Origin of the sequence: Teichococcus aestuarii (assembly GCF_042651065.1) — a bacterium.
Classification (GTDB): domain Bacteria; phylum Pseudomonadota; class Alphaproteobacteria; order Acetobacterales; family Acetobacteraceae; genus Pseudoroseomonas; species Pseudoroseomonas aestuarii.
Genome location: NZ_JBHSCH010000037.1, coordinates 1 through 43,830, shown reverse-complemented (window position 1 = coordinate 43,830; position 43,830 = coordinate 1). Strand labels below are relative to the sequence as shown.

The window sequence follows — 43,830 nt, the reverse complement described above, 5'->3', positions numbered from 1 at the left end:
CGCGCGGCCTCGCCCGCCGGCACAGCGGCGCCGGGCGGCGCGGCGGCGGGCGGCTCGGCGGCGGGCGGGGCGGCGTTCTGCGCCAGGGCCGGGGCGGCCCAGGCGCACAGCAACAGCAGCAGGACGTGCAGGGTGCGCATGGCGCGCACCGGAAGCCGAAGCCCCGGCCCGGGTCAAGCCTTGCTTTGGGCTTTCCTGCCCCCATGGACGGCGCCGGCCGCGCCGTCCAGGATGGCGGCGGAATGTTTGCAGCCCCCACCGTCTGGACCGTCATGGTCGCCCTGCTCGGCGTGCACCTCGCCGGGATGGGGGCCTTCCTCACCCTGCCCGTGCTGGCGCCGCTGATCGCGCGCGAGCTGGACCTGCCGCCGAGCCTGGTCGGGCTGCACACCGGGCTGGTCTATGCCGGGGCGCTGGTCTCCGGCCCCTTCACCGGGCTGCTGCTGCGCCGGCATGGCGGCATCCGCGTCTGCCAGGGGGCGCTGGTGCTGATCGGCTGCGGCATCGCCCTCGCCGTGCTCGGCCATCCGCTGGCGCTGGCCGCCTCGGCGCTGCTGGCCGGGCTGGGGCACGGGCCGGTCACGCCCTCGGGCAGCCACCTGCTGGCGGGGCGGGTGCCGCCGCGGCAGCGCAGCCTGATCTTCAGCCTCAAGCAGTGCGGCGTGCCGGCGGGCTCGATGCTGACGGCGGCGCTGGCGCCGGCGGTGGGGGTGGCGTTCGGCTGGCGGGCGGGGGCGCTGACCATGGCGGCGCTGGCGCTGCTGTCCGGGCCGGTGGGGCAGCCGCCGCGCGCCGCGCTGGACGCCGACCGCGACCCCACCGCCGCCGGCGGCCCCCGCGCCGCCTGGCGCGACGCGGTGGGCAGCCTCGGCCTGGTGCGGCGGGACAGCCGGCTGCGGTCGCTGACCTGCGCCGCCGCCTGCTTCGGCGTCTCGCAGTTCTGCTTCGCCGCCTTCTTCGTCGCCTGGCAGGTGGAGGTTCTGGGCACCCCGCTCACCGAGGCCGGGCTGCGCATGGCGCTGGCGCAGGGGGCGGGGGTGGCCGGGCGCGTCTTCTGGGGCCTGCTGGCCGACCGGGTGGGGCCGGTGCCGGTGCTGGTGGCGATCGGCGCCGGCGCGGTGCTGGGCTGCGTGGCGCTGGCCTTCGCCGGCCCCGCCTGGCCGGGGCTGGCGGTGACGCTGGCCGGCATGGTGCTGGGCGCCACCGGCATCGGCTGGAACGGCGTGCTGCTGGGCGAGGTGGCGCGAATCGCGCCCCAGGGCCGGGTGGGCGGCGCCACGGCGGCGCTCGGCGTGGTGTTCGGGGTGGTGCAGGTGGTGATGCCGGTGGCCTTCACCGCGCTGGTGGCGGGCACGGGGTCCTATCTGGGCGGCTTCCTGCTCTGCGCCGCCTGCGCGCTGGCGGGCGCCTTCTGGGTGCGCGGCGGGCGCTGAGGCGCCGGAACGATCCCCGCCGCCGCCGCCGGTCTGCCCTGCGGCCGGCGCCGCCATGCACGCCCCCGGGCCGGCTTGCACGCCTGCGAAACGGCGCTATGTGCGATCCATGCAAATCGTCCTCTCCATCCTGCTCGGCGTCGCCATGTTCGCCACGCTGGGCGTCATGTTCGCCGGCATGCTCGGCCTTGCCCAGGGCGAAGGGAACGGCGCCCGCTCCAACCGGTTGATGCGCTGGCGGGTCACCCTCCAGGGCGTCTCCCTGGCATTGTTCGTGCTGCTGATGCTCACCATGCGTGGCTGACGCCGGCCGGCGGAGCCGGGCGGGGCGGGCCGGGGGTCACCTTGCCTCGGCCGGCGCTGGCGCCTAGGCTCCGTGCCGCAACTGCACAAAGCCTCCCGGAAGGGGGGCGGGTGGCATGCGCGCCCCGCCTGGCACGGCCGGAGGGGGGTGCGGCGCCGCCCGGCACTCAGGTTGAAACCCAGAAAGCAGGACACGGCCCGGCGATGAAGCTCCTCGTCCCCGTCAAGCGGGTGGTCGATTACAATGTGAAGGTCCGCGTGAAGGCGGACGGCACGGGCGTCGAGACGGCGAACGTGAAGATGTCGATGAACCCCTTCGACGAGATCGCCGTCGAGGAAGCGGTGCGTCTGAAGGAGAAGGGGACCGTCACCGAGATCGTCGCCGTCACCATCGGCCCGGCCCAGGCGCAGGAGCAGCTCCGCACCGCGCTGGCCATGGGCGCCGACCGCGCCATCCTGGTCGAGGCCGAGGGCGCCGAGCCGCTGGGCGTGGCCAAGGTGCTGAAGGCGCTGGTCGAGCGCGAGCAACCGCAGCTCGTCATCCTCGGCAAGCAGGCGATCGACGACGACATGAACGCCACCGGCCAGATGCTGGCGGCGCTGCTCGGCTGGAGCCAGGGCACCTATGCCAGCAAGGTCGAGCTCTCGGCCGATGGCGCGAAAGTGACGCGCGAGGTCGATGGCGGGCTGGAGACGGTGCAGCTGAAGCTGCCCGCCATCGTCACCACCGACCTGCGGCTGAACGAGCCGCGCTACGCCAGCCTGCCCAACATCATGAAGGCCCGGAAGAAGCCGCTGGAGACGCTGAAGGCGGCGGATCTCGGCGTCGACCTCACCCCGCGCCTGACGGTGGTGAAGGTGGAGGAGCCGCCGAAGCGCCAGGCCGGCGTCAAGGTCGGCTCGGTGTCCGAGCTGGTGTCCAAGCTGAAGACCGAAGCGAAGGTGATCTGACCATGGCCGTTCTCGTCCTTGCCGACCGCAGCGGCGCGACCGTCAGCCAGCCCACCCGCAGCGCGGTGGCCGCGGCCTCCCAGATCGATGGCGACGTGCATGTGCTCGTCCTCGGCGGCGCCGAGGCGGCGCAGGCCGCGGCCAAGCTCGCCGGCGTCACCAAGGTGATCCAGGCGGACGGCCCGGCCTACGAGCATGGCCTGGCCGAGCCCGCCGCCGCCCTGCTGGTGGCGCTGGCCCCGAACTACAGCCATCTGCTGGCCCCCGGCAGCGCCATGGGCAAGAACATCATGCCGCGCGTCGCCGCGCTGCTCGATGTGCAGATCATCACCGACATCGCCGCCGTGGAGGGCGCGGACACCTTCCGCCGCTTCATCTACGCCGGCAACGCGCTGGCCACGGTGAAGACGGCCGACGCGAAGAAGGTGCTGACCGTCCGCGCCGCCTCCTTCGACCCGGCCCCGGCCGAGGGCGGCTCCGCCGCCGTCGAGGCGGCCCCCTCCGCCGAGGACCCGGCCGTCTCCAGCTTCGTCGGCGCCGAGATCGCGCAGAGCGAGCGGCCGGAGCTGACCGCCGCGCGCGTCGTCGTCTCCGGCGGCCGCGCCATGGGCTCGGCCGAGAATTTCCATCTGCTGGAGGGCATCGCGGACAAGCTTGGGGCCGCCATCGGCGCCTCCCGCGCGGCGGTCGATGCCGGCTACGCGCCGAACGACCATCAGGTGGGGCAGACCGGCAAGATCGTGGCGCCGGAGCTCTACATCGCGGTGGGCATCTCGGGCGCCATCCAGCACCTGGCCGGCATGAAGGACAGCAAGGTGATCGTCGCCATCAACAAGGACGAGGAGGCGCCGATCTTCCAGGTGGCCGATTACGGCCTGGTGGGCGACCTGTTCAAGATCCTGCCCGAGCTCGAGCAGGAGCTGGGCTGAGGCCATGGGCGTGACGGAGATCGCCTCGGTCGGCGTCATCGGCGCCGGGCAGATGGGCAATGGCATCGCCCATGTGGCGGCGCTGGCGGGGCTCTCCGTCGCGCTGGTGGATGTGAAGGCGGAGGCGCTGGAGAAGGCGCTGGCCACCATCGGCCGCAACATGGAGCGGCAGGTGCAAAAGGGCGCGCTGGAGGCCGGGGCGCGCGACGCCGCCCTGGCGCGCATCGCCACCGGCACCGAGATGGCGGCGCTCGCCCAGAGCGACATCGTCATCGAGGCGGCGACGGAGCGGGAGGACCTCAAGCTCTCCATCTTCCGCGCCGTCTGCCCGCTGCTGAAGCCGGAGGCCATCCTCGCCTCCAACACCTCCTCCATCCCCATCACCCGGCTGGCGGCGGCGACCGACCGGCCGGACCGCTTCATCGGCATGCACTTCTTCAACCCGGTGCCGGTGATGAAGCTGGTGGAGGTGATCCGCGGCTTCGCCACCTCCGACGCGACCTTCGGGGCCATCTCGGCGCTGGCGAAGACGCTCGGCAAGACCACGGCGGTGTCGGAGGACTTCCCCGGCTTCCTGGTCAACCGCATCCTGATCCCGATGCTGAACGAGGCGGCCACCGCCCTGCACGAGGGGGTGGGCGATGTCCGCTCCATCGACGCGGCGATGAAGCTCGGCGCCAACCACCCGATGGGGCCGCTGGAACTGGCCGACTTCATCGGGCTGGACACCTGCCTCGCCATCATGCGCGTGCTGCATGACGGGATGGGGGACGGCAAGTACCGCCCCTCGCCGCTGCTGGTGAAGTATGTCGAGGCCGGCTGGCTCGGCCGCAAGTCGGGCAAGGGCTTCTACGACTACAGCCAGGACCCGCCGAAGCCCTCCCGTTGACGCTGGCCGGGCGCCTTGCCACCGGCTTCGCGGCCTTCGCCGCCGGCTGGAGCGTGATGGCGCTGGAGATGCTCGACGGCCGGCTGATGGCGCCGGTCTTCGGGCAGACCATCCACCAATGGGGCGCCATCATCGGCACGGCGCTGGCCTTCATGGCGCTGGGCTATGCGCTGGGCGGGCGGCTCGGCGCCCGGCCGGATGGAGCGCGCGCGCTGCCCTGGCTGCTCGGCGCGGCGGCGCTGTTCGCGGCGCTGGTGCCCTGGCTCGGCCGCGGCATCGCCGCCGGCGCCGAGGCGCTGCTTGGGCCGCTGCCGGGCGCGGTCGGCGCCTCGATGCTGCTGATCGGGCCGCCGGCTTTCGTCCTCGCCGCCGCCTCGCCGCTCTGCGTGGCGCGGCTGGCGCCCGATATCGGCGCGGCGCGGGCCTCGGGGCTGGTCTCGGCCTGCCAAGCGCTGGGCAGCATCGGCGGCACCTTCTTCGCGGCCTTCCTGGCCATCCCCTATCTCGGCCTCACCGGCGGCTATGCGCTGGCCGCGCTGGTCGCCGCCCTGGCGGCGCTGGCCACCGGGCTGCGCCCGCTGCCGGCCGCCCTGGCCCTGCTGCCCCTGCTGCCGGGATATCTGGCCGAGCAGGCCCGGCAGCGCCTCTTCGCCGCCTATGTGGAGACGCCCTACAACACGGCGATGGTCTGGCGCGACGCGCAGGCCACCTCGCTGCTGCTGAACACCACCCGCGTGGCGCAATCCGTCCGCTGGCATGACGGGCGGGAGACCGGCTCCTACTGGGAGTTGCTGTCCGCCGTGCCGGCGCTGGCCCGGCCCGGGCAGGCGGAGGGCGGAAGCGCGCTCTATCTCGGCGTGGCGGGGGGCGCGGCGATTTCCGCCACCCAGGCCGCCTGGCCGGCGCTGCGCCCGCAGGGCGTGGAGATCGACCCCGGCGTGACCGCCCTGGCGCGCGCGCATTTCTCCCTGTCCATCCCCGTGGCGCATGACGATGCGCGGCGCTTCGTGGCGAAGGATACGGGCCGCTACGCCGTCATCATGGTGGACCTCTACGCCACCGGGCAGATCCCGGCGCATATCGCCACGGTGGAGTTCTTCGAATCCCTGGCGCGGCGCCTCGCGCCCGGCGGGGTGGTGGCGATGAACGTCTATGGCGGGGGCGACCCGGAGAGCATCGTGGGGCCGCTGGCGGCGAGCCTCGGGCGGGCCTTCCCGGGCCTGCTGGCGGCGCGCTCGGCCAGCCGCAACACGCTGCTCCTCGCCTGGGGCGAGCCGATGGCGGTGGCCGCCGCCGAGGCCGCGCTGCGCGCCGCGCACGAGGCCGCGCGCCGCGCCGCGCTGCGCCTGTCGCGCACGCTGGAGGAGGGCGCGCCGCTCGCCGCCGGCCACGCCCCGCTCACCGACGAGCGCTCGGACATGGAGATCCGCGCCGCGCGGGCGCTGTCCCGCTAGAGCAGCCCCTCGCGCCGGAAGCTCAGGTAGCGCCCATTGCCGACGATCAGGTGGTCATGCACCACCACGGCGAAGAACTGCCCCGCCTGCCTGATCTCGGCCGTCATCTCGATATCGGCGCGGCTCGGCGTCGGGTCGCCGCTCGGGTGGTTGTGGACGAGGATCAGCGCCGTGGCGTGCAGCTCCAGCGCCCGCTTCATCACCTCGCGCGGGTAGACGGGCGTGTGGTTCACCGTCCCCTTGGCCTGCGCCTCGTCGGCGATCAGGCGGTTCTTGCTGTCGAGGAAGAGGATGCGGAACTGCTCGATCTTCTCGCGGCTGATGGCGGCGTTGAGGTAGGTGATCAGCCGGTCCCAGTTGTTCAGGACGGGCGCCTCCATCACCTCGGCCTTGGCCAGCCGCAGCGCGGCGGCCTGCACCAGCTTGAGGGCCGCCACGCTGTGCGGCCCGAGGCCGCGCGTCTCCATCAGCACCTGCTGCGGCGCGGCGAGCACGGCGGCGAAGCTGCCGAAGCGGTTGATCAGCGCCTTGGCCAGCGGCTTGGTGTCGCCCTGCTTGAAGGCGAAGAAGAGCAGCATCTCCAGCAGCTCGTAATCCGCCAGCGCGTCCGGGCCGCGTTCCAGCAGCTTCTCGCGCATCCGCCCGCGATGGCCCTGCGGGCCGGTGCCCTGGAAGGGCGTGGCGGGTGCGGGCGGAGCATCCGGGCGGGGCGGGCGCAGCTCGTAGCCCAGATCCTCCGCCCGGGGCAGGGTGGCCTCGTCCAGCCGCAGCGGCGCCTCGGCGAAGCCCGGGGGGCGGGAAGGGGGTTGGTCCCGCCCCGCGCCATTCTGGCCCTGGGCACTGGAAAGCCATGCTGACATCGCGGCCTCTCCATCTTCCGCCTCCTGGCGGCGAGGGGCATTTTCATCACAGGAGAGGAGAAGTTCAACCTTTTTGTTCAAATTTTCGTGAATCGGCCGCGATGAAGGCTCTCAGCCGCTGAAGCTGACCTTGGCGTTTTCGCCGCTGGTGTCCGGCTTGCCGCTGACCAGCGACTGGGCATAGCCGAAGGCGAAGCGGAGGCTGGAGGAGATGCCGTCCCAGTATTCGGCGCCCTCGATCTCGACGCCGATCAGCGCCACCTTGTCGCTCTCCGGCCCCTCGGGCAGCCAGGTGCGCACGCCCTCGGTCCAGACGGCGCGCTTCTTCGCCACGTCCCGCACCACCCGGCCGCGGCCGAAGATGGAGACGTAGTCCTGGCTGCGCGTGTCGGCATAGCCCAGCAGCACCCGGGAATCGCCTTCCAGCTCGGCGATCTTCGGGCTGTCGGCGCGGGTGAAGAACCACAGGGTGCGGCCGTCGGGGTCGGGCTTCTGGGTGCGCATCGGCCGCCCGCGCAGGCGGCCCTGCTGGTCGATGGTGGTGAAGATCGCGGTGCCGATCTCGCCGATCATCTCGCGCACCTTCATGCGCATCTCGTCGTCGTTGCGGTCCGTGTGCATGGGTTTCTCCCGTCGTCGTCCTGCCGGTCCAAACCCCGGGGGCCGGGGAAGGGTTGCCCGGCGCGCCCAGGCCGGTGTTGCCAGGGCTGGCGTTGACAGGGCTGGCGTTGACAGGGCTGGTGTTGACGAGGCCGGCGTTGGCGGGGCTGGCGTTGACAGGGCCGCCGCCTGCCCGCACCGTTCCGCCACCATGATCCACCCGAACCTCCGCGTCAGCCGCGACGGCCCGATCGCCACGGTGCTGATCGACCGCCCCGAGAAGCGCAACTGCCTCGACCTGCCGATGTGGGAGGCGATGGGCACCACCTTCGCCGCCCTCTCCGCCGATGAGAGCCTGCGCTGCGTCATCCTGCGCGGGGCGGGCGAGGCCGCCTTCTGCGCCGGCGCCGATATCGGCGGCTTCGGCGAGGATTACGGCGGGCGGGAGAAGGACCGCCGCTACGCCGCCGGGCTGGATTCGGCGCTGGTCAACATCCGCGACTGCACGCACCCGGTGGTGGCGGCCATCTCCGGCTGGTGCATGGGTGGCGGCGCCGGCCTGGCCACGGTGTGCGACTTCCGGGTGGGCGGCGAGGGGATGCGCTTCGGCATCCCCGCCCGCAAGCTCGGCATCTGGTACCCCTATGTGGCGCTGGAGGCGCTTCAGGCCGTGGTGGGCTACGCCGTGGCCTGCGAGCTGATGATCGAGGGCCGGGTGCTGGACGGCCCCGAGGCCCTCTCGCGCGGCCTGCTGACGCGCTGCGTGCCGGATGGCGCGGTGTTCGAGGAGGCCGGAGCGCTGGCCGCACGCATCGCGGAGGGCGCGCCGCTTTCCAACCGCTTCCACAAGCGCGCGCTGCGGCAGCTGCGCGGGCCGATGCCCATCCCACCCGAGGAGATCGAGGCCGCCGGCCGCTACGCCGAGACGCAGGATTTCCAGAACGCGGTGAAGGCGTTCCTGGCGAAGCGCGCGCCGGTGTTCGAGGGGCGGTAAGGGGAAGTCATCTTCTTTTTCTGAAGAAAAAGAAGCAAAAAGACTTTGTCAGTGGGGCGTTGCACTATCGGCCAGCGACCGCCCAACCGGCAAAAGTTTTTTGGTTCTTTTTTCCAAAAAAGAACCCTTACGCCTGCTTCAACTCGATCAGCGTCCGCCGGATCTTCCGCCCGCGCCGGATGCGGTCCTCGATGAAGCCGGCCTCCCCCCAGCGCACGGCGCGGCCGAGGGCGTGGGCGTCCTCCGAGAAGCGCGCCAGCATCTCCAGCAGCGCCTCGCGGTTGTTGAGGAAGACGTCGCGCCACATGTCCACGTCGCTGGAGGCGATGCGGGTGAAGTCGCGGAAGCCGGAGGCGGCGAATTTCAGCACCTGCTCGCGCGTCTCCTGCGCCAGGTCGTCGGCGGTGGAGCAGATGGTGAAGGCGATCAGGTGCGGCAGGTGGGAGACGATGGCCACCACCTTGTCGTGCGTCGTGGCGTCCATCGCCTCGATCATGGCGCCGGCGCGCTGCCACAGCGCCTCCACCTTCGCCCGTGCCGCGGGGTCGGTGCCCTCCAGCGGCGTCAGGATGACGTAGCGGCCCTGGAACAGCGTGGCGAAGCCGGCATCGGGGCCGGAATGCTCGGTGCCCGCCATCGGGTGGCCGGGCACCAGGTGCACGCCCTCGGGCAGCAGCGGCAGCAGGTCGCGCAGCACGGAGCCCTTGGTGGAGCCGGTGTCGGTCAGCACGGCGCCCGGGGCGAGGTGGGGGGCGATCGCCGCCATCAGCGCCGCGAAGGTGCCGACGGGGGTGCAGAGGATGACGCCGTCGCAGCCCTCCACGGCGCGGGCCGGGTCGGTCTCCACCACATCGGCGAGGCCCAGCTCCCGCACGCGCGCCGCGACGCCCGGGCCGCTGTCGCAGGCGACCAGCGTGGCGGCGATGTCCCCCCGCTCGCGCGCCAGCCGCGCGAGGGAGGAGCCGATCAGCCCGAGCCCGATGATGCAGAGGCGCTGGAAGACCGGCTCGGCCCCGGAGGTTTCCTCAGCCATGGGCGAAGCTGTCGATCACCATCTGGCATTCCTCGGCGGTGCCGATGGTGATGCGCAGGCACCCCGGCAGCCCGTAGCCGCCCATGCCGCGCACGATCAGCCCGCGCGCCTTGAGCTTCGCGTCCGCCGCCTTCGCCCCCTCCGGCGAGCCGAAATCGATCAGCAGGAAGTTGGTCTCGCTCGGCCAGACGCTGTGGCCGGCGGCGGTCAGCGCCGCCGCCACCTTGCCGCGCCACTCGGTGTTGTGCGCGACGGATTTCTCCACCCAGCCCGGCTCGGCCAGCGCCGCCACGGCGGCGGCCTGGGAGGCGCCCGCCACGTTGAACGGCCCGCGCACGCGGTTCAGCACGTCGATGATGTCGGGGGCCGCGTAGCCCCAGCCCACCCGCATGCCGCCCAGGCCGAAGATCTTGCTGAAGGTGCGCAGCATGATGGTGTTGCCGGCGGCATCGACCAGCGCCTGGCCGGGGTCGTAGCCGGGGGCGGTGACGTATTCGGCATAGGCGCTGTCGAGCACCAGCAGGATGTCGTCCCGCAGCCCGGCCCGCAGGCGCGCCACCTCGGCGTTCGGCAGCAGCGTGCCGGTCGGGTTGTTGGGGTTGGTCAGGAAGACGATGCGGGTGCGGGGGCCGACGGCGGCCAGCATCCCGTCGATATCGGCCTGCATGCCGCCGCCCTCGGCCGGCACCTCGGCCACCTTCAGCACGCGGGCGCCGGAGGCGCGGCCGGTGATGTCGTACATCATGAAGCCGTAGGCCGACATGATGACCTCCGAGCCCTCGCCGGCATAGGCGGTGCAGAGCAGGGTGATCAGCTCGTCCGAGCCGTTGCCGCAGATGATGCGCGCGGGGTCGAGGCCGAAGCGGGCGCCGATCGCCTCGCGCAGCGCCTTCGCGTTGCCGTCCGGGTAGCGGTGCGCCTCGCGCGCCGCCTGCACGATGGCCTCGATGGCCGCCGGCGGCGGGCCGAAGGCGCCCTCGTTGGAGGAGAGCTTGATGATCCGGTTGACGCCCGGGATCTTCGACTCGCCCCCGACATACGGATCGATCGACAGGATGGAGGGGCGCGGCGGCACGGTCATCGGCGTCATTCTTCCGGCTCGGGCTCGGCATAGGCGCCGAGGATCTGCAGGCGGGGGAAGGGCAGGGCGCCGAGGCGCGGGTCGCCCTCGGCCAGGAAGCCCTCGATCTCGGCCAGCGCCATCGGCGTCGGCGATTCGCGGCGCAGCAGCCAGCGCGGCGCCAGGCCGGCGGTGTTCAGGAGGGAGAGGATCCGGGCGCGGGAATGCTCGGCCAGCGGCTCGAAGCGCAGCAGGCTGCGGTCCCGCCCCGTGGCGTCCGGCGCCAGGGGGGAGATGGCGAAGGCCTGGGGCGGCGCCTTCTCGCGCCCGCCATCCCGCGCGGCTTCCAGCGGCGCCAGGAAGGGCAGGGCGGCGACGATGTGCAGCCGCGGCGATTCCATCTGCGTCCACCACGCCGCCTCGGGGCGCTCGCCCTCCTGCGGCGCGGGCAGCACGGCCACGGCGGCCTCGCCGCTGGCCAGGCTGGCCAGCACGCGGGTGGGGGTGGGGTGCAGGCGCAGCGGCGTCAGCAGGCCGAAATGCGCGCGGGCCAGCCGCGCCAGGGGCGACTCGACGCCCGCCTCGCCCTGCGTCGCCACCGAAAAGCCGCCCTGCTGCGCCAGGGAGGAGGCGATGATCTCGCGCCAGAAGCGCACCACGGCCGGGCGGGCCAGCGCCCCCCGGTTGCGCTCCAGCAGGCGGCGCAGGATCACGGCCTCGCGCCCGGGGCGGAAGGTGGGGCCGCCCTGCTTCACCCGGCTTGCGGCCATGTGGGCGACGAGGTCGGCCCGGCGCATCAGCAGGTCGTGCAACGCGTCGTCGATCCGGTCGATCTCGGTGCGCAGGGAGGCCAGGTCGGGGGGGGCAAGGTCGGGCATGGCGGCGCCTCAGCAATAGAGCGCCCCCGCCATTCCGCCAAGGCACAACCGGGCCGCCCGAATCCGCCCGCCCGCCGGCAAGGCGGCGGTGGACCTGCGGCGGCGGCGCCCCTATTGCTGCGGGCGCGATGACCGAGCCGCTTCCTTCCTCCCCCGCCGATCCCGCCGCCCCGGTGGAGCACCAGCGGGCGCATTTCCCCGAGGGCATGGCGCTGGATTGCGGCGCCTGGGTGGCGCCGCTCGACGTCGCCTACCGCACCTACGGCACGCTGAACGTGGCGCGCAGCAACGCCGTGCTGGTCTGCCACGCCCTCACCGGCGACCAGTACCTGGCCGAGCGCCACCCCGTCACCGGCCGGCCCGGCTGGTGGGAGGCGATCGTCGGCCCCGGCAAGCCGATCGACACCAGCCGCTTCTTCGTCATCTGCGCCAACGTGCTGGGCGGCTGCATGGGCAGCACCGGCCCGCGCGCGCCGATAACCGACAGCGAGGGCCATACCCGCCCCTGGGGCACGGATTTCCCCAACATCACCATCCGCGACATGGTGCGGGCGCAGGAGAAGCTGGTCCGCCATCTCGGCATCGACCGGCTGCTGGCCGTGGTCGGCGGCTCGATGGGGGGGATGCAGGCGCTGGAATGGGCCGCCACCTTCCCGCGCATGGTGCATGCCTGCGCGCCGATCGCCACGGCCGCGCACCACAGCGCGCAGAACATCGCCTTCCACGAGGTCGGCCGCGCCGCCATCCATTCCGACCCGGACTGGCGCGGCGGGCGCTACTGGGCGGAGGAGGGGCTGGTACCGGCCAAGGGGCTGTCGGTGGCGCGCATGGTGGCGCACATCACCTACCTCTCGGAGGAGGCGCTGGCGCGCAAGTTCGGCCGCCGGCTGCGCGGCGCCTCGGCGCTCACCTTCCTCGAGGACGTGTTCGAGGTGGAGAGCTACCTGCGCCACCAGGGCAGCACCTTCGTCCGCCGCTTCGACGCCAATTCCTACCTCACCATCACCCGCGCCATGGATTACTTCGACCTGGCGGCGGAGCACGGGGGGGAGCTGGCGGCGGCCTTCCGCGGCACGGCCACGCGCTTCTTCGTGGCCAGCTTCAGCTCGGACTGGCTGTTCCCCACCAGCGAGAGCCGCGCCCTGGTGCGCGCGCTGAACGCGGCGGCGGCCAGTGTCTCCTTCGTCGAGATCAAGTCCGACAAGGGGCACGACGCCTTCCTGCTGGACGAGCCGGAGTTCCACGCGGCGCTCGGCGGCTTCCTGCGCGGAGCCGCGGAGCGCCTCGGGGTCTGAGCGCGGCGGAGCGCCTCGGGGTCTGAGGGCGGCGGAGCGCCTCGGGGTCTGAGGGCGGCGGCGCAGCCCCGCCCCTTGTGCAACGCAGCATCCAGCAAACACGCCGCGACAAGGCCATCCCGAGACGCAAGATAACCCTGGACCGGCCATGCCGCGCAACGAAGCGCCGCGGCCCGACGAGACAGGCGGAACATGAGCGAGCACAGCCCCCCCGACGCGAGAGCACCCCTGAGCCGGCGGGACCTGCGCACCCTCCTCCTCGCCTCGCTGGGCGGCGCGCTGGAATTCTACGACTTCATCATCTTCGTCTTCTTCGCGGCCGCCATCAGCCACCTCTTCTTCCCGCCCGGCATGCCGGACTGGCTGCAGCAGCTGCAGACCTTCGGCATCTTCGCCGCCGGCTACCTGGCCCGGCCGCTCGGCGGGCTGGTCATGGCGCATTTCGGCGACAAGCTCGGCCGCAAGCGCATGTTCACCTTCTCCATCTTCCTGATGGCGGTGCCGACGCTGCTGATCGGCCTGACGCCCACCTACGCCACGCTGGGCTACGCCGCGCCGATCCTGCTGCTGATCTTCCGCATGATGCAGGGCGCCGCCATCGGCGGCGAGGGGCCGGGCGCCTGGGTGTTCGTCTCCGAGCATGTGCCGCCCGGCCGCGTCGGGCTGGCGGTGGGCATGCTGACGGGCGGCCTCACGGGCGGCATCCTGCTGGGCTCGCTGATGGCCACGGCCATCAACACCGCCCTCGCCCCGGCCGAGGTGGCGGCCTGGGGCTGGCGCCTGGCCTTCCTGGTGGGCGGCGTGTTCGGCTTCCTGGCCATGTATCTGCGCCGCTTCCTGCACGAGACGCCGGTCTTCGAGGCGATGCGCCGACGCGCCGCGCTGACGCAGGGGCTGCCCATCCGGCAGGTGCTGCGCGGCCACCGCCGCGGCGTGGCCGTCTCCATGCTCGTCACCTGGATGCTGACGGCGGCGATCGTCGTGGTGATCCTGATGACGCCGACGCTGCTGCAGCGCCTGCACGGCTTCACCCCCGCCGAGACGCTGCGCGGCAACCTGATGGCGACGCTGGCGCTGACCGTCTCCGCCATGCTGTGCGGCGCGCTGCTGGACCGCTTCGGCAGCGTGAAGGTGGGCGTCGCCGGCGGGCTGGCGATGATCGCGGCGACCTACGCGCTGTATCTCGGCGCCGCCGCGCGGCCGGAGCTGCTGGTGCCGCTCTATGCCTTGGCCGGCGCCACCATCGGCGTCATCACCGTGGTGCCCTATGTGATGATCCACGCCTTCCCGCCGCCCATCCGCTTCAGCGGCGTCTCCTTCGCCTACAACCTGGCCTATGCCCTGTTCGGCGGCCTCACCCCGCTGCTGGTCTCCGCCCTGGTGGCGGCCGACCCGCTGGGGCCGGCGCATTACGTGGGCGCCGTGTCGCTGGTCGGCATCGCCACGCTGGTGGCGAATGGCCGCGCCCTGCCGCCGGAGGCGGACATGCCCGCCGCCCCCGTGGGCGCCGCGCGCTGAGGCTGCCCGCCGCTCCGGAGGCCGCGGCATGAGAAAGGGCGCCGCCCCGACCGGGGCGGCGCCCTTTTCCATGCCGCGCTACGGCGCGTCACCCGCTCCCGCGCAGCGGGGCCGGTCCGCCCGCGGGCGCCGGCGCCTCTCGGGGAGGAGCCGGTGTCAGTCGGCCACGCCGGAGCGCATCGCATCCTGGCTGAAATGGCCGCACCAATCCTGCGAGGAAACTACCGGCCAGAGGCCATGCGCCTCGGCGCTGGGCTGGCTCACCGGCGGGTTGAAGCGGCACAGCCCTTCCCCGGCCTCGGCCATGGCGGTGTGGTTGTCGAAGAACTTGCACTTGGTGCAGGCGGCGTCGGTGGCGTCGGCGAAGGACATGGTCGCGGTCTCCTCAACCATCAAAGGGATTACGGGAATAGTGCGCGAGGCGCCGGATCGTTCCAGTAACCCGGATGGAGATTTCGCGAGCATTACTGCGAATGATTGTCAGGTACTTTGACATGATAATCATTTGCAAGAAAAGCGCGCCGTTCGCTTCGCCCTGGTGGGCCGGGGCCGCGCCGCCGCAAGGCGCTTCCACGCGGGGCCGATCCGCTTTAAGCGCCGCGCATGGCCAAAGCCCTGCCCCCGCCCGAGACCAGCAAAGCCCTGCTCGCCCGCCTGTGGCGCGACTATGTGCGGCACCACCGCGGGGGCATCCTGCTGGCGCTGCTCTGCACGGCGGCGCTGGCCGGCTTCACCGCGCTCTACCCGCTGGTCATCCAGCAGGCCTTCGACCTGTTCACGGAGGGCGACGGGCGCATCGTCTGGCTGGTGCCGCCGGTCATCGTCGTCATCACCGCGCTGAAGTCGCTGGCGCAGTACGGGCAGGCGGTCTCGGTGCAGGCGGTGGTGCTGCGCGTCATCGAGTCGCTGCAGAACGACCTGTTCCGCTCCCTCACCCGCACCGACCTGGCGCTGGTGGCGCGGGAGGCGCCGGCCCGCTACGCCGCCCGCTTCACCGCCGACGCCCAGGCAATCCGCGAGGCGCTGACCAAGGCCATCAACGGCCTGGCGGACGGGCTGACGGTGGTCGGCCTCGTCGCCTCGATGATCTGGCTCGACTGGCACATGAGCCTGATCCTCGTGGTGCTCTACCCGATCGCCGTGGTGCCGGTGATGCGGCTCGGCAAGCGCATCCGCCGCGCCTCGGGCGGCATGCAGGAGCGGGTGGGCGAGACGGCGGCCATCCTGACCGAGAGCTTCGCCGCCGCCCGCGTGGTGCGCAGCTACGGGCTGGAGGCGCAGGAGGAGGGCCGCGCCGCCCGCGCCTTCGCCGATCTGCGCCAGGCGCTGCTCACCATCGCCCGCACCCGCGCCAAGCTGGACCCGATCCTCGAGGCGCTGGGCGGCATCGCCGTGGCCGGCGTGCTCGCCTTCGTCGGCTGGAAGGTCAGCACCGGCCGCGGCACGGTGGGCGAGTTCACCGGCTTCATCACCGCGCTGCTGCTGGCCACCCGGCCGATGCGCGCCCTCGGCTCGCTCAACGCCGCCCTGCAGGAGGGCTTCGGCGGGCTGATCCGCGTCTTCGGCGTGATGGACCGCCCGCCGCGCATCACCGAGCGGCCCGGCGCCCGGCCGCTGCCCGAGGGGGCGGGGCGGCTGGCCTTCGAGGCGGTCGGCTTCCACTACGAGGGGGAGGAGGGGGGGCCGCCGGCGCTCTCCGGCCTCAGCTTCGCCGCCGAGCCGGGGCAGACCGTGGCGCTGGTCGGCCCCTCCGGCGCCGGCAAGTCCACCGCGCTGACCCTGCTGCCGCGCCTCTACGACGCGACCGAGGGCCGCATCCTGCTCGACGGCGCCGACATCCGCGACGTCACCCTGGCCTCGCTGCGCGCCGCCATCGCCTATGTCGGGCAGGAGGCGGTGATCTTCGACGACACGGCGCTGGCCAACATCGCCTATGGCCACCCCGGCGCCGGCCGCGCGGCGGTGGAGGAGGCGGCCCGCGCCGCCGCGGCGCACGACTTCATCACCGCCCTGCCGCGCGGCTACGACACGGTGCTGGGGCCGGGCGGCTCGCGCCTCTCGGGCGGGCAGCGGCAGCGCATCGCGCTGGCCCGTGCCCTGCTGCGCAACCCGCGCGTGCTGCTGCTGGACGAGGCCACCAGCGCGCTGGACGCCGAGAACGAGGCCGCCATCGGCCGCGCGCTGGAGCGGCTGCGGGCCGGGCGCACCACGCTGGTGGTGGCGCACCGCCTTTCCACCGTGCAGCAGGCGGACCGCATCGTGGTGATGCGGGAGGGCCGCGCCGTGGAGCAGGGCCGCCATGCCGAGTTGATGGCGCGGGACGGGCTCTACGCCCGCATGGTGCGGACCCAGGCCTTCAGCGTGGAGACGGCATGATGCGGGCTCGGCGTATCCCGGCCGCCACGGGGCTGGCGGCGCTGCTGCTGGCGCTGGCTGTGCCCGGCCCGGCGCGCGCCGCGCCGGCCTGCGGCGCGGAGGAGACGCAGGCGGGGATGAATGCCTGCCTCGCCCGGGAGCTCGGCGAGGCCGACCTGGCGCTGAACGCGGCCTACCGCGCCCTCATCGCCCGGCTGGGCGCGGATTCGCCGCTGCGCGCCCCGCTGACCGAGGCGCAGCGGGCCTGGCTCCGCTTCCGGGACGCGGAATGCGCCTTCGCCACCGCCGGTTCGCGCGGCGGCTCCTTCCACCCGGCGGCGCAGTCCGGATGCCTGCTGGGGCTGACGCGGCAGCGGCTGGAGGCGCTCCAGGCCTATCTGAACTGCGGGGAAGGCGACCTCGCCTGCCCGGTGCCGCCCGCCGGCCGCTGAGCCGCGGCCGGCCGCCTCACTCCCGGCGCAGGATGCCGTCCACCAGCCGGTCCGCCCAGGCGCGGCTGCGGAAGGCGGCGCGCAGCGCGTCCTCGTCGTAATCCTCGCGCACCCAGTCCAGGAAGGGCTTGGGGCCGTGGGCGCTCAGGAAGCGGGCGTATTCGCGGAAGAAGGCATCGAGGATGCCGGTCTTGCTGGCCGAGACATGGCCATGCCGCCAGGAGAGCTGGCGCATCGCCACCTCCACGCTCTCCCCCTGCAGCAGCAGCCAGAGGCCGGCGGCCAGCCCGGTGCGGTCGGCGCCGGATTTGCAGTGGATCAGGATCGGCTCCGGCAGGCGGGTGAAGATCTCCGCCAGCCGCAGCATCCGGTCCTTGTGCGGGGCGCCGCGCGATTCCAGTGGCGCGTCCACATGCTCCAGCCCGAGCTCCGCCGCCATGGCGCGGCCGAGCGCGTCGGAGCCGCAGCTCTCCCGGTGGCCGCGCAGGTTGATGATGCTGCGGATGCCCGTGCCCTTCACCGCCAGCCGCATCTGGAAGGGGCTGGGGTGGTTGGAGCGGTAGAGGCGGCCGGGCGCCACCACGCCCCAGTTGCGCCAGGCCAGCCGCAGCACGGCGTGGTCGACGAACAGGCTGTTGAGCCAGGCGGCGCGCCGCCCGGCGGGGGAGGTGAGGTCCTGCGCCATGCCCCGGGGTATGGCGCCGCGCCGGCCCCGCGCCAAGGCCGGATGTTCCTGCCCCGCCCCCGGCGCATGGCGCGCCAGGAGGCGGGGGCGGAGCGCCGCTTCAGTCCGCCCGGGCGCCGGAGGACTTCACGGCGTCCTGCCACATCGGCCGCTCCGCCTTGCCGCGGGCGATGGCGTCCTCCGGCGTGGACCAGAGCGGCGTGCCGCCGGCCTGCAGGAAGCGCTGCTTCAGCGCCTCGTCGGCGGCGATCTCGCGCAGCGCCGCGTTCATCTTGTCGACGATCGGGCGCGGCGTGCCGGCGGGCGCCACGAAGGCGCCCCAGGAGGTGATGACGAAATCCTCCATCCCCGCCTCGGCCATGGTCGGCACGTCGGGCAGGGTCGGCCAGCGCTGGGCGCCGGTCACGGCCAGCGCCCGCATCCGCCCCTCCTGGATCACCGGCACGTAGGAGGCGAGGTTGTCGATGGCGAAGGTGACGTCGCCCGAGAGCATGGCCGGGATGGTCTGCGCCGCGCCGCGGAAGGGGACGTGGGTGGCATCCAGCTTCAGCCGGTTGCGGAAGATCTCGCCCGAGAGGTGCGGCGTGGTGCCGACGCCGGGCGAGCCGTAGGAGACGCCGTTGGGCTGCTTGCGCACCCAGTCGATGAATTCCTGCAGCGTCTTCGCCGGCACGTGCTGGCTGGAGACCACCACCACGTTGGGGAATTCCCAGGTGAGGGAGACGGGGATGAAGTCCCGGTCGATGTCCCACGGCATGCGGCTGTAGAGATACTGGTTGATCGAGAAATGCCCGATCGTGGCGGCGCCGAAGGTGTAGCCGTCGGGCGTGGCCTTGGCCACGGCGTCCATGCCGATGTTGCCGCCGGCGCCGGGGCGGTTCTCCACCACGAAGTTCTGGCCGAGCTTCTGCGACAGCCGCTCGCAGAGCAGGCGGGTCAGCAGGTCGGTGGAGCCGCCGGGCGGGTAGGGCACGACCATGCGCACCGGGCGGTCCGGCCAGTTGCCGGCGCCCTGGGCGCGGGCCTGGGTGGCGAGGGTGGGCAGGGCCAGGGTGGGCAGGGCCAGGGTGGCGCCCAGCAGGGTGCGGCGGGTGGTCATCGGGCGAATCCTCCGGTCTCGTTCTCTTGGACCGGGGCAAGATGCCGGAAAGCGGCGCGTCCGCGCCACCCCTCCCCGCCGCCTTTCATCGCCGCCCCGGGGCGCCCCTCAGGGCCAGCGCACCTCGGGCGGCATGGACATCAGGATGGCCTCGGTGTTGCCGCCGGTGCGCAGGCCGAACAGCGTGCCGCGGTCGTGCAGCAGGTTGAACTCGACGTAGCGGCCGCGGCGGATGAGCTGGTGCTCGCGCTCCGCCCCGGTCCAGGGCTCGTGCATGCGGCGGCGGATGATGGCGGGGTAGGCGGCGAGGAAGGCCTCGCCCACGTCGCGGGTGAAGGCGAAATGCGCCGCGAGGTTCTCGCCCTCCGGCTCGTCCCGTCCCAGCCAGTCGTAGAAAATGCCGCCCAGGCCGCGCGGCTCGTTGCGGTGGGGGAGGAAGAAGTACTCGTCGCACCAGGCCTTGAAGCGCGGGTAGTAGGCGGGGTCGTGCCGGTCGCAGGCGGCCTGGAAGGCGGCGTGGAAGCTGGCGCCGTCCGCCAGCGACTCGGGCGCCTGCATGTCCATCGGCGTCAGGTCGCCGCCGCCGCCGAACCAGGTGCGGCGGGTGGTGATGAAGCGGGTGTTCATGTGCGCTGCCGGCACGCGGGGGGAGCGCATGTGCGCCACCAGCGAGACGCCGGTGGCCAGGAAGCGCGGGTCCTCCTCGGCGCCGGGGATCTGCTTGCGGAACTCGGGGCTGAACTCGCCCCAGACGGTGGAGACGTTCACCCCCACCTTCTCGAACACCCGCCCCTTCATGACGGACATGACGCCGCCGCCGCCCGGCCTGTCGCCATCCGTCCGCTCCCAGGCGCTGCGCTGGAAGCGGCCAGGGGCCAGCCCGGCATGCGGCCCGCTCTCCAGCTCGTCCTCGATCGCCTCGAAGGCGGCGCAGAGCCGGTCGCGCAGCGACTCGAACCAGGCCCGGGCGGGCGCGGCCAGCGGATGGGCGCCGTGGGCGGGGAGGGGCGGGGTGTCGGGCATGGCGGGGCGGAACTCCTGCGGCGGCCCGGTCGGCGGGGCGCGGGGCGGCGCTAGCGCGGCGTCCGGCCGGCCGCAACCGGTGTGGCGTGGGCGCGGCAGGAAGGGCCGGAAGCGTGTCGCATGTCGCACGGCAGCGCCCGCAGCAATTGCCACCCTGCTACGCCTGCCTTTATATGGCGCCGGCGCACGGTGTTGCAGCGCGGCTTCGCGCGTGGCCGTCGCTGCCGCAGTTCTGCGGACAGGGATTAGCGGTCGGCCCGCCTGCCAGGATATCGGGGCGGCCGCCAAAAGGGACGATGAGGCATGGCCGATACGCTTGCGCCGAGCAGCTCCCCCGAAATGGGTGGCGCCCATGGGGAAGGTGCCCATGGCCCCGACCAGGGCACCAAACGGGACTTCCTAAAACTGGCGGCGGGCTCCTTCGCGGCGGTCGGCGTGGGCGCCATCGTCTGGCCGTTCATCCACTCGATGAACCCCGCCAAGGACGTGCTGGCGCTGGCCAGCACCGATGTGAACCTCGCCCACATCACCGAGGGCCAGGCCGTGACCGTGATGTGGCGCGGCAAGCCGGTCTTCGTGCGCCACCGCACGGCGCAGGAGATCCAGGAGGCCGAGACCGTGCCGCTGGGCGAGCTGCGCGACCCGCAGCCGGACAGCGCCCGCGTGGAGCGCAAGCCCTGGCTGGTGGTGCTGGGCGTCTGCACCCATCTGGGCTGCGTGCCGCTGGGCCAGCGGCCGACCGACGCCCGCGGCGATTTCGGCGGCTGGTTCTGCCCCTGCCATGGCAGCCACTACGACACCTCCGGCCGTATCCGCCGCGGCCCGGCGCCGACGAACCTTGCGGTTCCGGAATACAGCTTTACCTCCGATACCCAGATCCGCATCGGCTGAGGACCGCACCCCATGGCATCCGGCCTGCACGAGAGCAGCTTCACAAACCCGGTGGTGCGCTGGATCGACCAGCGCATGCCGGTGTTCACCATGATGCAAAAGGAGTACGGGACCTTCCCGACTCCCCGGAATTTCAACTACTTCTGGAATTTCGGCGCGCTGGCGATGATCAACCTGATGATCATGATCGCCACCGGCATCTTCCTGGCCATGAACTACACCGCGCATACCTCGCTCGCCTTCGAGAGCGTGGAGCGCATCATGCGCGACGTGAACTACGGCTGGCTGATCCGCTACGTTCACATGAACGGCGCCAGCATGTTCTTCATCGTGGTGATCGTGCACATCTGGCGCAACCTCTACTACGGCTCCTACAAGGCGCCGCGTGAGCTGCTCTGGATGCTCGGCGTCACCATCTTCCTGCTGATGATGGCCACCGCCTTCATGGGCTACGTGCTGCCCTGGGGCCAGATGTCCTTCTGGGGCGCCACCGTCATCACCAACCTGTTCTCCGCCATCCCGCTGGTGGGCGACGCCATCGTGACCCTGCTGTGGGGCGGCTTCTCGGTCGACAATCCGACGCTGAACCGCTTCTTCAGCCTGCACTACCTGCTGCCCTTCGTGATCGCCGGCGTGGTGTTCCTGCACATCGCCGCGCTGCACATCACCGGCTCCAACAACCCGCTGGGCATCGAGCCGAAGGGTCCGCAGGACACGCTGCCCTTCCACCCCTACTACACCATCAAGGACAGCGTCGGGATCATCGTCTACCTGATCGTCTTCGCCTTCCTGGTGTTCTTCAGCCCGAACTACCTGGGCCACCCGGACAACTACATCCCGGCCAACCCGCTGGTGACGCCGGCGCACATCGTGCCCGAGTGGTACTTCCTGCCCTTCTACGCCATCCTCCGCGCGGTGCCGAACAAGCTCGGCGGCGTGCTGATGATGTTCGGCGCCATCGCCATCCTGTTCGTGCTGCCCTGGCTGGACCGCTCGCCGGTGCGCTCCATGCGCTTCCGCCCGATCGCCAAGTGGTTCCTGATGCTGTGGGGCGTGAACTTCTTCGTCCTGATGTGGGCGGGCGGCATGCCGGCCGAGGGCGTCTACGTGCTGATCGCCCGTCTCTCCACGGCCTACTACTTCGCCTACTTCCTGGTGATCCTCCCCCTGCTGGCGAAGATCGAGCGGCCGCTCCCGCTGCCCGAGAGCATTGCCAAGGCCGTGCTGCGTGGCGGCGGCCCCCTGCCCGGCGCCGCCGTGGCCAAGCCCATGGAGAAGGCATGATGCCGGTGCGTAAACTTCCCGCCCTGAAACTGAAGGCGGCGGCCCTCGCGGCCGCCCTCTCCCTCGGGCTGATGGCCGCACCCGGCGCTCAGGCGGCGGAAGGGCATATCGAGATCCCCGACACCCGCTACTCCTTCGACGGGCTGTTCGGCACCTTCGACCGGGGCGAGCTGCAGCGCGGCTTCCAAGTCTACAAGGAGGTCTGCGCGGCCTGCCACTCGATGCGGCTGCTCTCCTACCGCAACCTGCGCGACATCGGGCTCTCCGCCGAGCAGGTGGCGGCCGTCGCGGCCAGCTACCAGATCCAGGACGGCCCGAACGACGATGGCGAGATGTTCGAGCGCCCCGGCCGCGCCTCCGACCGCTTCCGCCGCCCCTTCCCCAATGACGCGGCGGCGCGCGCGGCGAACAACGGCGCCCTGCCGCCCGACCTGTCGGTGATCGTCAAGGCCCGTGTCGGCGGCGCGGACTACATCCATGCGCTGCTGACCGGCTACGAGGACCCGCCGCCCGCCGGCGTCACCGTCATGGAGGGGATGTACTACAACAAGTACTTCCCCGGTCATCAGATCGGCATGGCGCCGCCGATCAACAGCGACGGCCAGATCCAGTACGCCGACGGCACCCGCGCCACGGTGGACCAGATGACGCGCGACGTCTCGGCCTTCCTGGCCTGGGCGGCCGAGCCGGAGCTGGAGACCCGCCGCGCCATGGGCGTGCGCATCATCCTGTTCCTGATCATCCTGGGCGGCCTGACCTATGCCGTGAAGCGGAAGATCTGGGCCCGCGTCGGCGGCGACCCGGTCACGTAGCCTGCACGGGATCGCCCACCGGGAGCGGTCCCTGCCGCAGAGATCTTGAGCGAATCAGGGGCCGCCCGCCCGGGCGGCCCTTTTCCACGCCCGGCGCCACGCGCGCGCCCCGGCCGACACCCACCGGAGGGACATCCGATGAGCCAGACCCCCAGCAGCGAGACCATCGAGCCGGTCATCGGCCTGATCGGCGGCTCCGGCCTGTACGACATCGACGGGCTGGAGGAGCGCGAATGGCGCCGCATCGACAGCCCCTGGGGCGAGGCCTCGGATGAGCTGCTGTTCGGCCGGCTGGGGGGCGTGCGCTGCGTCTTCCTGCCCCGCCACGGGCGCGGCCACAGCGTGCCGCCCTCGGCGCTGAACTACCGCGCCAATATCGACGTGCTGAAGCGCGCGGGCGTGACGGAGATCCTCTCCCTCTCCGCCGTCGGCTCGCTGAACGGCGACCTGCCGCCCGGCACCTTCGTCATCGTCGACCAGTTCATCGACCGCACCTTCGCCCGCCAGAAGAGCTTCTTCGAGACGGGCTGCGTGGCGCATGTGTCGGTGGCGCACCCGGTCTGCCCGCGCCTCGGCGACGCGGCGGAGGAGGCGGCGCGCGAGATCGGCCTGAAGCACAAGCGCGGCGGCACCTACCTGGTGATGGAAGGCCCGCAATTCTCCACCAAGGCGGAGAGCGAGCTGTACCGCGCCTGGGGCTGCGACGTCATCGGCATGACCAACATGCCCGAGGCCAAGCTCGCCCGCGAGGCGGAGCTCTGCTACGCCACCATCGCCATGGTGACCGATTTCGACTGCTGGCACCCGGACCACGAGCACGTCTCGGTCGAGGCGGTGGTGAAGGTGCTGCACGCCAATGCCGACCGCGCCAAGGCGCTGGTGAAGGCGGTGGTGCCGCGGCTGGGCGCGCCGCGCGGCGCCTGCCCGGCGGGCTGCGACCGGGCGCTGGAATACGCCATCGTCACCCCGCCGGAGAAGCGCGACCCGGCGCTGATGGCGAAGCTGGACGCCGTGGCCGGCCGCGTGCTGCGCGGCTGAGGGCGCCACGCCCGCGCAGGCCGGGGCAGGGGCCGGGGAGGTCCGCTTCCCCGGCCTTTTCCGTCAGCGGCAGACCCGCTCCAGCGCGGCGATGAGGTCGTGCGGGTCGTAGGGCTTGGCCAGGACCGGCACGTTGCGGTGCCGTTCCGGCAGCCCCGCCGCGCCGTAGCCGGTGGCGACGACAAAGGGAATGGCGTGCGCCACCAGCCGGTCCGCCACGGGGATGGAAGCTTGGCCGGCGAGGTTGATATCGAGCACGGCGGCTTCCGGATGCTCCGAATCGAACAGCGCCATGGCCTCCTCCACCGTCGCGGCCGGACCAAGAACGTGGGCTCCGGCCTCCAGCAGCGCATCCTCGACCAGCATCGCAATCAGCGCCTCATCCTCGACGACCAGAATGCGGCGGCCGTTCAGTCCGCTCATGCGGTTTCCTCTTCAACTTGGGGCCCATTCACGGGACGAAAGCGAATCGCTGCCTCGAAGCCAGTCTCGGCATAGGTCAAGGTGACGGAGGAACCCAGACCCAGCTCCGCTGGCAAGCCCCTTTCAAGCATGCGGCTGCCAAAGCCGCGGCGGAGGGGCTGCCGGGCCGGCGGGCCATTCCGCTCCTGCCAGTCCAGCTGCACCATTCCGTCCGGCAGGCCCTGCCAGCGTACCAGAATGCGCCCCTCGGCACGGGTCAGGGCACCATGCTTCGTGGCATTGGTGGCCAGTTCATGCAAGGCCAGCGCCAGGCCCAGCGTCTGGCGGGGGGCCAGCCACACCGCGGGGCCGCTGATGGCCAGCCTCTCCTCGCCGTTCTCGGCCGCCGCCTGCCAGGGTGCGAGGGCGGCGCGCGCCGTGTCCTCCAGCGTGGCGCCGCGCCAGGTGCGGGCCGTCAGCAGGTCGTGCGCGCGCGCCAGCGTCAGCAGGCGCGCCTGGAAGTCCTTCAGGAAGCGCGGCATCGCGTCCGGGCTCTCGCCGGCGGTGCGGGCCGTCTGCAACGCCAGGGAATGCACCGTGGCCAGGGTGTTCTTGACCCGGTGGTTCAGCTCGCCGAGCAGCAGGATCTGCCGCGCCTCGGCCGCCTTGGCCGCCGTCACGTCGCGCGCCAGCCCGCCGCGCCGCGTCATCACTCCCCGCGCGTCGAGGATGGGGAAGCCGATGTCGCGGATCCAGCGCATGCCGCCATCCGGCCGCAGGATGCGGTATTCGGCGTCGAACCGGCCGGATTGCAGCGAGCCGCGCCAGTCCTCCAGCACGCGGTCGCGGTCGGACGCGTGGATCGAATCGACCCAGACGACCTTGTCGGCCAGCAGGCGCTCCTGCGGGATGCCCCAGATCTGCTCGAAGGCGGGGCTGATGAACTCCACCTGCGTGCCGTCCGCATTGGTCATCCACATCACGTCCGGGCTGGCCTCGGCGAAGCGGCGGAAGCGGCTTTCCGAGGCCGCCAGCGCCGCCGCGGAGCGCACCGCCGCCTCGCGCGAGGCGGTCTGGGCCGCCACCTGGCGCGCCAGCTCCTCGCGCGCCTCGGCCAGTTCCGACACGTCGGTGACGGCGCCGATCCAGCGCAGGATGGTGCCCTCGCTGCCGCGCACCGGCAGGGCGCGCACCACGCACCAGCGCCAGCCGCCCTCGGCGCGCAGCAGCCGCAGCTCGGCCGAGAAGGCCTCGCCCCGCCGCAGCGCCCGCTGCCAGGCGCGCTCGGCCCGCCCCTGGTCGCGCGGGTGGACGATGCGGGCCAGCGACTCCATGGCGAGGCCGGGCGGCAGGCCGGTGAAATCCTGCAGGCGCGGATTGACATAGTCGATCCGCCCGTCCGGCAGGGTGGACCAGACGATCTGCGGGATCGCCTCGGCGAGGGTGCGGAAGCGCAGCTCGCTCTCGCGCAGCGCCTCGGCGGCGCGGCGCTCGGCGTCGATGTCCGACAGGGCGACCACCGCCCCGGTGACGCGCCCCTGCGCGTCGCGCACCGGCGCGGCGGCGGCGCGCAGCCAGACCATGGAGCCGTCGCCGCGGCGGAGCTGGAACTCGCCATTGGCCGGCAGCCCCGTCAGCAGCGCGCGGCCGAGCGGGAACTCCATGCCGTCCACCCGCCGCCCATCGGCATGGTAGCACTCCCAGTCCTCCCGGTAGGCCTCGACGGCGGCGGAGAGGGGGACGGGCCGGCGCAGGATCTCCTCCATGCGCCGGTTGCCGAGCAGGATGCGCCCGCCCGGCGCCTCGGCCAGCAACATGCCGACGGAGACGTTCTCCAGCACCGCCTTCAGCCGCGCCTCGCTCTCGCGCAGCGCCGCCTGGGCGGCGCGCTCATCGCTGACATCGCGGAAGAACAGGGACATCCCCTCGGTGGAGGGATAGATGTCGGCCGCGATCCAGCGGCCGAGCGCGGGGTGGAAGGCGGTGGCGCTCTGCGGCGTGCCCTCGGCCACGGCGCGCTGGCAGGCGGCGCCGAAGGGGCCGGCCTCCCAGCCGGGGAAGCTCTCATGCAGCGGCCGGCCGATGCCGGGGCATTGCGGCCCCATCTGCGCCCGGGCGCGGCCGTTCATGTAGAGGACGGTGCCGTCGCGGTCGAGCACCAGCACGCTGTCATGCGTGCTCTCCAGCACGGTCTGCAGCCGGACGTTGAGGGCGATGCGCTCGGCCTCCAGCGCGTCGCGCTCGGTGGCGGCGCTGGCCAGGGCGGCGGCGGCGCTGTCGATCTCGCGCAGGCCGGTGGGCGGGAAGGGGGGCAGCGCCACGCCGCGGCCGAAGCTGGCGGCCATGCGCCCCAGCCGCTCCAGCGGCATCGCCATGCGCCGGTCCACCCAGAAGGCCAGGGCGCCGGTGAACAGCAGCAGCATCAGGCCGCCCACCAGCAGCACGGGCGAGAGCAGCCGCAGCAGCGCGCCATCCACCATCTGGCTGGGGAGGCTGACCAGCACCATCCAGGGCGCGCTGTCGACCCGGTGCCAGGCGACGTAGAGGGGGCGGCCATCCGCCGCATTGTCCCGCGCCCAGCCGAGCGGCCGGCCTTCCTGCAGGGCATTCCGCGCGGCGCCGGCATAGGGCGCGGGGGCGCCGCCATCCTCCGGCTCCCGCGGCCGGCGGGCGACGATGTTGCCGGCGGCATCGGCCACCGCCGCCGACCAGCGGGGCGGCAGCTGAGCCCATTCCAGGTGCTGGCCCCACAGCCAGGCCGGGTCGATGGTGGCCACCAGGAAGTATTCGGGCGGGCCCCCCTCGGCCTGCGGGACGGGCTGGGTGATGTCGACGCCCTGGGGCGCGCCCGGCCGCTCGGGGGGCTGCAGGCCGGAAATGCCGCGCTGGGGCGGCGCGTCCAGCGCCGCCGCGCCGGCCTTCGGGGCTCCGGTCTCCGGAGCTCCGGCCTCCGGGGTTCCGGCGGTGTCGATCAGCACGCGCCCATCGGCGTCGGTCAGCCGCAGCCGCGCCTTCTGCCGCAGTGGCAGGGCGAGGGCCTGGGCCCGGAAGGCGGCCAGGTTGCCCTCCAGCAGGCTGGGCGAACTGCCAAGCGCCGCCAGCTCCGCCTGCAGGCTGAGCAGGTCGCGCTCCAGCATGAAGGCCAGCTCGCGGCTGCGGCCCTGCGCGGCGGTGACGATCCGCGTGCGCTCCGCATCGGCCATCCGCCCGGCGACATGCCCGGCCAGGCCCCAGACCGGCAGCAGCGCGGCCAGGGCGATCAGCAGCAGGTGCAGGCGAACGGTGGGGTTCCGGTCCGGAACCGGTCCGGTCATGCTGCTCCTCGCGGTGGCCGGGGTCGATCCATGCTAAGGTTCCATGCGCCGCCCATGGCTGGCGCACAAGGCCCACTCCATCGCCTGCGCGATTTCACCGCGGGTGTTCAGCCTCCCCCGCGCCTCTCGGGCGCGCCTCTCCGGGCGGCGCCTCTCCGACGGCGTGCCGCGCCAGGGGTGCCGGCGCGGCCCTGCATGGCCCCGGCCGGCGTGCCCTCAGCCGGCCTCTGCCCTCAGTCGGCGTACTGGCCGGCGGCCTGGATCACCGGGCGCCACTTGGCGATGTCGGCCGCCCAGAAGGCCTTGTGCGCGGCCGGGGTGGCGCGGTCCTGCGACACCGGCTCGGTGCCGAGATCGGCGAAGCGCTGGACCAGCCGCTCGTCGCGCAGCGCCGCCTGCAGCGCCTTGGAGAGCCGCTCCTGGATCTCGACCGGCGTGCCCTTCGGCGCGTAGAGGCCGTGCCAGATGGTCACCTCCATGCCCGGCAGCCCTGCCTCGGCGCCGGTCGGCACGTCGGGGAGGGAGGCCAGGCGCTGCGGCGTGGTGACCGAGTACGCCTTCACCGCGCCGGCGCGGATGTGGCTGGTGGTGTTGGTGGTCTGGTCGCACATCACGTCCACCGTGCCGGCGATCAGGTCGGTCATGGCCGGGCCGGTGCCGCGGTAGGGCACGGTGGTCATCGGCGCGTCGATCGCCTTCTGCAGCAGCAGACCGCAGAGATGGCTGGCGGCGCCGATGCCGGCATTGGCGTAGTTGATGCCGGTCTTCTCCTTGCGCACCAGCGCCACCAGCTCGGCCAGGTTGCTGGCCGGCAGGTCCTTGCGGGCGATCACCGTCATCGGCACCTCGGTGACGAGGCCGATCGGCTCGAAGCCGCCCACCGGGTCGTAGGGCAGGCGGCGGTAGAGGGTGGGTGTGGTGCCCATGCCGATGTGGTGCAGCAGCAGGGTGTAGCCGTCCGGCCGGGCCTGGGCGACGCGGCCCGCGCCCAGCGTGCCGCCGGCGCCGCCGACATTCTCCACCACGACGGACTGCCCGAGGTCGCGCGCCATCACCTCCGCCACCAGGCGGGTGACGGTGTCGGTCGGCCCGCCGGCGGCGAAGGGCACGATGATGGAGATCGTGCGGCTCGGATAGTTCGCCTGGGCCTGCGCGGCGGGGGCGGCGCCCAACAGGGCGGTGCCCAGGGTGCCGAGGCCGGCGGCGAGGGCCGGCAGCGCGGCCAGCAGATGGCGGCGGATCATATGGATATTCTCTCCCGTCTAGGCCGCCCCGGACGTGGAGGCGGGGCGAATCGTCACGCCCGGCCCAACCCGGCCGCGGCGCGCCGATCCTCCCCGATTAGCGTTTCCTTCCCGCAAGGTCAGCCAAAAAACAGCGGCTTGGCGTGCCCTCAGCTGTCCATCTTGAGGGCGGCGATGAAGGCCGATTGCGGGATCTCGACCTTGCCGAACTGCCGCATGCGCTTCTTGCCCTCCTTCTGCTTCTCGAGGAGCTTGCGCTTGCGAGAGATGTCGCCGCCATAGCACTTGGCGGTGACGTCCTTCGACATCGCCGAGATCGTCTCGCGGGCGATGACGCGGCCGCCGATCGCCGCCTGGATCGGGATCTTGAAGAGCTGGCGGGGGATCAGCTCCTTCAGCTTCTCGCAGATCGAGCGGCCGCGCCGCTCGGCCTGGGTGCGGTGCGCCATGAAGGAGAGGGCATCCACCGGCTCGTTGTTGACCAGGATGGAGATCTTCACGAGGTCGCCCTCGTCATAGCCGTCCATCACGTAGTCGAAGGAGGCGTAGCCGCGGCTGACGCTCTTGAGGCGGTCGTAGAAGTCGAACACCACCTCGTTCAGCGGCAGGCGGTAGACCGCCATGGCGCGGTTGCCGACATAGGTCAGCTCCACCTGCTGGCCGCGCCGCTCGGAGCAGAGCGTCAGGATGCTGCCCAGATGCTCGTCCGGCACCATGATGGTGGCCTTGATCCAGGGCTCCTCGATCTTCTCGATCAGCGTCGGGTCCGGCATGTCGGCCGGGTTGTGCAGGTCGATCGCCTCGCCCTTGTTCGTCGTCAGCTTGTAGACCACCGAGGGGGCGGTCGCGATCAGGTCGAGGTCGAACTCGCGCGAGAGCCGCTCCTGGATGATCTCCAGGTGCAGCAGCCCGAGGAAGCCGCAGCGGAAGCCGAAGCCGAGCGCCGCCGAGCTTTCCGCCTCGAAGTGGAAGGAGGCGTCGTTCAGCCGCAGCTTGCCGAGCGAATCGCGCAGCTTCTCGAAATCGTCGGCATCCACCGGGTAGAGGCCGCACCAGACCACCGGGATGGAGGGCTTGAAGCCCGCCAGCGGCTCGGCCGCCGGGTTGCGGTCGTCGGTGATGGTGTCGCCGACATTGGTCTCGGCCACCGTCTTGATGGCGGCGTTGAGGTAGCCCATCTCGCCCGGCCCGAGGTAGTCCACGGGCGTCATCTTGGGGCGGAAGACGCCGACGCTGTCCACCGTCTGGGTGGTGCCCTCGGCCATGAAGCGGATCTTCTGGCCCTTGCGGATGGTCCCGTCCTTCACCCGGATCAGGATGATGACGCCGAGATAGGGGTCGTACCAGCTATCGACCAGCAGCGCCTTCAGCGGCGCGTCCGGGTCGCCCTGGGGCGCGGGCAGGCGGTGGACGATGGCCTCCAGCACGCCCTCGATGTTCAGGCCGGACTTGGCGGAGATCTCCACCGCCTCCGAGGCGTCGAGGCCGATCACGTCCTCGATCTGCTGCTTCACCCGCTCCGGCTCCGCCGCGGGGAGGTCGATCTTGTTGAGGACCGGCACGATCTCGTGGTTGGCGTCGATCGCCTGGTAGACATTGGCCAGCGTCTGCGCCTCGACGCCCTGGGAGGCGTCGACCACCAGCAGCGAGCCCTCGCAGGCGGCCAGGCTGCGGCTCACCTCGTAGGCGAAGTCCACATGGCCGGGCGTGTCCATCAGGTTCAGGACGTAGTCGTTGCCGTCCTTGGCCTTGTAGTCGAGCCGGACGGAGGCGGCCTTGATGGTGATGCCGCGCTCCTGCTCCAGCTCCATGCTGTCGAGCATCTGCTCCTTCATGTCGCGCAGCGCGACGGAGCCAGTGGCCTGGATCAGGCGGTCGGCCAGGGTGGATTTGCCGTGGTCGATATGGGCGATGATCGAGAAGTTGCGGATGCGCGACAGGGGGGTATTGGTCATGGGCTTCCGGCGGCGATCGGGGCGGTGGGGTACCCGCCGTGGATTTGACCCCTGCCAATAGGGCAAGCGGCGCCGGATTCAAAGCGGGCGGGGCGTGCCGGATGCGGTTTGGCGCCGCCGCCGCGGCCGGGCGGCGGCCTTGTGGCGACCCTGGGTGGGCGGCCCCGGGTGGCGGCCCCGGAACGCAGCAGGGCGCGCCACCGGCGCGCCCTGGTTCGAGGCGGAAGGGAAGGGGGCGCCGGGGCGCCCGCCTCACTCGGCGGCGGCGAGCACCGAGGAGGGCTCGCGGCGGCACAGCCCCTCGTAGAGGGACACATAGTCCTCCGCCATGCGGCGGGCGGTGTAGCGCTGCTCGAAGCGGGCGCGCACGGCGGCGCGGGGCAGCGCCTTCAGCCGGCCGACGGCGCTGATCGCCTCGGCCATGCTGTTCACCGCGAAGCCGGTCACGCCCTCGTCGATCACCTCGGGCACCGAGCCGTGGCGGAAGGCGATGACGGGCGTGCCGCAGGCCATCGCCTCGATCATCACCAGGCCGAAGGGCTCCGGCCAGTCGATCGGCGTCAGCAGGCCGATGGCGCCCGAGAGGAAGCCCGGCTTCTGCGTCTCGTCGATCTCGCCGATGAACTCGATCAGCGGATGCGCCAGCATCGGCTTGATCTTGGTCTCGAAGTAGTCGACGTCCACGCGGTCCACCTTGGCCGCGATCTTCAGCGGCGTGTTGGTGGCGATGGCGATCTCGATCGCCCGGTCGCAGCGCTTCTCGGGGGCGATGCGGCCGAGGAAGGCCAGGTAGCCCGGCGTGACGCCCGGCAGCGGCGTCAGCAGCTTCTCGGGCAGGCCGTGATAGATCGTGCCGGCGAAGCGCGCCTGCGGCAGCGGCAGGCGCTGGTTGTCCGAGATCGAGACCACCGGCACCTCGTTGAAGGTGTCGAACACCGGCTGCAGCTCCGGCAGGTCCAGCCGGCCGTGCAGGGTGGTCACGAAGGGCACGCTCTGCCGCGAGAACAGCGGGAAGGGCAGGTAGTCCAGGTGGAAGTGCAGCAGGTCGAACTCGTGCCGGCGGCGGTAGACCTGCTCCAGCATCAGCGTCAGCGGCGCGTTGGCGTCGCGCACCGAGGGGTCGAGGCGCAGCGCCTTGCGGCACATCGGCGCGAGCTTCGCCTTGGTGATCGAGTCGCCGCTGGCGAACAGCGTCACCTCGTGCCCGAGCTCCACCAGCTCCTCGGTCAGGTAGGACACGATCCGCTCGGTGCCGCCATACAGCTTCGGCGGAACGGCTTCCGTCAGGGGAGCGATCTGCGCGATACGCATTGGGTCCGATCTCCGTTGTCTCTCGAGCCTCTTCTGGCACCTGAATGCGGTCCAGATTCGGCAACCTTCGCCACGATTTCGTCTTGTTGCTGGCGTTCCCTCCGCATGAACGCAGATGCGCCGTGCGCTCACGGTCATGTGCTCCGGAAGTGAGAGGCCACCGCCCATGCCCCGTGCCGACGACAGCGACCTGTTGCGCCTCGCCCGGCGCCCCGTTGGCTTCCTGCTGCGCCACCTGCGGCCGCAGGCGGGCAGCCACGTCGCCATCATGCTGGCGGTGCTGGGGGCGGTGGGCTGCTCCGTGGGGGCGAACTACGCGGTCAAGAACCTGATCGACACGCTCTCGGGCGGCCCGTCCCAGGCGGGCGCGGCGGCGGTGTGGGTGGCCTTCGCCATCCTCGCCGGCATCATCACGGCCGACAACATGCTCTGGCGCGTCGGCGGCTGGATCGCGGCGGACCGCTTCCCGCGCGCCACCGCCTCGATGCGGGCCGAGCTGTTCCGCCACCTCGCCGGCCACTCGCCGGGCTACTTCGCCAACCGCTCGGCCGGCACGCTGGCGGCGCGCATCAGCGCCACCGGCACGGCGGCCTTCACCGTGCTGCAGAACTTCACCTGGCACACCGTGCCGCCGGCGGTGGCCGTCACCCTGTCCATCATCTTCCTCGCCACGGTCGACCCGATCATGGCCGGCTGCCTCGTGGTGGTGGCCGCGGCCCTGGCCGCCGGCGTCGCCTGGCTGGGCCAGAAGGGCGAGGCGCTGCACGACCGCTTTGCCGGCCGCGCCGCGACCGTCGATGGCCAGCTGGTCGATGTGGTGCAGAACTTCTCCCTGGTGCGCGCGTTCGGCGCCTTCGGCCGCGAATCGGCCCGCCTCGACACCGCCCTGGCCGAGGAGAGCGCCGCCCGCCGCGCCAGCCTGCGCTACCTGGAGAAGCTGCGCCTGGTGCATGGCGCCGCCACCGCCGTGCTCACCGCCATGCTGCTGGGCTGGGTGGTGCATCTCTGGCAGCTTGGCCGTGCCACCACGGGCGACATCGTGCTGGTCTGCACCCTCGGCTTCACCATCCTGCACGCCAGCCGCGACCTCGCCATGGCGCTGGTGGACCTGACCCAGTACGTGGCGCGGATGCGCGAGGCGCTGGCCGCCCTGCTGGTGCCGCACGACATGCCGGACGCCGAGAACGCCCATGGCCTGGCCGCGCGCGGCGGCGAGGTGGTGTTCCACAACGTCACCTTCCGCTACCCCTCGGCCCCCGAGGGCAGCGCGCCGGTGCTGCGCAGCCTGGAGCTGGCCATCCAGCCCGGCCAGAAGGTCGGCGTGGTCGGCCGCTCCGGCGCCGGCAAGTCCACCCTGCTGACCCTGCTGCAGCGCCACACCGCGCCGCAGGAAGGCGCCGTGCTGATCGACGGGCAGGACATCGCCCAGGCCACCCGCGAGAGCCTGGCCGACATGATCGCCGTCGTGCCGCAGGACGTCTCGCTGTTCCACCGCACCGTGCTGGAGAACATCCGCTACGCCCGGCCGGACGCCACCGACGCCGAGGTGCTGGCCGCCGCCGAGGCCGCCCGCTGCCGCGACTTCATCGAGGCGTTGCCGGAAGGCTTCGACACCATCGTGGGCGACCGCGGCGCCAAGCTCTCGGGCGGCCAGCGCCAGCGCCTCGCCATCGCCCGCGCGCTGCTGAAGGACGCGCCGATCCTGCTGCTGGACGAGGCCACCTCCGCCCTCGACTCGGAGTCCGAGGCCGAGGTGCAGAAGGCGCTGGACGGGCTGATGCAGGGCCGCACCGTCATCGCCGTGGCCCACCGGCTGGCGACGCTGACCAATTTCGACCGCATCGTGGTGATGGAGGGCGGGCAGGTGGTGCAGGACGGCGCGCCGGACCTGCTGATGCGCCGCCCCGGCCCCTACCAGGAGATGGTGCGCCGCCAGTCCGAGGCGCTGCAGGTCGCGGCCTGACCGCCGCCCCCGGCCCGGGGGCGGGCCACCCACCTTCTCAGCCCTGCCGGCTCAGCCCTGCCGGCCCGGCCGGTGCCAGCCGGCCGCCGGGCGCCCCGGGCGAGCGTGTTTCCTGCTCCATCGCCCGGCAGCGGCATTGCGGCCGAGGCGCGCACTGGCACTCGCACATCTCCCCCGTGCCGCAGCTCTGGCGGCGGCTCTCGCCATTGCAACTCACGCTGCAGGTGGCGCGCGCCGCGCCGCCCCCCTGGCAGAGCTGCCAGCCGCTTCCCGCAGCCAGGGCCATGCCCGGCAGAAAAAGGCCTGCCAGCACGGGCAGCACGGCAAGCCTGAGATGGACCCGCGGCATGGGCGAGGTTCCTTCCGGTATCACGGGCCTGTGCCATCGGGCCGGCCCGGAATGTAAAGAATTGTGATTGAGGGGCGGGGGCCTGCCGGTATAGATACGATACAAAAATGAACACCGGAGGACGTCTCATGGCCAGTCACAGCACCGCCAGTTCCGAAAGTGCCAGCGAGTCCGGAGAGGCCGCCGCATCAGCCCGCTCCGAGGCTCAAATCTGGGTGGAAGGCGAAGGCAGCAGCTTCGCCTATTCCTCCGCCACCGTGTCGATCGGTGGCAGCCCTGCCGGGGAGGGGGTCCATCAGCAGGCCGAGGCCCATGCCGGCTTCCTTCCGGAGGGAGGCGGCACGGGCACGCTCCCGGAAATCCCACCGGGGATCTCGCCGGAGATCGCCCCCGAAGACCCGCACGACCCCTTCCTTCACGCGCTGCCCGCCGAAGAATTGCCGGGCTCCGGCCTGCCCCCGCCGCCCTTCGCGCAGGAGTTCGGCTTCGCCTGAGCGCCGGGTCATCCCCTTCTTGTGATTACGACGGCGAAATATGAGCTTCCCAAACCGTCCGCCTCGAAATACCGTTTCAGTATAAAAATAGAAATGCACATCCCGCGAAGTGGCAGAATGCCTGGAGCGGGATGTGCGACCCTCTCAAAAAAGAGGGTGAAGGAGGAAAAAGATGCGGTGGAGCGAAGCGGCCGCCAGCAGCGGCACGGCAAGTGTCTCATCCTGCGCCGGGCGCCAGATGGGCGCCGCCACCAGCCAGGCCAGCGCCCTGGCCGCCAGCGACGGCACACGGAAGGTGCTGGTGCTGCGCGGGTCGGCGGCCGCGGGGCCGGGTGCCGGAAGCAAGGCCGGGCTGAGCGCCTTCGCGACGATTTTCAGGACATAGCGGGAAGCGAGCGACGCGCGGCACGGCCGCGCCCTGCATCCCCATGCCGGTTTCCGCTCCTGGCCAGGCCAGGATGCGGCACGAGGTGGGCGGCTGACCGCCAGGCGCTGTCACGTTGACGGCCAGCCGCTTACGCCGGGGCGAAAGCCCCATCCTAGCTTCGCTTTGCGGAGCGCAAACTAGAACAGAGGGAACATATCATGCGCAAGATCCTGCTCGCCACCATTGCCGTCGTCGGCCTCAGCGCTCCCGTGCTCGCTGGCCCGTCGGGCAGCTCCTCCGTCGCCGGTTCGGGCAGCTCGGCCACTTCCTCGATCGAGAGCGGCAAGTTCGGCTACGCTGCCGGCGCGACCGGCGCCTTCTCCAGCAACAGCGCCTGGTCGGGCACCGGCCATGGCGCCGGCTCCGGCACGAGCAGCACGAGCGCGAGCGGTGCGGTCGGCAAGACCTCCAACGGCTTCATCGGCAGCACCACCAGCGGCGGCGCCTTCTCCAAGAGCAACAGCTACGGCGGCTGGCGCTGATCTGAACAGGGAGACGCGGGAGCCATGACCATGAGCCGCATGATCCGACGCTTCCGCGTCTTCCTGGTGGTGGGGGCGGCCTTGGCCGCCCTCGCTTCCTCCCCCGCCGCGGCGCAGGAGGTGCAGCGCCAGGAATTCTACCAGCGCAGCGACGTCTACAATTACGGCCTGCCGCGCAACCACCACCAGGCGCCGTCCATCGGCCTCGGCAGCATCTACGGGCTGAACCCCTGCGCCACCGGCGTCTCGCTGGGGGCCACCATGCCGCTCTTCGGCATCGGCGGCGCCTTCAGCACCATCGACGAGGAATGCCAGATCCGCAACAACGTGGCCCTCACCGTCTCCGCCCTGAAGGACGAGGTGCTGGCGCGCGAGATCATGTGCAGCGTCGAGAGCTTCCGCGCGGCGGCCATCCGCATCGGCCGCCCCTGCATCAAGGATGGCGGCGTGCCGATCGCGCTGAGCCACGGCACCAATCCGGAGACCGCCACCGCCTCGCAGCTCATGCCGGTGCCCAGCTCCGGCCTGCCGCCCAGCGCCCTGCCGCCGGTGCCCCCGGCGCAGCCCGCGCCACCCGTCAACGGCAACCCGGCCCCCGGCGGCTTCCGCGGCGCCCGCCTCGCGCCCCGCCCGGCCTTTTGCGAGGTGCCCGGCCTGAACACCGCCCTCTACCCCGAATGCAGCGCCGCGGCCGCACCGCCCCCGGTGGCGCGGCAGGAGGAGGAGCCGGCCCGCGGCGCCCTGCGCGTCCGCGCCGGCACGCCCGAACCCGCCAGGCCGCCCCAGACGCGCGCCGCGCTCCCCGCCGCGCCATCCCAGAATGCCCCGGCCCCCTCCGCCGCGGTGCTCGGCCGCGCCGACGGCAATCCCGCCGGCTGCGACAGCACGCCCTCCGCCATACGCGCCCTGTTCGCCGAATGCGCCGCCGCGGAGCGGCAGCGGGCCATGGCGGAGGCCGGCCGCGAGGCGCCCGCCCGCCCCTCCGCCCCCTCCACCTCCCGCCTGGCGACGCGGTGACGGCAGATACGGGGCCGACGCGGCGCGGCCTCGCCCTGCTGGCGGCCCTGGCGCCCGCCGCCGGGGCCCATGCCCAGGAAGCCCCCGCGCCGGGCGCGCGCCGCAACCCCGCCGATGTGGCCAATGGCGGCGTGCTCGGGCTCATCGCCGGCGGCATCGACGGCACCTATATCCGCATCGCCTCCGACCTCGCGGCGGAGCTGGACGATGGCGACCGGCTCCGCCTGCTGCCCATCCTCGGCAAGGGCTCGCTGCAGAACATCGCCGACCTGATGTATCTGCGCGGCGTGGACATGGCGATCGTCCAGTCCGACGTGCTGGCCTTCGCCCTGCGCCAGCGGCTCTACCCGAACATCGCGCAGCGCATCCACTACATCGCGAAGCTCTACGACGAGGAGATCCACCTCCTCGCCACCGGCGACGTGACGGAGATCGGGCAGCTTGAGGGCCGCACCGTCAATGTGGATGTGCGCGGCAGCGGCACCGCGATGACGGCCTCGGTGCTGCTGGACCTGCTGGGCGTCGGCGCGCGCCTGGCGCATGCGCCGCAGGACGTGGCGCTGGAGCAGCTGCGGCGCGGCGAGATCGCCGCCATGATCTATGTCGCGGGCAAGCCGGCGCGCCTCTTCTCGGGGCTGGAGACCGGCGCGGGGCTGCGCTTCCTGCCGCTGCCCGCCACCCCGGCCATGCTGCAGACCTACCAGCGCGCGCGGCTGTCGGCGGCCGACTATCCGCGGCTGATCGGCGGCGGCGAGGCGGTGGAGACGCTGTCGCTCGGCGCCGTCCTCGCGGTCTATGCCTGGCCGGCGGGCAGCGAGCGGCATGCGCGGCTGGTCCGCTTCGGGCAGAGCCTGCTGGCGCATGCCGGGGCGCTGCGGCGGCCGCCGCGCCACCCGAAATGGCGCGAGTTCGACATGGCGGCGGCGCTGCCGGGCTGGACCCGCTTCGCCGTGCCGGAGCGCTGAAGGCAAGGGCGTGCCGGAGGGCCGGGGCGCCGCCCCGGCCCGGAAGGGTCAGGCGAAGAAGTAGTGGTCGTAGCCGCCCTGCCACAGGATGACGTCGGTCTCCACGGAGGCGACCGCCGTGGTGTCGCTCAGCGCCGTCGCGTCGCCCTGGCGGCTTTCCGCCACGGCGCTGGCCATGGCCACGGCATCCGCGTCTCCGTTCGTGCTCACCTTGCCGCCGCCTGGCGCGTAGACCAGGATTTTGGACTCGGCATCGGCCAGGGCCACCGCCACCGCCTTGGCGTCGCCGCGCAGGGCGAAGATGTCGGCCTCCGCCTTCGCCGTGGCGTCGGCATCGGCCGCGGCGTGGACGTTGCCCTGGTTGTCCTTGGCATAGATGAAGGTGTAGGCGTCGGCTTCCGCCTTCGCCCGGGCGGCGCCGACGATGTCGCTCGATTGCGGCGACGTGCCCTTGGCCTTCGCCGCCGCATCGGCCACGGAGCGCGCGAAGGCGTTCAGCCCGCCATCATTGTCCGGCGCGAAGATGAAGACGTCGTCGCCGCGCGCGATGATGTTGCCGTCATTGCCGGGCGCGTAGACGAAGACGTCGTCGCGCGCGCTGACGTTGATGGTGCGGTGGTTGTCGGGCGCATAGACGAAGACGTCGTCGCCGATGTGGAGAATCATCTCCTTGCCGCCCAGCGCGTACTTCGTCTCGAAGCGGCTGACGTCGCCGCCGTTCCGCGAGCCCAGCGCGGTGGACAGCAGCTCCGCGAAGAAGCCGGTCATCAGCTTGCTGGCGCTGCTGGCGTAGTAGGCGTCCTTGTCGATGTTGAAGCCCTCGACGGCGTCGGCATCGACGCGGAACACCGGGATGCTGATGTCGGAGCCGTGCTTCTTCCGCAGCTCGGCGTCGAGATCGATCGTGATGCCGTCGTCGAAGAACCGCATCCGGGACGCGGCGCCGGCATCCGCCACGGCGGCGGATGAGGATTGCTCTCTCGCCATATCTCTATTCCCTCCCTTTGGTTTGGAAACCGCAACGCCACGCGCGGCCCCGAAAGCAGGGAAGCATTTGTGGATTACATTCTAAATGCGAAACAATACGGCGTGACCTGCGCCGTCCGCACGGGCTTTGCGGGGCCGCATCCCTCTGCGGGGTCCATGCCGCCGGCGGCACGAAGGGCATGTGCGGGAGCGCGCCGCGCCAGGGCCCGGCGTGGCAGGGGGCTCGGCGTGGCAGAGGGCGCGGCAGGGGGAGCGGGGGAGGGGCGGCGGCGCGCCGCCCGCGGCTCAGGGCGGCAGTTGCCGGGCCAGCCGCCTGGCCAGCCAGTAGCCGAGCATGCCGCTGAGCGGCGCCGCCGGCAGCACCAGCACCCAGCCCGCATGCACGTTGTTGACGACGAGGCCGAGGCCGATGCCCAGCATCAGCCCGCCCACCAGACTGCCCGTCACCCCGGCCTTCAGCCCCAGGATCAGGATCTCCGCGCGTGTCACCATGAGGATGCGCAGTAGGCGCCGGAGACATGGTTTGACAAGCGGCGCGGCGCGGCGCTAAAGGCGCGCTCCCTTCCGGGAAAGCGGATGCAGGCTTGTCCTGCGTCCCGCCCCTGGCGCGTGCCCCTCCGGCATGGACGCCTCGGGACTACCGGGACATCAGCGATACCCGAACGGTACGCACAACAAGAAGGAGCCCGCCGCATGACGAAGCGCGCGGAAAGCAAGTACAAGATCAATCGCCGCCTCGGCGTCAACCTGTGGGGTCGCGCCAAGTCCCCGGTCGCCAAGCGCGAGTACGGCCCCGGCCAGCACGGCCAGCGCCGCAAGCAGAAGCCGACCGACTTCGGCGTGCAGCTGATGGCCAAGCAGAAGCTCAAGGGCTACTACGGCAACATCGGCGAGAAGCAGTTCCGCAAGTATTATCAGGAGGCCGTGCGCCGCAAGGGCGACACCTCCGAGAACCTGATCGAGCTGCTGGAGCGCCGCCTGGACGCGGTGGTCTACCGCCTGAAGCTGGCCGTGACCCCCTTCGCCGCCCGCCAGTTCGTCAACCATGGCCACATCACGGTCAATGGCAAGCGCGTGAACATCCCCTCCTACCTCGTGCGCGACAATGACGTCGTCGAGGTCAAGGAGAAGTCGAAGCAGCTCGTCGCCGTGCTCGACGCCGCCCAGTCCGGCGAGCGCGACGTGCCCGAGTATCTCGAGATCGACCACCGCCAGATGAAGGGCCGCTTCCTGCGCGCCCCCAAGCTCTCCGACGTGCCCTACCCGGTGCAGATGGAGCCGAACCTGGTCATCGAGTTCTACTCGCGCTGATCCAGCGCCGACGGGAGCCGCGAGGCTCCCGCTGGCCGCATCCGGCCGGAGGCGCCTTGCGCCCCCGGCCTTTTTCATGCCCGATGCCTGGGCCGCGCCGCGCGGCCGGCGGGCCATGGCCTGGCCGGGCAACCCGGCCGTCGCCACGCGGTTCTGCCGGCCTCTCCTCTCGGAACCCCGCATGACCGCCGACCAGATGACCGTCTCCGCCCTGGCGCTGCTGGCGCTGGCGGGCTTCGTGCTGCAGCCCGTGCGCTACGACGTGGTGGCCCTGCTGCTGCTGCTGGCCCTGGTGCTGACGGGGCAGGTGGCGCCGGCGGAGGCCTTCCTCGGCTTCGCCGAGCCGGCGGTGACGACGGTGGTGGCCGTGCTGGCCATCAGCAAGGGGCTGCAGGCGGCCGGCACGGTGGACCTGCTGCTGCGCCGCCTGGGCGGCATGCGCGGCCGGCCCCGGCTGCAGGTGGCGGCGCAGACCGGCCTCTGCGCCGGCTTCTCGGGCTTCATGAACAATGTGGGCGCGCTGGCGCTGTTCATGCCGGTGGCGCTGCGCAACGCCTACCGCGAGGGCTACGCCCCCTCCCGCGCGCTGATGCCGCTGGCCTTCGGCTCGGTGCTGGGCGGACTGATCACGCTGATCGGCACGCCCCCCAACCTGATCATCTCCGCCATCCGGCAGGAACGGACGGAGCTCGGCCCCTATGCCTTGTTCGACTTCGCCTGGGTCGGCCTGCCGCTCGCCGTGCTGGGCGTGGCCTATCTGGTGCTGGCCAACCGCCTGCTGGGCGACAAGCGCGGCGGCAAGGTCGAGGTCGATGCCGGGGACTACGTGGCCGAGGCACGGCTGGGGCCGAAGAGCGCCGCCATCGGCCTCTCCATCCGCACGCTGGAGAGCATGGCGGATGGCGACGTGACGGTGGTCGGCCTGTTCCGCGGCCCCAACCGCACCCTGGCCCCGCCGGGCGAGGCGCGGCTGCGGGCGGAGGACGTGCTGCTGCTGGAAGGCAGCGCCGATTCGCTGCGCGCCCTGGTGGAGATGGCCGGCCTTTCCCTGACCGAGCCGGATGGCGGCAAGCCGCGCGACGGGCTGAAGGCCCTGGTGGCCGACGAGGTGGACGCGGTGGAGGCCATCCTCCGCCCCGGCTCGCCGCTGATCGGCCGCTCGCCTTCGGCGCTGCGGCTGCGCAGCCAGCACGGCATCAACCTGCTGGCCGTCTCCCGCCAGGGCCGGCGCGTGACGGACCGGATGAACGAGATCGTCCTGCGCAGCGGCGACGTGGTGCTGCTGCAGGCGCAGCGCGACAAGCGGGCCGACGCCTTCCAGGCCCTCTCCCTGCTGCCCCTGGCCGAGCGCAGCGTGGCGCTGGGCCGGCCGCAGCACGCCATCCTGGCGGGCGGCATGTTCCTGGCCGGCATCCTGGCCGTGCTGTTCGAGCTGGCGCCGGCGCACATCGCCTTCACCGCCGTGGTGGCGGCGATGATCCTGTGCCGCGTGCTGAAGCCGGACGAGGCCTATGCGGCGGTGGACTGGCCGGTGATCGTGCTGCTCGGCGCGCTGTTCCCGCTGGGCGAGGCGATGGAGCGCAGCGGCACCATCACCCTGCTGGTGGAGAGCCTGGCCGGACCGGCGGCGGCGCTGCCGGGCTGGGCGGTGGTGGGCGGCATCCTGCTGGTCTGCATGCTGCTCTCCGAGGTGATGGCGAACAACGCCACGGTGCTGCTGATGGCACCCATCGCGCTCGGCCTGGCCGAGGTGGCCGGGGTGTCGCAGGACGGGATGCTGATGGCGGTGTGCATCGGCACCTCCTGCACCTTCCTCAGCCCGATCGGCCACCAGTCCAACACGCTGGTGATGGAGCCGGGCGGCTACCGCTTCCAGGATTACGCGCGCCTGGGCACGCCGCTGGCGCTGCTCTGCCTGCTGGTCGGCACCCCGCTGATCCTGCTGTTCTGGAGCTGAGCGGCGCGGCGCGCCGGAGAACGCGCGCCGCCGGCTTTTCCACCCGCGATATTCCCGCCATCCTGCCGCCCGCAGGGGAGAGAGCAGGGTGGAAGCAGGAACCACGCCGCCGGGCATGGCGGCATTGCTGCGGCGGATCGCCGCCCTGGCGGCGCCCACCAGCCTGATCGCGCTGCTGCAGGCGGCGGCGCAGCTGCTGGAGACCTGGCTGGCCGCCCGCCAGGGCACGGCGGCGTTGGCGGGCTGGGCGGTGGTGCTGCCCTTCGCCCTCCTGCTGCAGCAGATGTCGGCGGGCGCCATGGGGGGCGGGGTGGTCTCCGCCATCGCCCGCGCCCTGGGCGCCGGCCGCCCGGCCGAGGCGGCGGACCTCGTGCTGCACGCGGTGCTGATCGCGCTGGGGGGCGGGCTGCTCTTCGCCCTGCTGCTGGCGGTCTTTCCCCATGCGCTGCTGGCCCTGATCGGCGGCCCGGCCGCGGCGGAGGCGGCGGCGGCCTATGCCGCCTGGCTGTTCGGCGCCGGGGCGGTGCCGGTCTGGCTGGCCAACACCCTCGCCTCCGTGCTGCGCGGCGGCGGCCGGCACGCGCTGGCGGCGCGGGTGCTGGCGCTGGCCTGGTGCGGCTATCCGCCGCTGGGCTGGCTGCTGGCCGAGCCGCTGGGCATGGGGCTGGCCGGCCTCGGCGCAGCCTTCGCGCTGGTGTTCTGGGTGGCGGCGCTGGCCATGGCGGCGGTGGTGGCGCGCGGCGGCGCCGGCTTCCTGCCGAGGCTGCGGGCGCGGCCCTCGGCCATGCTGTTCCACCGCATCCTGTCGGTGGGGCTGGTGGCCTGCGCGCTGGCCACCATCGCCAATGCCACCACCATCCTGGTGACGGGCCAGCTCGCCGGGTACGGCCCGGTGGCGGTGGCCGCCTATGGCATCTCGGCCCGGCTGGAGTTCCTGACCGTGCCGCTGGCCTTCGGCGTCGGCTCGGCGCTGACGGCGCTGGTGGGGCGCGCCGCGGGGGCGGGCGAGTGGGCGCTGGCCCGCCGCACCGCCTGGGTGGGGGCCGGCATGGCGCTGCTGGTGACAGGCGCGGCGGGGCTCTCGGTGGGGATCTGGCCCGGCGGCTTCGCCCGTGCCTTCACCGCCGACCCCGCCGTGGTGGCGGTGGCTGCCGCGGCGCTCTCCTTCACCGGCCCGGCCTTCGGCGGCTTCGGGCTGGGCATGGCGCTCTACTTCGCCTCCATGGGGGCGGGCCGGATGAAGGGGCCGGTGCTGGCGGCGCTTTCACGCATCGGCGTGGCGGTGGGTGGCGGCGCGCTGCTGGCAGGCCCGCTGGGGCTGGGCATGGAGGGGCATTTCCTCGGCGTGGCGCTGGGCATCACCGCCTATGGCGCCGTTACCGCCGCCTCGGTACGGCGCGGAGTGTGGCGGGCACGGGGCGTTGCCTGAGAGGCCCGCACGACCTGGTCACCATCAGTATATCTGATGCTTTCGATCATTTCTTTCGCGGTTTCGGCGATGGCTCCAAGCGCCTATCTCACTGCCAGACGGCAGGACGACCTGCCCGCCGGATTTCAAGAAGAAGAAAGATCAAAGATCATGCGTAGCACTTCCGCTTTCCGCGCCCTGTTCCTGGCCGCCGGCCTGACGGTGGCCGCCCCCGGCTTGTCGATGGCGGCCGACCTGTTCGACAACGTGAACAACACGCCCGTCACCGGCAGCCCCTTCGCCTACCCGATCGCGACGACGCAGGCCTCCGAGCGCGGCCTGCCGGCCAATGTGGGCCAGAGCGCCTCGCCCAGCGGCAGCCCGCTGGTGGCCTCGGTGAGCACCACC

At 72.2% G+C, this 43,830-nt stretch carries 41 protein-coding genes; 25 read left to right on the top strand and 16 right to left on the bottom strand.

Features of this window, described 5'->3' with window-relative positions; all coding sequences use genetic code 11:
* Positions 1 to 242: 242 nt before the first annotated feature.
* The 6 genes from ACFOY6_RS14645 to ACFOY6_RS14620 all read left to right on the top strand — a co-directional run bounded on the left by ACFOY6_RS14645 (position 243) and on the right by ACFOY6_RS14620 (position 5,959).
* Positions 243 to 1,433, top strand: a complete 1,191-nt coding sequence (locus tag ACFOY6_RS14645; protein ID WP_379651494.1) for an MFS transporter — start codon at positions 243 to 245, stop codon at positions 1,431 to 1,433.
* Between the two features lie 109 nt (positions 1,434 to 1,542).
* The gene (locus tag ACFOY6_RS14640; RefSeq protein ID WP_109518452.1) at positions 1,543 to 1,737 is read left to right on the top strand and encodes a twin transmembrane helix small protein; all 195 of its coding nucleotides are present in this window, start codon (positions 1,543 to 1,545) and stop codon (positions 1,735 to 1,737) included.
* 203 nt (positions 1,738 to 1,940) lie between these two features.
* Entirely contained in the window at positions 1,941 to 2,687 is a 747-nt protein-coding gene (locus tag ACFOY6_RS14635; protein ID WP_109518451.1) for an electron transfer flavoprotein subunit beta/FixA family protein, read from the top strand.
* Between the two features lie 2 nt (positions 2,688 to 2,689).
* Positions 2,690 to 3,616 carry an electron transfer flavoprotein subunit alpha/FixB family protein gene (locus ACFOY6_RS14630; protein WP_109518450.1) on the top strand — a complete coding sequence of 309 codons (927 nt, stop codon included), beginning with the start codon at positions 2,690 to 2,692 and terminating at the stop codon, positions 3,614 to 3,616.
* Between the two features lie 4 nt (positions 3,617 to 3,620).
* The gene (locus tag ACFOY6_RS14625; protein ID WP_456316602.1) at positions 3,621 to 4,505 is read left to right on the top strand and encodes a 3-hydroxybutyryl-CoA dehydrogenase; all 885 of its coding nucleotides are present in this window, start codon (positions 3,621 to 3,623) and stop codon (positions 4,503 to 4,505) included.
* On the top strand, positions 4,502 to 5,959 hold the full coding sequence (locus ACFOY6_RS14620) for a fused MFS/spermidine synthase (RefSeq protein ID WP_379651491.1): 1,458 nt from the start codon (positions 4,502 to 4,504) through the stop codon (positions 5,957 to 5,959). Before ACFOY6_RS14625 ends, ACFOY6_RS14620 begins: the two co-directional genes overlap by 4 nt.
* Here the strand turns inward: ACFOY6_RS14620 and radC are convergent.
* A complete protein-coding gene (radC, locus tag ACFOY6_RS14615) occupies positions 5,956 to 6,819 on the bottom strand; it encodes a RadC family protein (RefSeq protein ID WP_379651489.1) in 864 nt (287 codons plus the stop codon). The genes ACFOY6_RS14620 and radC overlap by 4 nt on opposite strands.
* A 111-nt stretch (positions 6,820 to 6,930) precedes the next feature.
* Entirely contained in the window at positions 6,931 to 7,440 is a 510-nt protein-coding gene (locus tag ACFOY6_RS14610) for a pyridoxamine 5'-phosphate oxidase family protein (RefSeq protein WP_109518446.1), read from the bottom strand.
* A 190-nt stretch (positions 7,441 to 7,630) separates the two neighbouring features.
* Here ACFOY6_RS14610 and ACFOY6_RS14605 point away from each other — a divergent pair, with 190 nt between their 5' ends.
* Complete coding sequence (locus tag ACFOY6_RS14605) at positions 7,631 to 8,413, top strand: enoyl-CoA hydratase/isomerase family protein (protein ID WP_109518445.1); 783 nt, start codon at positions 7,631 to 7,633, stop codon at positions 8,411 to 8,413.
* Between the two features lie 127 nt (positions 8,414 to 8,540).
* Here the strand turns inward: ACFOY6_RS14605 and ACFOY6_RS14600 are convergent, their stop codons facing one another.
* The 3 genes from ACFOY6_RS14600 to ACFOY6_RS14590 are packed head-to-tail and all read right to left on the bottom strand — an operon-like array spanning position 8,541 to position 11,384.
* Positions 8,541 to 9,446: a prephenate dehydrogenase/arogenate dehydrogenase family protein gene (locus tag ACFOY6_RS14600; RefSeq protein WP_379651486.1), complete on the bottom strand. Its 906-nt coding sequence runs from the start codon at positions 9,444 to 9,446 to the stop codon at positions 8,541 to 8,543.
* The gene (hisC, locus tag ACFOY6_RS14595) at positions 9,439 to 10,527 is read right to left on the bottom strand and encodes a histidinol-phosphate transaminase (protein ID WP_456316936.1); all 1,089 of its coding nucleotides are present in this window, start codon (positions 10,525 to 10,527) and stop codon (positions 9,439 to 9,441) included. Before hisC ends, ACFOY6_RS14600 begins: the two co-directional genes overlap by 8 nt.
* A 5-nt stretch (positions 10,528 to 10,532) precedes the next feature.
* On the bottom strand, positions 10,533 to 11,384 hold the full coding sequence (locus ACFOY6_RS14590; RefSeq protein WP_379651482.1) for a chorismate mutase: 852 nt from the start codon (positions 11,382 to 11,384) through the stop codon (positions 10,533 to 10,535).
* A 128-nt stretch (positions 11,385 to 11,512) separates the two neighbouring features.
* Between ACFOY6_RS14590 and metX the strand changes: the two genes are divergently transcribed.
* The gene (metX, locus tag ACFOY6_RS14585; protein ID WP_379651480.1) at positions 11,513 to 12,679 is read left to right on the top strand and encodes a homoserine O-acetyltransferase MetX; all 1,167 of its coding nucleotides are present in this window, start codon (positions 11,513 to 11,515) and stop codon (positions 12,677 to 12,679) included.
* Positions 12,680 to 12,871: 192 nt separating this feature from the next.
* Positions 12,872 to 14,197, top strand: a complete 1,326-nt coding sequence (locus ACFOY6_RS14580; protein WP_379651478.1) for an MFS transporter — start codon at positions 12,872 to 12,874, stop codon at positions 14,195 to 14,197.
* 156 nt (positions 14,198 to 14,353) lie between these two features.
* On the opposite strand, the gene ACFOY6_RS14575 is transcribed toward ACFOY6_RS14580, so the two are convergent.
* On the bottom strand, positions 14,354 to 14,569 hold the full coding sequence (locus ACFOY6_RS14575) for a hypothetical protein (protein WP_109518439.1): 216 nt from the start codon (positions 14,567 to 14,569) through the stop codon (positions 14,354 to 14,356).
* A gap of 231 nt (positions 14,570 to 14,800) precedes the next feature.
* Between ACFOY6_RS14575 and ACFOY6_RS14570 the strand changes: the two genes are divergently transcribed.
* Together ACFOY6_RS14570 and ACFOY6_RS14565 are read left to right on the top strand one after the other, a co-directional pair.
* Complete coding sequence (locus ACFOY6_RS14570) at positions 14,801 to 16,573, top strand: ABC transporter ATP-binding protein (RefSeq protein ID WP_379651476.1); 1,773 nt, start codon at positions 14,801 to 14,803, stop codon at positions 16,571 to 16,573.
* Positions 16,573 to 17,004 carry a lysozyme inhibitor LprI family protein gene (locus ACFOY6_RS14565; protein ID WP_379651474.1) on the top strand — a complete coding sequence of 144 codons (432 nt, stop codon included), beginning with the start codon at positions 16,573 to 16,575 and terminating at the stop codon, positions 17,002 to 17,004. Before ACFOY6_RS14570 ends, ACFOY6_RS14565 begins: the two co-directional genes overlap by 1 nt.
* 16 nt (positions 17,005 to 17,020) lie before the next feature.
* Here the strand turns inward: ACFOY6_RS14565 and ACFOY6_RS14560 are convergent, their stop codons facing one another.
* The 3 genes from ACFOY6_RS14560 to hemF form a co-directional block, all read right to left on the bottom strand.
* Complete coding sequence (locus ACFOY6_RS14560) at positions 17,021 to 17,689, bottom strand: tyrosine-protein phosphatase (RefSeq protein WP_109518490.1); 669 nt, start codon at positions 17,687 to 17,689, stop codon at positions 17,021 to 17,023.
* Positions 17,690 to 17,789: 100 nt separating this feature from the next.
* Positions 17,790 to 18,788, bottom strand: coding sequence for a Bug family tripartite tricarboxylate transporter substrate binding protein (locus ACFOY6_RS14555; RefSeq protein ID WP_379631214.1), 999 nt, complete (start codon positions 18,786 to 18,788; stop codon positions 17,790 to 17,792).
* 108 nt (positions 18,789 to 18,896) lie between these two features.
* Positions 18,897 to 19,811, bottom strand: coding sequence for an oxygen-dependent coproporphyrinogen oxidase (gene hemF, locus ACFOY6_RS14550; RefSeq protein ID WP_379651471.1), 915 nt, complete (start codon positions 19,809 to 19,811; stop codon positions 18,897 to 18,899).
* A 303-nt stretch (positions 19,812 to 20,114) separates the two neighbouring features.
* On the opposite strand from hemF, the gene petA reads away from it, so the two are divergent.
* From petA to ACFOY6_RS14530, 4 genes are all read left to right on the top strand, one after another.
* Entirely contained in the window at positions 20,115 to 20,702 is a 588-nt protein-coding gene (petA, locus tag ACFOY6_RS14545) for a ubiquinol-cytochrome c reductase iron-sulfur subunit (RefSeq protein WP_109518434.1), read from the top strand.
* A 12-nt stretch (positions 20,703 to 20,714) separates the two neighbouring features.
* On the top strand, positions 20,715 to 21,986 hold the full coding sequence (locus tag ACFOY6_RS14540) for a cytochrome b (protein ID WP_109518433.1): 1,272 nt from the start codon (positions 20,715 to 20,717) through the stop codon (positions 21,984 to 21,986).
* A complete protein-coding gene (locus ACFOY6_RS14535) occupies positions 21,986 to 22,798 on the top strand; it encodes a cytochrome c1 (protein ID WP_456316601.1) in 813 nt (270 codons plus the stop codon). Before ACFOY6_RS14540 ends, ACFOY6_RS14535 begins: the two co-directional genes overlap by 1 nt.
* A gap of 138 nt (positions 22,799 to 22,936) precedes the next feature.
* Positions 22,937 to 23,836, top strand: a complete 900-nt coding sequence (locus ACFOY6_RS14530; protein WP_109518431.1) for an S-methyl-5'-thioadenosine phosphorylase — start codon at positions 22,937 to 22,939, stop codon at positions 23,834 to 23,836.
* A gap of 63 nt (positions 23,837 to 23,899) precedes the next feature.
* Here the strand turns inward: ACFOY6_RS14530 and ACFOY6_RS14525 are convergent, their stop codons facing one another.
* The 5 genes from ACFOY6_RS14525 to ACFOY6_RS14505 all read right to left on the bottom strand — a co-directional run bounded on the left by ACFOY6_RS14525 (position 23,900) and on the right by ACFOY6_RS14505 (position 32,062).
* Positions 23,900 to 24,259: a response regulator gene (locus ACFOY6_RS14525; protein WP_109518430.1), complete on the bottom strand. Its 360-nt coding sequence runs from the start codon at positions 24,257 to 24,259 to the stop codon at positions 23,900 to 23,902.
* Positions 24,256 to 27,552, bottom strand: a complete 3,297-nt coding sequence (locus ACFOY6_RS14520) for a PAS domain S-box protein (protein WP_379651468.1) — start codon at positions 27,550 to 27,552, stop codon at positions 24,256 to 24,258. Before ACFOY6_RS14520 ends, ACFOY6_RS14525 begins: the two co-directional genes overlap by 4 nt.
* 233 nt (positions 27,553 to 27,785) lie before the next feature.
* Positions 27,786 to 28,796 (bottom strand): tripartite tricarboxylate transporter substrate-binding protein, encoded by a 1,011-nt coding sequence (locus ACFOY6_RS14515; protein WP_109518428.1) that lies wholly within the window; start codon positions 28,794 to 28,796, stop codon positions 27,786 to 27,788.
* Between the two features lie 149 nt (positions 28,797 to 28,945).
* Positions 28,946 to 30,751: a translation elongation factor 4 gene (gene lepA, locus ACFOY6_RS14510; protein ID WP_109518427.1), complete on the bottom strand. Its 1,806-nt coding sequence runs from the start codon at positions 30,749 to 30,751 to the stop codon at positions 28,946 to 28,948.
* A gap of 252 nt (positions 30,752 to 31,003) precedes the next feature.
* Positions 31,004 to 32,062: a glycosyltransferase family 4 protein gene (locus tag ACFOY6_RS14505; protein WP_109518426.1), complete on the bottom strand. Its 1,059-nt coding sequence runs from the start codon at positions 32,060 to 32,062 to the stop codon at positions 31,004 to 31,006.
* A 166-nt stretch (positions 32,063 to 32,228) separates the two neighbouring features.
* On the opposite strand from ACFOY6_RS14505, the gene ACFOY6_RS14500 reads away from it, so the two are divergent.
* The 6 genes from ACFOY6_RS14500 to ACFOY6_RS14475 all read left to right on the top strand — a co-directional run bounded on the left by ACFOY6_RS14500 (position 32,229) and on the right by ACFOY6_RS14475 (position 37,759).
* Positions 32,229 to 34,025, top strand: a complete 1,797-nt coding sequence (locus ACFOY6_RS14500; protein WP_379651464.1) for an ABC transporter ATP-binding protein — start codon at positions 32,229 to 32,231, stop codon at positions 34,023 to 34,025.
* A 477-nt stretch (positions 34,026 to 34,502) separates the two neighbouring features.
* Positions 34,503 to 34,868, top strand: a complete 366-nt coding sequence (locus tag ACFOY6_RS14495; protein WP_379651462.1) for a hypothetical protein — start codon at positions 34,503 to 34,505, stop codon at positions 34,866 to 34,868.
* 172 nt (positions 34,869 to 35,040) lie between these two features.
* Positions 35,041 to 35,253 carry a hypothetical protein gene (locus tag ACFOY6_RS14490; protein ID WP_109518422.1) on the top strand — a complete coding sequence of 71 codons (213 nt, stop codon included), beginning with the start codon at positions 35,041 to 35,043 and terminating at the stop codon, positions 35,251 to 35,253.
* Positions 35,254 to 35,453: 200 nt separating this feature from the next.
* Positions 35,454 to 35,777 (top strand): hypothetical protein, encoded by a 324-nt coding sequence (locus tag ACFOY6_RS14485; protein ID WP_109518421.1) that lies wholly within the window; start codon positions 35,454 to 35,456, stop codon positions 35,775 to 35,777.
* A gap of 30 nt (positions 35,778 to 35,807) precedes the next feature.
* Positions 35,808 to 36,794, top strand: a complete 987-nt coding sequence (locus ACFOY6_RS14480) for a hypothetical protein (protein WP_379651460.1) — start codon at positions 35,808 to 35,810, stop codon at positions 36,792 to 36,794.
* A complete protein-coding gene (locus ACFOY6_RS14475; RefSeq protein WP_379651458.1) occupies positions 36,791 to 37,759 on the top strand; it encodes a TAXI family TRAP transporter solute-binding subunit in 969 nt (322 codons plus the stop codon). The genes ACFOY6_RS14480 and ACFOY6_RS14475 overlap by 4 nt, the downstream gene beginning before the upstream one ends.
* Positions 37,760 to 37,807: 48 nt before the next feature.
* Here ACFOY6_RS14475 and ACFOY6_RS14470 read toward each other — a convergent pair whose 3' ends face one another.
* Positions 37,808 to 38,746 (bottom strand): hypothetical protein, encoded by a 939-nt coding sequence (locus tag ACFOY6_RS14470; protein ID WP_146201939.1) that lies wholly within the window; start codon positions 38,744 to 38,746, stop codon positions 37,808 to 37,810.
* A 285-nt stretch (positions 38,747 to 39,031) separates the two neighbouring features.
* On the bottom strand, positions 39,032 to 39,238 hold the full coding sequence (locus ACFOY6_RS14465; RefSeq protein ID WP_109518418.1) for a hypothetical protein: 207 nt from the start codon (positions 39,236 to 39,238) through the stop codon (positions 39,032 to 39,034).
* A gap of 201 nt (positions 39,239 to 39,439) precedes the next feature.
* Between ACFOY6_RS14465 and rpsD the strand changes: the two genes are divergently transcribed.
* The 4 genes from rpsD to ACFOY6_RS14445 form a co-directional block, all read left to right on the top strand.
* A complete protein-coding gene (gene rpsD, locus ACFOY6_RS14460; protein WP_109518417.1) occupies positions 39,440 to 40,057 on the top strand; it encodes a 30S ribosomal protein S4 in 618 nt (205 codons plus the stop codon).
* 181 nt (positions 40,058 to 40,238) lie between these two features.
* Complete coding sequence (locus ACFOY6_RS14455; protein ID WP_379651456.1) at positions 40,239 to 42,014, top strand: SLC13 family permease; 1,776 nt, start codon at positions 40,239 to 40,241, stop codon at positions 42,012 to 42,014.
* 88 nt (positions 42,015 to 42,102) lie between these two features.
* A complete protein-coding gene (locus ACFOY6_RS14450; protein WP_379631191.1) occupies positions 42,103 to 43,443 on the top strand; it encodes an MATE family efflux transporter in 1,341 nt (446 codons plus the stop codon).
* A gap of 150 nt (positions 43,444 to 43,593) precedes the next feature.
* Positions 43,594 to 43,830, top strand: a 237-nt coding sequence (locus ACFOY6_RS14445; protein WP_379651454.1) for a glycosyl transferase family 39, incomplete at its 3' end; no start/stop codon positions are given.

Bases quoted from the DNA above. Each gene is read 5' to 3' on its own strand.
- ACFOY6_RS14645 (WP_379651494.1), top strand. From the start codon at position 243: ATGTTTGCAGCCCCCACCGTCTGGACCGTCATGGTCGCCCTGCTCGGC.
- ACFOY6_RS14640 (WP_109518452.1), top strand. From the start codon at position 1,543: ATGCAAATCGTCCTCTCCATCCTGCTCGGCGTCGCCATGTTCGCCACG.
- ACFOY6_RS14635 (WP_109518451.1), top strand. From the start codon at position 1,941: ATGAAGCTCCTCGTCCCCGTCAAGCGGGTGGTCGATTACAATGTGAAG.
- ACFOY6_RS14630 (WP_109518450.1), top strand. From the start codon at position 2,690: ATGGCCGTTCTCGTCCTTGCCGACCGCAGCGGCGCGACCGTCAGCCAG.
- ACFOY6_RS14625 (WP_456316602.1), top strand. From the start codon at position 3,621: ATGGGCGTGACGGAGATCGCCTCGGTCGGCGTCATCGGCGCCGGGCAG.
- radC (WP_379651489.1), bottom strand. From the start codon at position 6,819: ATGTCAGCATGGCTTTCCAGTGCCCAGGGCCAGAATGGCGCGGGGCGG.
- ACFOY6_RS14610 (WP_109518446.1), bottom strand. From the start codon at position 7,440: ATGCACACGGACCGCAACGACGACGAGATGCGCATGAAGGTGCGCGAG.
- ACFOY6_RS14605 (WP_109518445.1), top strand. From the start codon at position 7,631: ATGATCCACCCGAACCTCCGCGTCAGCCGCGACGGCCCGATCGCCACG.
- ACFOY6_RS14600 (WP_379651486.1), bottom strand. From the start codon at position 9,446: ATGGCTGAGGAAACCTCCGGGGCCGAGCCGGTCTTCCAGCGCCTCTGC.
- hisC (WP_456316936.1), bottom strand. From the start codon at position 10,527: ATGACCGTGCCGCCGCGCCCCTCCATCCTGTCGATCGATCCGTATGTC.
- ACFOY6_RS14590 (WP_379651482.1), bottom strand. From the start codon at position 11,384: ATGCCCGACCTTGCCCCCCCCGACCTGGCCTCCCTGCGCACCGAGATC.
- metX (WP_379651480.1), top strand. From the start codon at position 11,513: ATGACCGAGCCGCTTCCTTCCTCCCCCGCCGATCCCGCCGCCCCGGTG.
- ACFOY6_RS14580 (WP_379651478.1), top strand. From the start codon at position 12,872: ATGAGCGAGCACAGCCCCCCCGACGCGAGAGCACCCCTGAGCCGGCGG.
- ACFOY6_RS14575 (WP_109518439.1), bottom strand. From the start codon at position 14,569: ATGTCCTTCGCCGACGCCACCGACGCCGCCTGCACCAAGTGCAAGTTC.
- ACFOY6_RS14570 (WP_379651476.1), top strand. From the start codon at position 14,801: ATGGCCAAAGCCCTGCCCCCGCCCGAGACCAGCAAAGCCCTGCTCGCC.
- ACFOY6_RS14565 (WP_379651474.1), top strand. From the start codon at position 16,573: ATGCGGGCTCGGCGTATCCCGGCCGCCACGGGGCTGGCGGCGCTGCTG.
- ACFOY6_RS14560 (WP_109518490.1), bottom strand. From the start codon at position 17,689: ATGGCGCAGGACCTCACCTCCCCCGCCGGGCGGCGCGCCGCCTGGCTC.
- ACFOY6_RS14555 (WP_379631214.1), bottom strand. From the start codon at position 18,788: ATGACCACCCGCCGCACCCTGCTGGGCGCCACCCTGGCCCTGCCCACC.
- hemF (WP_379651471.1), bottom strand. From the start codon at position 19,811: ATGCCCGACACCCCGCCCCTCCCCGCCCACGGCGCCCATCCGCTGGCC.
- petA (WP_109518434.1), top strand. From the start codon at position 20,115: ATGGCCGATACGCTTGCGCCGAGCAGCTCCCCCGAAATGGGTGGCGCC.
- ACFOY6_RS14540 (WP_109518433.1), top strand. From the start codon at position 20,715: ATGGCATCCGGCCTGCACGAGAGCAGCTTCACAAACCCGGTGGTGCGC.
- ACFOY6_RS14535 (WP_456316601.1), top strand. From the start codon at position 21,986: ATGCCGGTGCGTAAACTTCCCGCCCTGAAACTGAAGGCGGCGGCCCTC.
- ACFOY6_RS14530 (WP_109518431.1), top strand. From the start codon at position 22,937: ATGAGCCAGACCCCCAGCAGCGAGACCATCGAGCCGGTCATCGGCCTG.
- ACFOY6_RS14525 (WP_109518430.1), bottom strand. From the start codon at position 24,259: ATGAGCGGACTGAACGGCCGCCGCATTCTGGTCGTCGAGGATGAGGCG.
- ACFOY6_RS14520 (WP_379651468.1), bottom strand. From the start codon at position 27,552: ATGACCGGACCGGTTCCGGACCGGAACCCCACCGTTCGCCTGCACCTG.
- ACFOY6_RS14515 (WP_109518428.1), bottom strand. From the start codon at position 28,796: ATGATCCGCCGCCATCTGCTGGCCGCGCTGCCGGCCCTCGCCGCCGGC.
- lepA (WP_109518427.1), bottom strand. From the start codon at position 30,751: ATGACCAATACCCCCCTGTCGCGCATCCGCAACTTCTCGATCATCGCC.
- ACFOY6_RS14505 (WP_109518426.1), bottom strand. From the start codon at position 32,062: ATGCGTATCGCGCAGATCGCTCCCCTGACGGAAGCCGTTCCGCCGAAG.
- ACFOY6_RS14500 (WP_379651464.1), top strand. From the start codon at position 32,229: ATGCCCCGTGCCGACGACAGCGACCTGTTGCGCCTCGCCCGGCGCCCC.
- ACFOY6_RS14495 (WP_379651462.1), top strand. From the start codon at position 34,503: ATGGCCAGTCACAGCACCGCCAGTTCCGAAAGTGCCAGCGAGTCCGGA.
- ACFOY6_RS14490 (WP_109518422.1), top strand. From the start codon at position 35,041: ATGCGGTGGAGCGAAGCGGCCGCCAGCAGCGGCACGGCAAGTGTCTCA.
- ACFOY6_RS14485 (WP_109518421.1), top strand. From the start codon at position 35,454: ATGCGCAAGATCCTGCTCGCCACCATTGCCGTCGTCGGCCTCAGCGCT.
- ACFOY6_RS14480 (WP_379651460.1), top strand. From the start codon at position 35,808: ATGAGCCGCATGATCCGACGCTTCCGCGTCTTCCTGGTGGTGGGGGCG.
- ACFOY6_RS14470 (WP_146201939.1), bottom strand. From the start codon at position 38,746: ATGGCGAGAGAGCAATCCTCATCCGCCGCCGTGGCGGATGCCGGCGCC.
- ACFOY6_RS14465 (WP_109518418.1), bottom strand. From the start codon at position 39,238: ATGGTGACACGCGCGGAGATCCTGATCCTGGGGCTGAAGGCCGGGGTG.
- rpsD (WP_109518417.1), top strand. From the start codon at position 39,440: ATGACGAAGCGCGCGGAAAGCAAGTACAAGATCAATCGCCGCCTCGGC.
- ACFOY6_RS14455 (WP_379651456.1), top strand. From the start codon at position 40,239: ATGACCGCCGACCAGATGACCGTCTCCGCCCTGGCGCTGCTGGCGCTG.